The sequence below is a fragment of the Rhodococcus wratislaviensis genome (assembly GCF_041228765.1).
GTDB lineage: Bacteria > Actinomycetota > Actinomycetes > Mycobacteriales > Mycobacteriaceae > Rhodococcus_F > Rhodococcus_F wratislaviensis.
In genome coordinates this window covers 7,592,791-7,650,461 of the sequence record NZ_CP150488.1, presented here as the reverse complement: position 1 = coordinate 7,650,461, position 57,671 = coordinate 7,592,791, and the positions used below count along the sequence as shown (strand labels likewise).

The following is a 57,671-nucleotide window of genomic DNA, read 5'->3' as shown; positions in this document are numbered from 1 at the left end:
TGCGGTACCTCGATCCGGTCGGCTCCGCGGCGCTGAGCCGATTCCGGCCACCGCAGGTGAGTTTCAACTACCTCGGCCGGGTGGCGACGAGCGCGGGCGAGGTGCCCTGGCTGCCCGTCGCGGGCAGTGGGGACCTCGGCGGAACCCAGAACTACGACATGCCCGCCGCCTGGGTGGTGGACGTCAACGCCGCCACCACCGTCCGGGACGGCGCACCGGTGCTCACGGCGACGTGGTCGTACCCCGCCGGTGTGCTGGCCGCCGAGGACGTCGAAGAGCTGTCCGCACTGTGGGTTCGAGGACTCACCGCCCTGGCCGAGCACGCGAGCCGTCCGGGCGCGGGCGGGCTGACACCGTCCGATCTCGATCTGGTACCCGTCGGGCAGGCAGACATCGACCGGCTCGAGGGCACCTACCCGGACCTCGCCGACATCTGGCCGCTGTCACCGCTGCAGGCGGGTCTGCTGTTCCACGCGCAGCTGTCCGAGCATCGCCTCGACGCCTATCAGGTGCAGCTGGTCCTCGACCTGCGCGGCACCGTCGACTCCGCGAGGCTCCGCCGCGCCGCACAGGGCCTGCTCGACCGGCACACGAACCTCCGGGTGGCGTTCGCGGACACCGGCGGCGGACCGGTCCAGGTGGTACTCGATTCGGTGACCGCGCCGTGGACCGACGTCGACCTGACACATCTCGACGACACCCGGCTCGCCGCGGAGGCGTCGGCACTCGTGGCGGCCGACCGCGCCGTCCCGTTCGAGATGTCCGAGGCGCCGCTGCTCCGATTCACGGTGCTGCGCACCGCACCCGACCGGTGCCGGCTGGTCGTCACGCATCACCACATCCTCCTCGACGGATGGTCCACGCCACTGGTGATCAAGGACCTGCTCGTCCTCTACGCCACGGACGGCGACACCACGGCCCTTCCCCGCGTCACGTCGTACCGCGACTACCTGCAGTGGATCGGCAGGCAGGACCACGAACGCTCCACGGCCGCCTGGGTATCCGCCCTCGCCGGCTCGGACGAGCCGACATTCGTGGCACCGGCGGCGCGCGGCGAGCAGAGCTTCGCCGAACCCGAGGACGTGCGCCTCGACGTGGGCGAGGAGAAGACCCGGGCGCTCGAGGCGCTCGGGCGCGAGCACGGGCTGACGATGAACACCCTCGTCCAGGTGGCGTGGGGGCTGGTGCTGACCACGCTCGGCACGCGCGAGGACGTGGTTTTCGGAGCCACGGTGTCCGGCCGCCCACCGGGAGTCGCCGGCATCGAGTCGATGGTGGGGCTGTTCATCAACACGGTGCCCGTCCGGCTGCGCCTGCGCCGCGAGGAGACGCTCGCGGAACTGCTGCAGCGTTTTCAGCGTGAACAGTCCGCCCTCCTCGAACACCACTACGTGGGACTCACGGAGATCCAGCGCGCCGTGGGCGCGGGCGCCGCGTTCGACACGCTGACCGTGTTCGAGTCGTATCCGGTGGACCGCATGGGATTGTCGGAAGACACCGACATCGACGGCATGCACGTCGCGGGGATCGAGGGGATCGACTCCACCCACTATCCGTTCACCCTGATGGCGCACGTCGACACCGGACTGCACCTGCGACTGCGCTACCAGCCGAACGTCTTCCAGGGCGAGTTCGCGGAGTCGGTGGCGGCCCGCGTCGCGCGCGTCGTGCAGATCCTGCTGTCGGACATCGACACGCCCATCGCCCACCTCACACTGCTGTCGGAGGCCGAACTCCAGGAGTACACCGCGGTGTCCGGCGCCCCGGCCGGGCCGCCGAAGACCCTTCCCGAGATCCTCACGGCCTCGGCCTGGAACCGGCCGGAGGCGCCCGCGCTCGTCTTCGACGGACGCGAGACGAGTTACCGCGAACTCGACGAGCGGTCGAGCGCGCTGGCCCGCGTGCTCATCGATCGTGGTGCCGGACCGGAGACGTTCGTGGCGCTCGGGTTGCCCCGGTCACGGGAATCGGTGCTCGCGGTGTGGGCGGTCGCGAAAGCGGGCGCGGCGTTCGTGCCCGTCGACCCGAACTATCCCGCCGACCGCATCGAGCACATGCTGGCCGATTCCGGTGCGGCACTGGGTGTGACGACGTCGGAGCATCGGCACCGATTGCCCGGTTCCGTGCCGTGGCTGGTGCTGGACGATCCGGTCTTCGACCGCACGTGGTCCGCCGCACCCTCCGCCCGCGTGACCGACCTGGACCGCCGGTCGGTGCTCGACGTCGACCACGCCGCGTATGCGATCTACACGTCCGGATCCACCGGCAGGCCGAAGGGTGTCGTCGTCACCCACCGCGGTCTGGCGAACCTGCTCACCGAGCAGACCGAGCACTACACCGTGTCGCCCGACGCCCGGTGCCTGCACATCTGTTCACCCAGCTTCGACGTGGCGATACTCGAACTCGTCCAGTCGTGTGCCGCGGGGGCGACGCTCGTGATCGCTCCCCCCGACGTCTACGGCGGGGCGGAGCTGGCGGCGCTGCTGCGTCGCGAACGCGTCACCCACGCCTGCATCACCCCGGCCGTCCTGGCCACCGTGGAGCGCGACGGTATCGAGCACCTCGCGGCGCTCGTCGTGGCCGGCGACGCCGTCGGCGACGAACTGGTCGCCGCGTGGGGTGCGGATCGGGCGATGTTCAACGGCTACGGCCCCACCGAGGCCACCATCCTCACCACCTTCAGCCGGCCGATGAGACCGGGAGAACCGGTCACCATCGGGAGCCCCGTCCGCGGCATCGCGCTGTCGGTCCTCGACGCGCGGCTGCAGCCCGTTCCGGCCGGGGTGCCGGGTGAGCTGTACATCGCGGGAACGGCTCTGGCCCGCGGATATCACCGGCGGCCCGCTCTCACCGCGGAGCGGTTCGTCGCCGACCCCTACGGCGGCGGCCGGATGTACCGCACGGGCGACGTCGTGCGGTGGCGTCGCGACCACACCCTCGAATACCTCGGGCGCAGCGACTTCCAGGTGAAGATCCGCGGTCAGCGCGTCGAACTGGGGGAGATCGATTCCGTTCTCACCACTCACCCCCACCTCGGCTTCGCCGCGACCATCGGCAGGCCGGGCCCACTGGGGGACACGGCGCTGGTGTCGTACGTGCTGCCGCACGACGGCGAGGAGGTCGCGGCGCCGGACGTGCTCGCGTTCGCGGGCCGGATCCTGCCCAAGTACATGGTGCCCGCCGCAGTGGTGGTCCTCGACGAGATTCCGCTGACCCCCGTCGGCAAACTCGACCGGAAAGCGCTGCCCGCACCGGAATTCACGTCGGCGACCCTCGGGTACCGGGCGCCCACCACTCCGATCGAGGAGGCCGTCGCGCAGGTGTTCACCGACGTGCTCGGTGCCCCGCGCGTCGGCGCCGACGACAGCTTCTTCGAACTCGGCGGCGACTCGCTCAGCGCCACCCGGGCGGTGGCACGCATCAACTCCGCCCTCGACGCCGGGATCGGTGTGGCCGCACTGTTCGACGCGCCTGTCGTCTCCGATCTGGCCGTCCGGATCGACTCGGCCGCGACGGCGACCACCCCGTCGGTGGCACTCACCGCACGACCGCGCCCCGACCGGATCCCGTTGTCGCTGGCGCAGCAACGGATGTGGTTCGTCAACCAGTTCGACACGTCCTCGCCCGCATACAACATCCCGATCGCCCTGCGACTGACCGGCACCCTCGATCACGCCGCCCTGCTCGCAGCGGTCGGCGACGTGGTCGAACGCCAGGAATCGCTGCGCACCGTGTTTCCCGGGTCGGTCGACGGACCGCACCAGGTGATCGTCGATCCGGGGCGGGCCACGCCCGGCCTCGATCCGGTGGCCGTCTCCGATGATCGTGCTCTGCGGGACGCCCTCGCGGCCCTGGCCGGCACCGGTTTCGACGTGAGCGACGAGATCCCGTTCCGTGCCAGGCTGTTCGAGCGGGGGCCGGAGAAACACGTCCTGGCGATCGTCGTGCACCACATCGCCGCCGACGGGTTCTCGATGATGCCGCTGGCCCGCGACGTCATGCTCGCGTACACCGCCCGGACCGTGGGGGAGACACCCGGCTGGACCCCGCTGCCGGTGCAGTACGCCGACTACAGCGTGTGGCAGCGGGACTTCCTCGGTGCGGTGGACGAACCGGACTCGGTGCTGTCGAGGCAACTGGGCTACTGGACGGACACCCTGTCCGGTGCGCCCGAGGTGCTGCAGATCCCCGTCGACCGGCCGCGCCCCGTCCAGCGGTCGTACCGCGGGGGCGTCGTGGAGTTCGACGTGCCTGCCCGGCTGCACCGGGCGTTGAACACGATCGCGACCCAACATAATTCGACACTGTTCATGGCGGTCCACGCGGCGTTCGCCGTCCTGCTGTCCCGGTTGTCGGGCACGGACGACGTCACGATGGGCACGCCCGTCGCCGGTCGCGGGCAGGCGGTGCTCGACGACGTGGTGGGCATGTTCGTCAACACGCTCGTCCTGCGGACCGTGGTGGATCCGCGGGCGTCGTTCGGTGAGGTACTGACGGCGGTCCGGGCCGCCGACCTCGGTGCGTTCGAGCACGCGGACATCCCGTTCGAGCGGCTGGTCGATCATCTCGCCCCCGAACGATCCACGTCGCACACCCCGCTGTTCCAGGTCCTCATCGAGTTCCGGAACGCGGAGGGCACCCACCTCGAACTGCCCGGTCTCACCGTCGACTCGCTCGACGTGGACCTCGGCGTCGCGAAGTTCGACCTGGAACTGAGCCTCGCCGAACAGATCGACGCGGACGGCGCGCCCGCCGGACTCGCTGCCGGACTGCGGTTCGCGACGGACGTGCTCGATCGCGACACCGTCGCCCGGTTCGGGGAACGGTTCCTCCGGGTGCTCGAGTCGGTCGCCGGTGCCACGGAGCTCCCGGTGGGCGACATCGAGATCCTGGACACCGTGGAGCGCGACCTGCTGCTGCCGGCGCTCGCCGGGCCCGCCCCGCCGGACGCGACCCTGGCGGAACTCTTCGAGCGGGCCGCGCAGCGATCCCGCCACGCGACGGCCGTCGTGTGCGAAGGCGTGTCCCTCACCTACGACGAGCTGGATACCCGGGCGAATCGTCTGGCGCGGCTGCTGATCGCGCGGGGCGCCGGCCCCGAGACCCTGGTGGCCGTCGCCGCGGCGCGGTCGGTCGATCTGGTGGTGGCGCTGCTCGCGGTGGTGAAGTCGGGCGCCGGGTATGTGCCCGTGGACGTCACGTATCCGGCGGAGCGGCTCGCGTTCGTGTTCGCCGACTCCCGCCCGGTGTGTGTGCTGACCACCGAGGCCGAATCCGACGCGGTCCGGGCGAGCGGGGTCCCCCTCCTCCTCGTGGACAGCCCGGACGTGGCGGCCGAACTCGACCGTACGTCGCCGCTGCCGGTGACCGACGGCGACCGGACCGGGCCGCTGCGCCCGGACTCGGTGGCGTACATCATCTACACCTCCGGATCCACGGGGCAGCCGAAAGGCGTTCAGGTGGAGCACCGCAACGTCGTCACCCTGTTCGCGGACACGCAGCCGCTGTTCCGGTTCGACGCGTCCGACGTGTGGACCATGTTCCACTCGGCGGCGTTCGACTTCTCCGTCTGGGAGCTGTGGGGTGCGCTGCTCCACGGTGGCCGGCTGGTGGTGGTCGACTACTTCACGACCCGCTCACCCGACATGTTCCTGCGCCTGCTGCGGGACGAGAGCGTCACCGTCCTGAATCAGACTCCCGCCGCCTTCTACCAACTCGCCGAGGCGGACCGGGTCGCCGGCACCACCGCACTCGCCCTCCGCGTCGTGGTGTTCGGCGGCGAAGCCCTCGACCTGGGACAGCTCACCCGCTGGTACGCGCGACACGTCGACACCGCCCCGGTGCTGGTGAACATGTACGGCATCACGGAAACCACCGTGCACGTCAGCCACCTGCCGCTGGACGAGGAACTCGCCGCGTCCGCGTCGGCCTCCGTGATCGGCCGGGCACTGCCCGGACTGCGCGTGTACGTGCTCGACTCCCGCCTGCACCCGGTACCGCCGGGAGTGGTCGGGGAACTCTACGTGTCGGGCGCGCAGGTGTCCCGCGGGTATCTGGGCCGGTTCGCGCTCACGTCGACCCGGTTCGTGGCCGACCCGCACACACCCGGTTCGCGGATGTACCGATCCGGCGACCTCGGCCGGTGGAACGCGGACGGGCAGCTGGAATATTTGGGCCGCAACGACTTCCAGGTTCAGGTCAAGGGGTTCCGCATCGAGCTCGGTGAGGTGGAGTCGGCGCTCCTCGCCTGCGACGGCGTGGCGCAGTCGGTGGTGCTGGCGCGGCGCGAGCGACTGGTGGGCTACGTGGTGCCCGAGGCGGGCCGGGTGCTGGACCCGGCCGGAATCGTCGACACGGTCGCCGGCCGCCTGGCGGCGCACATGGTGCCCGCGACCGTGGTGGTACTCGACGCCCTGCCCCTCACCGTGAACGGCAAACTCGACCGCCGAGCGCTGCCCGAACCGGACTTCGGACGGCAGGTGTCGCTCGGCCGCGCACCGGCGACGGAGACGGAGCGGATCCTCGCCGGCCTGTTCGCCGAGGTGCTCTGCCTCGACTCGGTGGGAGTCGACGACTCGTTCTTCGCGGTGGGCGGCGACTCCATCATGTCGATTCAGCTCGTCACGCGGGCGAAGGCGTCCGGGGTGGTGATCACCCCGCGGGACGTGTTCGAACGCAAAACGGTTGCCGCACTCGCGGAGGTCGCGACCGCGGGCGAGCAGACGGTCACGTTGGAGGAACTGCCCGGCGGCGGCGTCGGCGAATTCCCCCTGACCCCGATCCTGCACTGGATGCTGGGCAGGGACGGCGATTTCCGGCGGTATTCCCAGGCCGCGCTGTTCACCACTCCCGCCGCACTGGACGAAGACACGCTGACGGCGGCGATGCAGGCCGTCCTGGACCGGCACGACATGCTGCGCGCCCGGCTGTACCGCAGCGACCGGGCCGAGCGCGGCGCGGCGATGGCGGTCGCGCCGCCCGGCTGGGTGCGGGCGACCGCGGTGCTGCGCACGGTGCCGCTCGACGACGCCGTGGACTCGTTCACCGAGGCCGCGTCCCGCGAACTGGTCGCCGCCGCGGGCCGGCTCGACCCGGAGTCGGGTGTGATGGTGCAGGCGGTGTGGTTCGCGAGCAACGCGACACCGGCCGCCGCGGGACGGCTGCTGATCGTCGCCCATCACGTGGTGGTCGACGGGGTGTCGTGGCGCATCCTCGTCCCCGACCTCGCCCTCGCCTGCGCTCAGGTGCTGTCGGGTGAGTCGCCCGCCCTGCCCGGCACCGGCACGTCGATGCGCCGGTGGGCGCACGCCCTCACGGACGTGGCGCAGGAACCCTCTCGCACAGCCGAACTCGACCTGTGGCGGCGGATGCTCGACACCCCGGACCCGCCGCTCGGGTCGCGGCCCCTCACCGCCACCGACATCCAGACCGCCGACGTCGAGGTCCGGATCCCCGTCGAGGTGACCGAGGCGCTGCTGACGACGCTGCCACAGGCCTTCCACGGGAGTGTCGGCGACGGACTGCTGACCGCGCTGGCGTTGGCGCTGGTGCGCTGGCGCCGGGCGCGGGCGATGGAGTCGTCCGGTGCGCTGGTGACTCTCGAGGGGCACGGTCGTGAGGAGCAGGTGGTTCCGGGCGCGGATCTCGCCCGCACCGTCGGCTGGTTCACCACGATCTTCCCGGTGGGCCTCGACCTGAGCGGCGTGGACGTCGACGACGCGTTCGCGGCCGGCCCCGCCGCCGGTGCCGCGGTCAAGGCGGTGAAGGAGCGGTTGCAGTCGATCCCCGACCACGGCATCGGGTTCGGGCTGCTCCGGTACCTCGCCCCCGAGACGGCCCCCGTGCTCGCGGCCCTGCCGGGCGCGCAGGTGAGCTTCAACTACCTCGGCAGGCTCGGTTCGGGTTCCGCGCCGGACGGCGACTGGACGCCGGTCGCCGACGCGGGCCTCGCCGCCGCCGCGCACTCCGGGCTGTCCGCGGCGGCCGTCGTCGACGTGAACGCCAGGACCACCGACACCGCCGCAGGTCCCGCCCTCACCGCCACGTGGTCGTTCCCCGTCGGGGTGATCGCGGCCGACGACGTCGGCGAACTCGCGAGCCTGTGGGTCGGCGCGCTCGAGGCCCTCACCGCGCACGCCCGGTCCGGTGGCGGCGGATTCACCCCGTCCGACCTGAACCTCGTCCGGCTCGGCCAGAGCGCGATCGACGACCTCGAGCGCCGCTATCCGGCGATGACCGACGTCTGGCCGCTGTCACCGCTGCAGGCGGGCATGCTGTTCCACGCCGAACTGGCCGACGAATCGGTGGACGCCTACCTCGTCCAGCTGATTCTCGACCTCGGCGGCGACGTCGATGCGGCTCGACTGCGCCGGGCCGCAGCCGCGCTCCTCGACCGTCACCCGAACCTGCGCAGCGCGTTCTGTCACGACTCCGAGGGCGGGGCCGTGCAGGTCGTCTCGGGCCGGGTTGCCGTGCCCTGGAGGGAAATCGACCTGAGCGGACTGGGCCAGGACGCGGCGGCCGCCGAGATCGAGCGACTACTGGCCGCCGACCGGACCACCCCCTTCGACATGGCCACCGCACCACTGATCCGGTTCCTGCTGGTGCGGACGCCCGGCGGACGCCGGCGACTGGTGTCGACGAACCACCACATCCTGCTCGACGGCTGGTCGATGCCGCTGATGATCCGGGAACTGCTCACGCTGTACGCCACGAATGCCGACCTGGCGCCGCTGCCCCGGGTACGGGACTACCGCGACTACCTGGCGTGGATGAAGGGGCGCGACATCGACCTGGCCGCGCGGGCCTGGGCGGACGTCCTCGCGGGGGTCGAGGAACCGACGCTGCTGGTGCCCGCCGACCGGGCTCGGCAGCTGTCGACCGTGTCGCGGGAGTGGGTGTTCGACCTCGACGAGGACCGGACCGACCGGCTGCGCGAATCCGCGCGCGCTCGCGGGCTCACCCTCAACAGCATTCTGCAGACGGCATGGGGCATCGTGCTGGGGATGCTCACCGGACGCGACGACGTCGTGTTCGGCGCCACCGTTTCCGGCCGGCCGCCGGAACTCTCCGGCATCGAGACGATGGTCGGGCTGTTCATCAACACCGTTCCGGTGCGCGTCACGCTGCGCCCGGAGGAGACGCTCGGCGCGTTGCTGGAGCGGGTGCAGGCCGAGCAGGCGGCGATGCTCGATCACCACTACACGGGTCTCGCCGAGATCCAGGACGCCGCGGGTCCCGGCGTCGGGTTCGACACCCTCACCGTGTTCGAGTCGTACCCGGTGGACCGGGCCGGGCTGTCGGAGGACACCGACATCGCCGGGCTCCGCGTGACCGGCGTGGATGCCCGCGACGCCGCCCACTACCCGCTGAGCCTCGTCGCGTCGGCGGCGGCGAGCCTGCACCTGAAGTTCGAGTACGTGCCCGACCTGTTCGCCCCCGGCGCGATCGAGGACATCGCCGAGCGGGTGGTGCGGGTGCTCGACGCCTGCGCCGGACCCGACGTTCCGCTGGCCCGGCTGTCACTGCTCACCGAGCGGGAACGCGCGGAACTGGTACCGGTCCGCGGTGGTCCCGCCGGCTCCGTCCGCACGCTCCCGCAGATCTTCACGGACGCCGCCGCGGTCGACCCCGATGCGGTCGCCCTGTCGTCCGGCGACGTCGAGGTGTCGTACCGGGAGCTGGACGAGCGGTCCAATCGGCTCGCCCGTGCTCTGATCGCCCGCGGACTCGGCCCGGAAACGTCGGTGGCCGTGGGTATCCCACGGTCGATCGAGTCGGTGCTGTGCGTCTGGGCGGTGGCAAGGACCGGGGCCGTGTTCGTGCCCGTCGACCCGAACTATCCGGGCGAGCGCATCGCGCACATGCTCACCGATTCGGAGTGCGCACTCGGGCTGACGACGTCCGAGCATCGCGCCCGCCTGCCCGAGAACATCGGCTGGCTGGTCCTCGACGACCCCGCGTTCGCCGCCGAGTGCGCGGCCGCATCCGCGGCACCGGTCGGCGACGGCGACCGCACGGCACCGGTCACCCTCGACACGGCCGCCTACCTCGTCTACACGTCCGGGTCCACCGGCAGGCCGAAGGGCGTGACCGTGACGCACCGCGGTCTCGACAATTTCGCCCGAGATCAACTCGCCCGCTTCGGGGCGGATCCCGGGTCCCGGACGCTGCACTTCTCGACACCGAGTTTCGACGGATCCGTATTCGAGTATCTGCAGGCGTTCGGCGCGGCGGCGACGATGGTGATCGCGCCGACCACCGTCTTCGGCGGCGACGAACTCGCCCAGCTGATCCGCGACCGGCACGTCACGCACGCGTTCGTCACCACGGCGGCGCTCGCGTCCCTCGACCCGGCGGGGCTGGATCAGTTCACCGACGTCGCGGTCGGCGGCGAGGCCTGCCCACCCGAACTCGTGTCCCGGTGGGCGCCGGGGCGCCGGTTGTACAACGCGTACGGGCCGACCGAGACCACAGTCATGTCCAACATCAGCGATCCCCTGACCCCGGGGGAGCGCATCACCATCGGCGGACCGATCCGCGGTGTCACGGAGTTGGTGCTCGATTCCCGGCTGCAGCCCGTTCCGGCGGGGGTTCCGGGGGAGTTGTACCTCGCCGGTGCGGGACTGGCGCGCGGCTACCACCGGCGCCCCGGGCTGACGGCGGAACGGTTCGTCGCCGACCCCGCCGAGCCCGGGCAACGGATGTACCGCACCGGCGACATCGTGCGCTGGACCCCCGAGCGCACCATCGAGTACCTGGGCCGCAGCGACTTCCAGGTGAAGGTGCGCGGGTTCCGCATCGAACTCGGCGAGATCGACACCGCCCTCGCGGCGGACCCCGACGTCCGGTTCGCGGTCACGGTCGCCTACCGCGGCCCGGCCGGGGACACACTCCTCGCGTCCTATGTCGTGCCCGCACCCGAGCGAGCCCTCGACACCGAGACGATCACCCGCCGCCTCGCGGGCAGACTGCCCGCCCACATGGTTCCGTCGTCGATCACGGTGCTGGACGAGATCCCGCTGAACGCCGTCGGCAAGTTCGACCGCAAAGCCCTGCCCGCACCCGAATTCGACGTCGGCGGGCGCGAATACCGGGCACCCGCCGATCCGGTCGAGGCGACGGTGGCCGAAGTCTTCGCGGAGGTCCTCGGACTCGACCGGGTGAGTGCGGATGCGGGTTTCTTCGACCTCGGCGGCAACTCACTGAGCGCGACCCGCGCGGTGGCCCGCCTGCGTGCCGCACTCGACACCGACGTCGGCGTGCGGGCGCTGTTCGAGGCGCCCACGGCCCAGGCGTTGGCCGCGCGCATCGAGCACGCGGGGGCGGGTCCGTCCGGCCGTCCCGCCCTCACCGCCGGGGACCGCCCGGACCGCATCCCGCTGTCGTACGCCCAGCAACGCATGTGGTTCATCAACCAGTTCGACACGAGTTCGCCCGCCTACAACATCCCGATGGTGGTGCGGCTCACCGGCGACCTCGACGTGGATGCGCTGACCGCCGCGGTCACGGACGTCGTGACCCGGCACGAGTCGTTGCGCACCCGCTTCCCGCTCCGCGACGGCGAACCCGTCCAGGAGATCCTCGCGCCCACCGGCCACCAGGGCTGTGGCCGATCGGAACAAGCGCCGATGGTCGGGCCGATCGCGGTCGCAGACGAAAGTCGCCTCCGGGAGGAGCTCACCCGGCTGGTGTCGGCCGGCTTCGACGTCGCCACCGCCGTCCCGCTGCGCGTCGCCCTGTTCTCCCTGGACCCGACGGACCACGTGCTCGCCGTCGTGGTCCACCACATCTCGGCCGACGGTTTCTCGATGGCACCGCTGGTGCGGGACGTGATGATCGCGTACGAGTCCCGCGTCCACGGTCGCGCTCCCGCATGGACGCCGCTGCCGGTCCAGTACGCCGACTACACACTGTGGCAACGCGGGCTGCTGGGTTCGGAGGACGATCCCGGGTCGCTGCTCTCGCGGCAACTGGCCTACTGGGAGTCGGCGCTGGCCGGGCTGCCCGAACTCCTCGAACTGCCTGCCGACCGTCGGCGTCCCGCACAACAGTCGTTCCACGGCGACCGGGTGCGCTTCGCGATCGCCCCCGGCCTCCACGAGCGGATCCGGACGGCGGCGCGAGAGCACCGGTCCACCGAGTTCATGATCGTGCACGCTGCACTCGCGGTCCTGCTCGGGCGGCTCGGCGGCACGGGGGACGTGGCGATCGGCACCCCGATCGCGGGACGCGGTGAGGCGGCGCTCGACGACCTCGTCGGAATGTTCGTCGGCACGCTGGCCCTGCGCACCCCCGTCGAGGCGGGACAGCCGTTCCGTGACCTGCTCACGCGGGTCCGCGATGCCGATCTCGGCGCCTTCGCGCACGCCGACGTGCCCTTCGAACGGGTGGTGGACGCCGTCGGACCGGTGCGGTCGACCGCCCATTCGCCGCTCTTCCAGGTGTCCCTCGAATTCCAGAACACCGAGACTCCCACGCTGCGGTTGCCGGGGCTGAGCGTCGAGGGGCTCGATCCCGACCTCGACGTCGTGAAGGTGGACCTCGAGGTGATCCTCGACGAGCGGTTCGCCGCGGACGGCGCGCCCGCGGGCATGGTGGGTGCGATCGACTACGCGACCGACCTGTTCGACGCCGACACGGTGCGGGGTTTCGCGGAACGGTTCGTGCGCATCCTCGACACGGTCACCGCGGAACCCGTCATTCCGGTCGGCGACATCGAGATCCTCGGCAGCGACGAAGTCGCGGCGCTCACCCCGGCGCACGGAGCACCCGACGCCCCGAATGTCCTTCTGCCGGAACTGCTGTCGGCCGCGGTCGACCGAGACCGGGGCGCCGACGCGGTGTCCTACCGGGGCCGGACGATCAGCTACCGCGAACTCGACGAGGCGTCGAACCGGCTGGCGCGCCGGCTGATCGAGCACGGTGCGGGTCCGGGAACCACCGTCGCTCTGAGCCTGCCGCGCTCGATCGAATCGGTGCTGTCGGTGTGGGCCGTCGCTCGAACGGGCGCCGCGTTCCTGCCGGTCGACCCCGGGTATCCACTCGACCGCATCGAGCACATGCTCACCGACTCCGGTGCCGTGTCCGGGGTGACCCTCCGGGCACCCCGAGATCGGCTGCCCGACACCGTGAACTGGATCGTGCTCGACGACGCCGAAGACGAGGAGCGGATCCGGGTGCAGTCGCCCGCCCCCGTCACCGACGGGGACCGGACGGCACCGCTGCACGAATCACATCCCGCGTACCTCATCTACACGTCCGGATCCACCGGTATCCCCAAGGGAGTGGCCGTCACGCACCGTGGCCTGGCGAACCTCGCCGCGGAGGAGCGCGACCGTCTCGCCGTTACCCCCGGCTCCCGGGTGCTGCACTTCGCGTCGCCCAGTTTCGACGCGTCCGTGTTCGAGCTCGTGATGGCATTCTGTGCGGGTGCGACGCTGGTGATCGCTCCGCCGACGATCTACGGCGGCACCGAACTGGCCGGACTGCTGAGCGACGAGCGCGTGTCCCACGGATTCGTCACCCCGACCGCGCTGGCGTCGATGGACCCCCTCGGCTTCGAGTCGCTGCGGACGCTGGTCGTGGCCGGTGAGGCCTGTCCACCCGAACTCGTCGCCCGGTGGGCGCCCGGCCGCCGGATGTTCAACGCGTACGGGCCGACCGAGACCACGATCATGTCGAACATCAGCGACGCGCTGGTGCCGGGCGACCCGATCACGCTCGGCGCACCCACCCGCGGCGTCTCGGAGGTCGTGCTGGATCCGCGGCTCCGCCCGGTGCCGGTCGGTGTGGTCGGTGAGCTGTACGTGTCGGGACGCGCCCTGGCAGCCGGGTATCACCGTCGGCCCGGTCTGACGGCCTCCCGCTTCGTGGCCGCGCCCTGGGGTGTCCCGGGCGAACGGATGTACCGCACAGGAGACGTGGTGCGGTGGCGCCGGGACGGCACCCTCGAGTACGTCGGGCGCACCGACTTCCAGGTGAAGATCCGCGGGTTCCGCATCGAACCCGGCGAGATCGACGCGGCACTCACCACCCATCCCGACGTCGGGTTCGCCGTCACGGTCGGCCGTGCCGGGCCTGCGGGGGAACCGCTGCTCGTCTCGTATGTCCGTCCGATCGGCGGCGCGGACGTCGACACCGCGGAACTCACCCGTCTCGTAGGGGAGCGGTTGCCCGCCCACATGGTGCCCGCCGCGATCGTCGTGCTCGAACAGATTCCGCTGACGCCGGTGGGCAAGCTGGATCGCGCCGCACTGCCCGCACCCGAGTTCCTGTCGGGCGCCCGCTTCCGGTTGCCCGCGAACGACCTGGAGGCGGCGGTCGTGGACGTCTTCGCCGACGTCCTCGGGCTCGACCGGGTGGGGGCGGACGACAACTTCTTCGAGCGGAGCGGCAACTCCCTGCTCGCCACGAAGGTGATCGCCGCCCTGCAGGAGAGACTCGACCGGAAGATCCCGCTGCAATGGATGTTCCTCGATCCCACCCCGTCCGGCCTCGCAGGCAGGATCGCACTGCCGTCGGCGGAGGGCGGTGTCATGGAGGCACTCGGGGTGGTGATTCCGCTGCGCACCGAGGGCACGGGACGGCCGCTGTTCTGCGTCCACCCGGGAATCGGGCTCTCCTGGGGGTACGCGGGCCTCATCCGGTATCTGCCCGCCGACCGCCGGGTGTACGGACTCCAATTGCCCACGATCAGCGGGGACGGCGACTACCAGTCGATCGAACAACTTGCGCACCGGTACGTCGAGGAGATGAAGGCCATCCAGCCGGAGGGGCCGTACGACCTGCTCGGCTGGTCGCTGGGCGGGGTCATCGCCCATGCGATGGCCGTCGAACTCCAGAATGCCGGTGAGGAGGTCCCCACCCTCGCGGTCATGGACAGCTATCCCGACAATGGCGAGGATCCGCTGTTCGGGCAGCTCGACATGCGGGATCTGCTCCGCGGACTGGGGCTCGTCGTCGCCACCGACGGCGACCTCACGTACGAACGCGCGGCGCAACTCCTCAACGAATCGTGGGGCAGTGACTCCGGACTGCGCGGAGAACACCTCGAGCGAATCAACGCCGGATACGAGAATTCACGAAAACTGGTCCACCGGTTCGAGCCGCAGGTTTACGATGGCGAGCTGCTGATCTTTCCCGCGACCGGCGACGACGACGGCACCACGCGCGCCCGGTCGGCGGACGAGTGGAGACCGCTGGTGACCGGTCGAATCGTCGAGCACCGGGTGGACTGCGGACACAACGACATGATCGAGCCGCAGTCCCTCGCCGTCATCGGGCCGGTGCTGTCGAGGTATCTCGAAGCCGGTCGAACCCCGCGCCGCGACGACCGAATCCGCTGAACAGAGCCGCGCCCCTGTGCAACGATGGGGTCTGTGCGCCCTGTGGACGGCGAACGGGTTTTCTGGGGGGCGGGGAAAAGCTACCGCCTCCCGCATTCGCGAGCCAGGATTCGGACGCGGACATGCTGTGAGCGGTCGGGGATACCTTATGGGGAGGAACCGCCGTGAAGCCCGTCGACACGCGGAAGCCGGCCACACACGATTCCGAAGGGGAGCCGTTCCCGCTGTCCGCGGCACAGCGTGCCACCTGGTTCGCCCAGCAACTCGATCCCGCGGTGCCGATCTCGGTAGCGCACTACGTGGAACTGCACGGCGACCTCGACATCGACCTGCTGCGACGGGAGACCATCGCGGTGGCCCGCGAGTTCCAGTCGCCGTTCCTCAAGGTCGTCGAGGTCGACGGCCGACCGATGCAGTACGTCGACCACGCCACCGATACGTCCATCGCCTTCATCGACTTTCGCGGTGAGGACGATCCGGTCGCTGCAGCCCACGCGTGGATGGACCGGGACTACCAGGCCCCACTAGATCTCGACACGGATCGACTGTTCGAGACCTCGATCCTGTGCGTGGGAGAGTCGCACTACCTGTGGTACAGCCGCATTCACCACGTCGCGCTCGATGGATACGGCGCCATGACGCTGATCAATCGCATCGCGCACCGGTACTCGGCCGCGGTGGCCGGTCGCGAACCGGATCCGAATCGCGCCGCGACCCTGCGTGAGCTGTACGACGTCGACGCCCGCTACCGGTCGTCCGACCGCTTCGTGGCGGATCGGGAGTACTGGGCGAAACGAGTCGAGGCAGTCGACGGATCGACCCTGGCCGACGCGCCCGCGCCCGCGCTCGCCAGGAGCAAGGTCGAGAGTGCCCTGCTGTCCGAGGCGGCCGTGTCCGGTATCAACAGCGCCGACAGTCAGGCAAATGCCACCGCGGCAGTCACGATCATCGCCGCCTTCGCCTGCTACCTGTCGCGGATCACGGCGAAAACCGAAGTCCTCGTCAATGTTCCGATGTCCGGCCGGACCACGTCGGTGCTACGTAACTCCGGCGGCATGATGGTCAGTGTCGCACCGTTGCCGATCACGGTCGACGAGGACGAGACGGTCGCGGACCTCGTGTCGCGGGTCCGGCGAGAGCTGATGGGCGCGTTGCGGCATCAGCGGTGCAGTATCGAGGACATCCGCCGCGACGCGGGCACGGGCGGCGGCGCCGAACTCCATGGACCCATGGTCAACGTCATGCTGTTCCACCAGAACGTGCAGCTGGGCCCACTGGTCGGCGAATACCACATCGTCACGTCGGGTCCGGTGGAAGACCTCCTGGTCAACGTGTACCCGAGCGGGACGCCGGCCGACATCTTCGTCGATTTCCGGGCCAACCCGAACCGATACGAGGATCCTGCACTGCGCCTGCATCACCGGCACTTCGTCGCACTGCTGGAAGAGTTCATCTCGGCCGACCCGCAGGCCCGGGTCGCGACGATCCACGAGGCCACGGCCCGCGACGGTGAGCGACGGCGCCTCGAGGCGCATCAACTCGCGTACTGGACGGATCGCCTGTCGGGGATGCCCGAAGTGCTGAACCTGCCGTCCGATCGGCCCCGGCCCGTCGCACAATCCGGGCGGGAAGATCGCGTCGACGTTCCGATCGGCGCAGAGACACATGCCGCAGTGGCGGCACTCGCGCGGGAACACGACACCACCACGTTCGCGGTTCTGCACGCAGCCTTCACCGTTCTGCTGAGTCGGCTGTCGGGTGCCTCGGATGTGGCGATCGGAACCACGACCACGGTGGACCACGGCCGGGACCTCGTGGTTCTCCGTACCCGCGTCGAACCGGGCACGTCCTTCGCGCATCTCCTCGGCCACGTCCGCGACGTCGACCGGGAGGCGTTCGAGCACGGCGACGTTCCTTTCGAACAGGTGGCCCGGACGCTCGCCATAGGTGATTCGCCCGCGTACTCGCCGATCGTCCAGGTCCTGCTCGAGTGCCGGGATGCGGCGGAGACGCCCGGGATCGGCCGACTCGACCTACGGGTGACCGCGGCCGAGACCTTCGACGCCGACGGCAACCCGTCCGGCGTCACCACGACTCTCGGGTTCGCGACCGACCTGTTCGACCCCGACACCGTACGTCGCCTCGGCGAACGGCTCCGCCGAATCCTGGAGTCGGTCACCGGCGACCCCGGGCTCGCCGTCGGCGACATCGACATCCTGTCCGATACCGAACGGGCCACCCTCGTTCCGGTCTCCGGCGTGCCGGGGCGACCGGGTCGCACACTGCCCGAACTGTTCTCAGCGGCGGCACGAGCCAATCCCACCGGTGTGGCGCTCTCGTATCGCGGTGTCGAGGTGACGTACCGCGAAGTGGACGAGCGCTCGAACCAGCTGGCACACGTCCTCGCCGAACGGGGCATCGGGCCGGAGAACCTCGTGGCACTGGGCATGACTCGCTCGATCGAGTCGGTGGTGTCGATGCTGGCGGTGGCCAAGTCGGGTGCGGCCTACGTGCCGGTGGACCCGAACTACCCGGCCGAACGGATCGAGCACATGCTCGACGATTCGGGCGCCGCCCTGGGCGTGACAGTGTCCGCCGTCCGTTCCCGGCTACCGGACGCGGTTCCGTGGCTGGTGCTCGACGACGAAGAATTCCGGACCCTCTGCGCGAGGCAGCCCGTGTCCGTCGTGACCGATGCCGAGCGGGCGCGGCCGCTCCGCGTGGAGAACCCGTCCTACGTGATCTACACGTCCGGTTCCACGGGCCGGCCCAAAGGCGTCGTGGTCACGCACGGTGGCCTGGACAATTTCGCGGCCGAGCAGCGCTCACGATTCGGAGCGACGCAGGAATCACGGATTCTGCACTTCTCCACACCGAGTTTCGACGCGTCCGTCTCCGAGTACCTGCACGTGTTCGCCGCGGCGGCCACCATGGTGATCGTGCCGCCCACGATCTACGGCGGAACCGAGTTGTCCCAGCTCCTGAAGTCGGAGCGGGTGACTCACGGATTCGTCACCACTGCCGCGCTCGGAACGGTCGAGCCGGACGGACTCTCCGACTTTCGGGACGTGGTGTTCGGCGGCGAGGCGTGCCCGCCGGAACTGGTGAAGCGGTGGGCGCCCGATCGCAGATTGTTCAACGCGTACGGGCCCAGCGAGGCCACCGTCATGTCCAACATCAGTGCACCGATGTCACCGGCCGGGGCCATCACGGTGGGCGGTCCGCTCCGCGGATTCCACGAGGTCGTCCTCGATGCGCGGTTGATGCCGGTGCCGGCCGGTGTGGCCGGGGAGCTGTACGTCGCGGGCGACGCCCTCGCTCGCGGGTATCACGGAAAATCAGCGCTGACGGCGGAACGGTTCGTGGCCAACCCCTTCGGCGGCCCCGGTGAGCGGATGTATCGAACCGGGGACGTGGTGCGGTGGCGAACCGACCGCACACTGGAGTACCTGGGCCGCAGCGATTTCCAGGTGAAGATACGCGGCTTCCGTATCGAGCTCGGCGAGATCGACTCCGTCCTCCACGCCCACCCGCGCGTGCGGACCGCGGTGACGATGCCGCGAACGGCACCGTCCGGCGACACAGTGCTCGTGTCGTACGTGCTGCCGGCAGCCGGGCACCAGCTCGCGCCTGACGAGTTGATCGACTATGCCGCAGAACAATTGCCGACGTACATGGTTCCTGCGGCGATCGTGGTACTGGACGAGATCCCGATGACACCGGTGGGGAAGCTCGATCGTGCGGCATTGCCGGCGCCGGAATTCCTCTCCACGTCCACCGAGTTCCGTGCTCCCGCCACTCCGGTGGAGCGGGCCGTGGCGCGAGTGTTCGCCGACGTGCTGGGCGTGGAGCTCATCGGGCTCGACGACAGCTTCTTCGACCTCGGCGGAAACTCACTGGTCGCGACGAAAGTGGTCGCGCGGGTCAACGCCGCACTCGGCGTCGACCTCGTGGTGCGGACCTTGTTCGAGGCACCGACGGTGGAGGCGTTGGCGGACCGCATCGAGGGTACTCACGCGAGGCGTCCCGACCGCCCGGACCTGGTGGCGCAGACACGTCCCGACCGGATCCCGCTTTCGCTTGCCCAGCAACGTATGTGGTTCGTCAATCAGTACGACACCTCGTCGCCGGCCTACAACATTCCGATGGCGCTGCGCCTGTCCGGAACTCTCGACGTGGAGGCGCTCCGGGCGACGGTGGCGGACGTCCTCGAACGACACGAATCGCTGCGCACGGTGTATCCGGCGTCGGTGGACGGACCGCATCAAGTGATCCTGCCGCCGGGGGAGGTGCTTCCGGATCTGGTGCCGACGGTCTGCGACGACGAGGACGCGGCGCGCGCGCGAATCGCCGAGTCGACTGCTCGCGGTTTCGACGTGAGCACCGAGGTGCCCGTGCGTGGTGCCCTGTTCCGGACCGGCCACGACGAGCACGTCCTGATGCTGGTGGTGCACCACATTGCGGCGGACGGAGCGTCGCTGGCCCCGCTCGCCCATGACCTGATGGTGGCCTACTCGGCGCGGGTACAGCAGCAGGCGCCGGCCTGGCGGCCACTCCCGGTGCAGTACGCCGACTACAGCCTGTGGCAGCGGGCGGCCCTCGGCAGTGACGACGATCCCGACAGCGTGATGTCGGCGCAGTTGAAATATTGGAAGCAGACGCTGTCCGGGCTCCCCGACGCCACGGATCTTCCCTTGGATCGGCCGAGGCCCGCGGACAGAGCACTCCAGGGTGGGATCGTCCGGTTCTCGGTGTCGGCGGAACGGCATCGGGAGCTTATCCTCCTCGCGCGGCAACACAATTCCACGATGTTCATGGTGATGCACGCGGTGCTGGCCCTGCTGGCGGCGCGGCTGAGTGGTTCCGGAGACATCGCGATCGGAACGCCGATCGCCGGGCGCGGCGAGGAAGCCCTCGACGACGTGGTGGGGATGCTCGTCAACACCCTGGTCTTGCGGACGACCGTCGACCCCGCCGCACCGTTCGCCGAGGTGCTGTCGCGGGCGCGGGAGGCGGATCTGGCGGCGTTCGGCCATGCCGAGGTGCCGTTCGAGAGCGTGGTGGACGCGGTCGCGCCGACCCGCTCGACCGCGTATTCACCGCTGTTCCAGGTTCTGCTGGAGTTCCAGAACACCGCCCCGGCGCACCTCGACCTGCCGGGACTGTCGGTGGAGATCCTCGACGTCGAACCCGGTGTGTCCAAGTTCGATCTGCAGTTGACGCTCGCGGAGCGCTACGACGCGTCCGGGACGGCAGCAGGCATCGACGCGTCGTTCACGTTCGCGTCGGACGTGTTCGATCCGGAGACGGTCACGGGATTCGGGGAACGGTTCCTCCGGATTCTGGCGGGTGTGGTTGCGGATCCGGATGCGCCGGTCGGTGATGTGGAGGTTCTGGGGCCGGGTGAGCGGGTGTTGGTGGTGGGTTCGTGGAATGCGACGGGTCGCCCGGTGCCGTACACCACCCTCGTGGACCTGCTCGGCGCGCAGGTGGGGCGGACTCCGGACGCGGTCGCGGTGGTGTGTGGCGATGTGGTGTTGTCGTACGCGGAGTTCGATGCGCGGGTGAATCGGTTGGCGCGGTTCCTGATCGCGGCCGGGGTGGGTCCGGAGTCGTCGGTGGGTGTGGCGGTGCGTCGTTCGGTGGAGATGTTGGTGGGGTTGTATGCGGTGGTGAGGGCGGGTGGGGCGTATGTGCCGATAGATCCGGATCTTCCTGTCGAGCGGGTGGGGTATGTGGTGGGGATTGCGGATCCGGTGCTGGTGTTGACGATGTCGTCGGATCGGGTGGTGGTGCCTGCGGGTGTGCGGGTGGTGGAGTTGGACACCCTTGATGTGTCGGGGTGGTCGGCGGATCCGGTGCGGGATGGGGAGCGGCGTGCGCCGTTGCGTCCTGCTCATCCGGCGTATGTGATGTTCACGTCGGGGTCGACGGGTCGGCCGAAGGGGGTGGCGGTGCCGCACGAGGGCATCGTGAATCGGTTGGTGTGGATGCAGGATCGGTATGGGTTGTCGTCGGATGATGTGGTGTTGCAGAAGACGCCGGTGACGTTCGATGTGTCGGTGTGGGAGTTGTTCTGGCCGTTGATTGTCGGGGCGCGGTTGGTGGTCGCGGAGCCGGACGGGCACCGTGATCCGGCGTATCTCGAGCGAGTGATCCGCGAGGAGTCGGTCACCACTGTGCATTTCGTGCCGTCGATGCTCGAGGTGTTTCTGGCGGGGGCGAATGTGGAGGGGTGCGGTGCGCTGCGCCGGGTGTTCACCAGCGGTGAGGCGTTGCCGTCGACAACGGCGGCACGTCTGCTTGGGGTGAGCGGGGCGGAGCTGCACAACTTGTACGGTCCGACGGAGGCGTCGGTGGATGTGACGTTCCACGAGGTCACCGAGGCGGATCGGGCGGTGGTGCCGATCGGGGCGCCGGTGTGGAACACGCAGACGTTGGTGCTCGATTCCCGTCTGCGGCCGGTGCCGGTGGGGGTGGCGGGGGAGTTGTATCTCGCTGGGGTGCAGTTGGCGCGGGGGTATCAGGGTCGTGCTGATTTGACGGCGGATCGGTTCGTGGCGAATCCGTTCGGTGCGGGTTCGCGGTTGTATCGGTCGGGGGATCGGGTTCGGTGGTTGCCGGGTGGGGAGTTGGAGTATCTGGGGCGTACGGATTTTCAGGTGAAGTTGCGGGGTCAGCGGGTCGAGTTGGGGGAGATCGAGGCGGTGTTGTTGCGCCGGGAGGAGGTGGCGCAGGCGGTGGTGGTGCTGCGCGGGGACGGGTCGTCGGGTGATTATCTGGCGGGGTATGTGGTGCCGGTGGCGGGTGCGGTGGTGGACGAGCGGGCGGTGCGGGAGTCGGTTGCGGGGGTGTTGCCGGGGTTCATGGTGCCGTCGGTGGTGGTGGTGCTGGCGGAGTTGCCGGTGACGGTGAACGGCAAACTCGACCGCAAGGCCCTGCCCGAACCGGATTTCGGCAGCGCAACTGTGGGTTTCGTCGCACCCCGGACCCCGATCGAGGAGATAGTGGCCGCCGTGTGCGCAGACCTGCTCGGTCTCCCGAGGGCGGGCGTGAACGACAACTTCTTCGCGCTCGGCGGAAACTCCCTGATCGCCACCAGGCTGGTCGCGCGGATCAATGCGGCCGTCGGAGACAGGATCGGCATTCGCGACGTGTTCGACGCCCCCACCGTGGCCGGTCTGGCGGCGCTGGCGGCGTCGCAGGAAGGGCTGGAGGCCCGGCCACCGCTCAAGCCGAGGGAAGGTACCGCGGAAGTCCCCGTGTCGCCGGCCCAGCAGCGGATGTGGTTCATCAACCAGTTCGACACCTCCTCGTCCGCATACAACGTCGCGTTCGCGCTCCGGCTCGAGGGCCGGCTCGACCTGCATGCGCTCCAGGCGGCAGTTGCCGACGTCATCGAACGGCACGAGGCTGTACGCACCCTCTTCCCACTCACCGAGAACGGGCCGCGCCAGGTGATCCTGCCCGCTGCGAGCGCGGTGCCCGACCTCGTACCGGTCGCCCTGTCGGGGGAAGCCGAGTTCCGTGAACAGTCGCGGAAAGTGCTGTCCGCAGGATTCGACGTGACGACGCAGGTGCCGTTGCGTTCGCGATTGTTCAGCCTCGCCGAGGACGTGCACGTGCTCGCGGTGGTGGTGCATCACATCGCGGCCGACGGTTTTTCGATGGCACCGTTGGCCCGCGACGTCATGGACGCATACGGGGCCCGGGTGAACGGGTCGGCCCCGGACTGGGCCCCGCTCGAGGTGCAGTACGCCGACTACGCGTTGTGGCAGCGCGACTGGCTGGGATCGGAATCCGATGAGAATTCGCCTATTTCGCGACAGCTGGCCTACTGGACCACCACGCTGTCGGACCTGCCCGAAGTGCTGGAGTTGCCCACCGATCGCCCTCGCCCCACCGTGCGGTCACTTCGCGGCGGCCACGTCGAGTTCGTGATCGGGCCGGAGGTTCATGCCGGTGTGGTCAGGCTGGCGCGGCAACACACCACGACGGTGTTCATGACGTTGCATGCCGCGTTGGCGATCATGCTGGCACGCGTGAGCGGTGCGGACGACATCGCCGTCGGAACGCCGATCGCCGGTCGCGGCGAGCGCGAACTCGACAACGTGGTGGGCATGTTCGTCAACACCCTCGTCCTGCGCACCCACGTCGACGGAGGCGCCACCTTCTCCGAGTTCCTGGACAGTGTTCGGGAAACCGATCTCGGCGCCTTCACCCACGCGGAGGTCCCGTTCGAACGGGTGGTGGAAGTGCTGAGTCCGTCCCGGGTGACGGCCTACGCGCCGCTCTTCCAAGTGATGCTGGAGTTCCAGGACATCGAGCGCCCGACACTGGAATTGCCGGATCTGCAGGTCCGGAACATCGACCTCGAGATCGACACCACCAACTTCGATCTGCAGTTGACCCTGGCCGAGACCGTCGACGTCGACGGCAACCCGACCGGCATTGCCGCCGGGCTGGGCTATGCGACCGATCTCTTCGACGAGGATACGGTGCTCGGCTTCGCGGAACGGCTCCTGCACATCCTCGAGGCGGTCACGGTCGACCCCGGCGCCCGGGTCGGAGACATCGACATTCTCGGACCGCTGGAACGTGCCGTACTGTCCCCGGTGACGGGCGGCGCGGCGGTAGAAGCACGGACACTGCCGGACCTGATGGCCGAGGCGGCCGCGAACGATCCGGACGCCCCGGCGTTGGTCCTCGACGGGCGTGTCGTGCGCTACGGGGAGCTGGACAGGCGGTCGAACCAGTTGGCCCGCATGTTGATCGAGCACGGTGTCGGCCCGGAATCCGTCGTCGCACTGTGTGTGCCGCGGTCCGTCGAATCCGTCCTGGCCGTCTGGGCGGTGGCAAAGTCGGGGGCCGCGTTCCTTCCGGTGGATCCGGACCATCCGGCCGCACGGATCGAATTCATGCTCACCGACTCCGGTGCCGTGTGGGGTGTGACGGGCTCGGCGCAGCGCAGCGCGCTTCCGGAAGCGGTGCCGTGGCTGGTGCTGGACGACCCGGCCTTCGAGGACCGGCTGTCGCACTACCTGTCGTCGCCGGTCACCGACGTCGAGCGGACAGCGACGATCCGGATCGACAATCCCGCCTACCTCATCTACACCTCGGGGTCGACCGGCAGGCCCAAGGGTGTGGTCACCACCCACCGCGGCCTCGCCTCCTTCGCCACCCAGGAGCGGGAGACGTTCGGCACGACGCCCGAATCCAGAACGCTGCACTTCGCATCGCCGAGCTTCGATGCGTCCGTTCTCGAACTGCTGCTGGCGATCGGTGCGGCAGCCACGATGGTGATCGCACCGCCGTCGGTCTACGGCGGTGCCGAATTGGCGCAGTTGCTGGAATCCGAGCGGGTCACGCACTGCTTCGTCACCCCGGCAGCACTCGCGTCGGTCGATCCCGACGGTCTCACCGCCCTCGAGTGCGTGGTGACGGGCGGCGAGGCGTGTCCGCCCGAACTGGTCGCACGATGGGCGCCGGGCCGTCGCATGTTCGACGCTTACGGGCCGACCGAGTCGACGGTCGTGTCGAGTATCAGCGACGAACTGGTACCGGGGGTTCCGGTCACCATCGGCACACCCACGCTCGGTTTCGCCGAGGTCGTGCTGGACTCGCGACTGCACCCGGTGCCCGCCGGTGTCGTAGGGGAGTTGTATCTCGCAGGCCCGGCCCTCGCACGCGGGTACCGCCTGCGGTTCCCGCTGACCGCCGAACGATTCGTCGCCGATCCCTTCGGCCCGCCGGGAAGCCGGATGTATCGCACCGGCGACCGGGCGCGCTGGCTTCCCGACGGTCAGTTGGAGTACCTCGGGCGCACCGATTCCCAGGTGAAGATCCGGGGCTTCCGGATCGAACTCGGTGAGGTCGAGTCGGCGTTGCTCGCCCACGGCTCCGTGGCCTACGCGGTCGCGAGCGTGTGGAACGGGGACGGCGGCGGCGGCGGCGATCGGTTGATCGGTTACCTGGTGCCCGAACCGGGTGCGACGCTCGATTCGAGGGCAGTCCTCGACTTCGTCGGCGGCCGGCTGGCGTCGTACATGGTGCCGTCGGCGCTCGTGATGCTCGAATCGCTTCCCCTGACGGTGCACGGAAAGCTGGACCGCGCAGCGCTTCCGGCCCCCGACTTTGCGGGTTACGGGAGTCGGCCGCCGCGAACCGAGACCGAGGAGCTTCTCGCCGGACTGTTCGAGGAGGTGCTCGGACTGGACTCGGTGGGTGTGGACGACTCGTTCTTCGCGCTCGGCGGCGACAGCATCATGTCGATACAGTTGGTGGCCCGCGCACGGGCCGCCGGTGTGATCCTCTCTCCCCGAGACGTCTTCGATCACCGGACCGTCGCCGGCCTCGCCGGGTCGGCGCGATTCGACAGCGACGGCGCAGTCGCTCTCGACGAGCTGCCGGGCGGTGGCGTCGGCCCCCTGCCGCTGACACCCGTCGCGCGCTGGATGGTCGAGCGTAGCGGGGGACGGCTCGACCGGTTCTCTCAGGCGCTGTTGCTGGCGGCGCCCGCCGATCTGACCCGCGCGGTGCTCGTTCGCGCCGTCGAGGCGGTACTGGCCCGGCACGACATGCTCCGCGCGCGTGTGTCCGTGGAAGGCATGGACGTGCTGCCTGCGGGCGCGGTGCCGGCGGAAGAACTGGTCCGTCGGGTGCCGGTCGACACGGTGGCGCGAGACAGCTTCACCGCTCTTGCGACCACGGAACTCGATGCTGCGGCCGACCACTTGGACCCCGCCGCGGCCCGCATGGTGCGGGTGGTCTGGTTCGACGTCCCGGGCGACGCCGGGCGACTGCTCGTGGTGGTACACCACCTCGTGGTCGACGGTGTCTCGTGGCGCATCCTCGTCGCGGATCTCGCGTCGGCGTGCAGCCAACTCCGGGCCGGTCTCACACCGGCGCTGCCGGCGGTCGGAACGTCGATGCGGCGATGGTCGCACGGCCTGTCCGACGCGGCGCGGCACCGGACCGGCGAACTCGCCTCGTGGGAGAAGATCCTCGACGGACCGGACCCGCTGATCGGTTCGCGCCCACTGGATCCCGCGATCGACGTCGACGCTACCGTCGGCACCGTCAGGGTCGACGTATCGTCGGCGACGAGCGGTGCCCTGCTCACCACGCTTCCGGACGCGTTCCACGGGAGTGTGGGCGACGGGTTGCTCGTCGCGCTCGCATTGGCACTGATCAGCTGGCGACGGGAACGGGACGCCCCCGTGTCGGACGCACTGATCACCCTCGAAGGCCACGGCCGCGAGGAGCAGGTCGTCGCCGGCGCGGACCTGTCCCGTACCGTCGGCTGGTTCACCACCGTGTATCCGGCACGGTTGGATCTCACCGGAATCGATGTCGACGACGCCATGGCAGGTGGTGTCGCGGCAGGGCAGGCGGTCAAGGCCGTCAAGGAGCAGTTGCTCGCGATCCCGGATCACGGGATCGGCTACGGACTATTGCGCTACCGGGGCGACGAGACGTCGGAGTCCCTCAGCCGATTCCCGGCTCCGCAAGTGAGTTTCAACTACCTCGGTCGAGTGACCACCACGGACGGAGCCGAGGACTGGCTGCCGGTGGAGAGCACGCTCGGCGGCACTCGGAATTCCGACATGCCCGTCGCATCCGTGATCGACGTCAACGCCGTCGTCTCCGACAGTCCCGAGGGACCCCGTCTGATGGCGTCGTTCGTCTTTCCGACCGGGGTCCTCCGCGATGTCGAGGTCGCGGCGTTTGCGGATCTGTGGCGCCGCGCCCTCGACGGACTTGCCGCGCACGCATCACGACCGGATGCGGGCGGGCTGACGCCGTCCGACGTTCCGCTGGTGTCGGCGAACCAGCAGCAGATCGAGCGCTGGGAGGAGCGTTTTCCGGCACTGCGGGACGTGTGGTCGCTGTCTCCACTGCAGTCCGGATTGCTGTTCCATGCTTCCCTGGCCGCGGAGTCGATGGACGTCTACACCGCGCAACTGCGCATCGACCTCGAGGGTGCGGTCGACGCCGAGCGTCTGCGCGCCGCCGCGGCGGGGCTGCTCGCGCGTCACCCCAGCCTGCGGACCGCGTTCGTCTACGACGACGGGGTGCCCGCCCAACTGGTGGTCGACGCGGTGGACGTGCCGTGGCGGGAGGTAGATCTCGACGGGCCGGCCCCCGACACGGAACTCGCGCGCCTCCTCGACGAGGACCGCAGCGCCCGATTCGACCTCACCCGGCCGCCGCTGCTCCGGCTGACCCTGTTCCACACCGCACCGGATCGTTTCGTGCTGGCAGTCACGAATCATCACATCATCCTCGACGGCTGGTCGATACCGCTGCTGGTGCGGGAACTGCTGACTCGCTATGCCGCCGACGGCGACCCCGCCGGAGTGCCGGAGCCGCCCTCGTACCGCACGTATCTGGATTGGGTAGCGACCCGGGACGCGGAGGCGTCGGCGCGGGCCTGGGAACGAGCGCTCGAGGGTGTCGAGGAGCCGACGCTGGTGGCGCCCCACGCCTCCGCGGCGCTCTACGGTGTGCCCCACGAACTCGACGTCGAACTGCCCGCCCCCCTGCTCGATGGACTCGCGGCGGCGGCGGAGCGCGCCGGCGTCACCATGAACACGGTGATCCAGGCGGCGTGGGGGATGCTGCTGTCCCGGTTGCTTTCCCGCGACGACGTGGTCTTCGGTGCCACCGTGTCCGGACGCCCGCCGCAGCTGTCCGGTGTCGAGAACATGCTGGGACTGTTCATCAACACGGTGCCCGTGCGCGTGCGGGTGGACCCGGACGAGAGTGTCGCGCGGCTGCTCGCCCGCCTGCAGGACGAGCAGACGTCCCTGCTCGACCACCATCATCTCGGCCTCGGCGAGATTCAGTCGCGGGTGGGTCGGGGCAATCTGTTCGACACGCTGTCGGTGTTCGAGTCGTTCCCGATCGACACGTCCGGACTGGACGAGAACACCGACATCGGGGGCATGCGGGTGACCGGTCTCGATGCCCGCGACGCCACGCACTATCCGCTCACTCTGCTGTCGATCCTCGAACCACGGCTGCGATTGAGTCTGCGCTACCAACCGGGAGCCGTCGACCGCGGCAGTGCCGGAGCGCTCGCCGACCGCCTCGTCCGGATTCTGGTGACGATCGCCGGTGACGTCGACACCGCGGTCGGTGATGTGGAGGTTCTGGGTCCGGGTGAGCGGGCGTTGGTGGTGGGTTCGTGGAATGCGACGGGTCACCCGGTGCCGTACACCACCCTCGTGGACCTGCTCGGCGCGCAGGTGGGGCGGACTCCGGACGCGGTCGCGGTGGTGTGCGGGGATGTGGTGTTGTCGTATGGGGAGTTCGATGCGCGGGTGAATCGGTTGGCGCGGTTCCTGATCGCGGCCGGGGTGGGTCCGGAGTCGTCGGTGGGTGTGGCGGTGCGTCGTTCGGTGGAGATGTTGGTGGGGTTGTATGCGGTGGTGAGGGCGGGTGGGGCGTATGTGCCGATAGATCCGGATCTGCCTGTCGAGCGGGTGGGGTATGTGGTGGGGATTGCGGATCCGGTGTTGGTGTTGACGATGTCGTCGGGTCGGGTGGTGGTGCCTGCGGGTGTGCGGGTGGTGGAGTTGGACACCCTTGATGTGTCGGGGTGGTCGGCGGATCCGGTGCGGGATGGGGAGCGGCGTGCGCCGTTGCGTCCTGCTCATCCGGCGTATGTGATGTTCACGTCGGGGTCGACGGGTCGGCCGAAGGGGGTGGCGGTGCCGCACGAGGGCATCGTGAACCGGTTGGTGTGGATGCAGGATCGGTATGGGTTGTCGTCGGATGATGTGGTGTTGCAGAAGACGCCGGTGACGTTCGATGTGTCGGTGTGGGAGTTGTTCTGGCCGTTGATTGTCGGGGCGCGGTTGGTGGTCGCGGAGCCGGACGGGCACCGTGATCCGGCGTATCTCGAGCGAGTGATCCGCGAGGAGTCGGTCACCACTGTGCATTTCGTGCCGTCGATGCTCGAGGTGTTTCTGGCGGGGGCGAATGTGGAGGGGTGCGGTGCGCTGCGCCGGGTGTTCACCAGCGGTGAGGCGTTGCCGTCGACAACGGCGGCACGTCTGCTTGGGGTGAGCGGGGCGGAGCTGCACAACTTGTACGGTCCGACGGAGGCGTCGGTGGATGTGACGTTCCACGAGGTCACCGAGGCGGATCGGGCGGTGGTGCCGATCGGGGCGCCGGTGTGGAACACGCAGACGTTGGTGCTCGATTCCCGTCTGCGGCCGGTGCCGGTGGGGGTGGCGGGGGAGTTGTATCTCGGTGGGGTGCAGTTGGCGCGGGGGTATCAGGGTCGTGCTGATTTGACGGCGGATCGGTTCGTGGCGAATCCGTTCGGTGCGGGTTCGCGGTTGTATCGGTCGGGGGATCGGGTTCGGTGGTTGCCGGGTGGGGAGTTGGAGTATCTGGGGCGTACGGATTTTCAGGTGAAGTTGCGGGGTCAGCGGGTCGAGTTGGGGGAGATCGAGGCGGTGTTGTTGCGCCGGGAGGAGGTGGCGCAGGCGGTGGTGGTGCTGCGCGGGGACGGGTCGTCGGGTGATTATCTGGCGGGGTATGTGGTGCCGGTGGCGGGTGCGGTGGTGGACGAGCGGGCGGTGCGGGAGTCGGTTGCGGGGGTGTTGCCGGGGTTCATGGTGCCGTCGGTGGTGGTGGTGCTGGCGGAGTTGCCGGTGACGGTGAACGGCAAACTCGACCGGAAAGCCCTGCCGAAACCGGAATTCGGCACGACCACGGTCGGGTATCGCGCACCCGTCACCCCCGCGGAGGAAGCGATCGCCACGGCCTTCGCCGCCGTCCTCGGTGTCGATCGCGTCGGGGCGGACGACAGCTTCTTCGACCTCGGCGGAGACTCGCTCAGTGCCACCCGAGCGGTGGGACGCATCAACAGCGCGCTCGACACGACTCTGGGCGTCGCGGCGTTGTTCGACGCACCTGTGGTGTCCGATCTGGCCGCCCGGATCGACTCGGACGTGATGACGAGTTCCGCCCCCGCGCTCACCGCGTCGGCGCGGCCCGAGCGGATTCCCCTTTCCCTCGCGCAGCAGCGGATGTGGTTCGTCAACCAGTTCGACACCTCCTCGCCTGCCTACAACATCCCGGTCGCCCTGCACCTGGACGGGGTGGTAGACCTGGCTGCACTGCGCGCGGCACTCGGCGACGTCATGGAACGGCACGAGTCGCTGCGGACCGTGTTCCCCGGCTCCGCCGACGGACCCCGGCAGGTGATCGTCGATTCCGCGCCCGCCACCCCTGATCTCGATCCGGTCCCGGTTGCCGAAGGAGACCTGCGCGTCTCGCTCGCCGCATTCTTCGGCGTGGGATTCGATGTCACCGAGGACCTTCCGATCCGGGTGCGGCTGTGGGAACTCGCTCCCGAGCGGCACGTCCTCGCCCTCGTCGCGCACCACATCGCGGCCGACGGCTTCTCCATGGCACCCCTGGCGCGGGATGTGATGCTCGCCTATACCGCCCGCGTGCAGCAGCAGGCACCCGGCTGGGCGCCGCTGCCCGTGCAGTACGCCGACTACAGCCTGTGGCAGCGGGAGGTCCTGGGCACCGAAGACCAGCCCGATTCGATGATGTCCGGTCAGCTCGGCTACTGGGCGCGGACGTTGTCGGGCATCCCGGACGTGTTGCCACTGCCTCTGGATCGGCCACGACCCCTCCAGCGGTCGTTCCTCGGGGACGTCGTCCCGTTCGACATCCCACCCTCCGTCCACAAAGCTTTGACCGAGCTTGCACGCCAGCATAATTCGACGCTGTTCATGGTGGTACACGCCGCGCTGGCCGTGCTGCTCGAGAGAGTGTCGGGATCGGACGACGTGGTGGTGGGAACCCCGATCGCGGGCCGGGGCCACGCGGCACTCGACGACGTCGTGGGAATGTTCGTCAACACGTTGGTGCTCCGCACAGCGGTGGCACCAGGTTCGTCGTTCGCCCACGTGCTCACCGATGTGCGGTCGGCGGACCTCGGCGCGTTCGAGCACGCAGACCTTCCCTTCGAGCGGCTGGTGGATGAGCTCGCACCCGAGCGGTCCACCGCGCACTCACCCCTGTTCCAGGTGTTGCTCGAATTCCAGAACGCCACCCGCACCCATCTGGAACTGCCCGGGTTGACCGCCCGGTCTCTCGACGTCGATCTGGACGTCGCGAAGTTCGATCTGCAGCTGAGCCTGGTGGAGCGAGTCGACGAGCAGGGGGTTCCGGCCGGGATCGGTGCCGGCCTCCGCTACGCGACCGACGTGTTCGATCGTGCGTCGGTGCAGAGTTTCGCGGAGCGCTTCGTGCGCGTGATCGAGGCCGTGACCACCGACCCGGCCACACCCGTCGGGGACATCGACATCCTGCACGCGCGCGAACGCGAACTCCTGCTCACCGCCGCGCATCGGCCGGGGACCGACGTCCCGCCGCTGTCGCTGGTGGACGCGTTCGATCGCATGGTGGCATCCGCGGGCGACGCCGTCGCGGTGCGCTGCGACGGCGCGTCGACGACGTACCGCGAACTCGACGACCGGGCCAACCGACTTGCGAGGCTGCTCGTGGCCCAGGAAGTAGGTGCGGAAACGCTGGTGGCGGTGGGGATGACGCGGTCGATCGACCTCGTCGTGGCACTGCTGGCGGTGGTGAAGTCGGGTGCCGGTTACCTTCCCGTGGACGTGGCCTCTCCCGCCGAGCGGTTGGCCTTCCTGCTCGGCGACGCCCAGCCGAAGTGTGTGCTCACCACGACCGCGGACGCCGAGACCTTCCGCGGCGCCGGGATTCCGGTGGTTGTCGTGGACGACCCCGAGACCGTGACTGCGCTGCAGCAGTTCTCGTCGCTGCCGGTGACCGACGACGACCGCCGTGCTCCACTGCACCTGGACTCGGTGGCGTACGTGATCTACACGTCGGGCTCCACCGGCCGGCCGAAGGGCGTGCAGGTCTCGCACCGCAACGTGATCACGTTGCTGGCGAACACCCAGACGCTGTTCGGATTCGGACCGGGCGACGTGTGGACCATGTTCCATTCCGCCGCGTTCGACTTCTCGGTGTGGGAAATGTGGGGAGCGCTCGCGCACGGTGGCCGACTGGTGCTGGTGGACTACTTCACGGCGCGCTCACCCGAGAAGTTCCTCGAACTCCTCCGCGACGAAACAGTGACGGTCCTGAATCAAACCCCCACCGCCTTCTACCAATTGGCGGAGGCCGATCGCCTCGCCGGTGGTCCCGGCCTGTCGCTGCGGTACGTCATCTTCGGCGGGGAGGCCCTCGAATTCGGACAGTTGCGGCGCTGGTACGCCCGCCGCGGCGACACCGCGCCGGTTCTGGTCAACATGTACGGCATCACGGAAACGACCGTGCACGTCAGCCACCTGCCGATCGACCGGGACCTCGTCGAGGAGGAGTCCGCATCGGTGATCGGCAGGGGACTGCCCGGACTGCGCGTGTACGTGCTCGACGGACGACTCCATCCGGTGCCACCGGGGGTGCTCGGGGAGATGTACGTCTCCGGGCCGCAGGTCTCGCGCGGGTACCTCGGCCGGTCCGCCCTCACGTCCGGTCGATTCGTCGCCGACCCCTTCACTCCCGGGGCCCGGATGTACCGGTCGGGCGACCTGGGCAGGTGGAACGGGAACGGCCAGTTGGAGTACCTCGGTCGCAACGACCTCCAGGTGCAGGTGAAGGGCTACCGGATCGAACTCGGTGAGGTGGAAGCGGCGCTGCTCGCGTGCAAGGGGGTGGCGCAGTCGGCCGTGGCGGCCCGCGGGGACCGGTTGGTGGGGTACGTGGTGCCGGAGACCGGCGCCGCGATCGACCCGGCGGCGATCATCGATGTGGCCGCGGAGCGATTGGCATCGCACATGGTCCCGGTCGCCGTGGTGGTTCTCGACGAGTTGCCGCGGACGGTGAACGGCAAACTCGATCGGAAAGCGCTGCCCGAGCCGGACTTCGGACAGCGGGTGACCGCGGGCCGCGGCCCGGTCACCGAGACCGAACGGATCCTCGCCGACCTGTTCGCGGAGGTTCTCGGCCTCGACTCGGTGGGGGTCGACGACTCGTTCTTCACACTCGGCGGGGATTCGATCATGTCCATCCAACTGGTCACCCGCGCCAAGGGCGCCGGGATCCTGATCTCACCGCGCGAGGTGTTCGAGCGCAAAACCGTTGCCGGGCTGGCCGCGGCGGCCGGGACGGAAGACGAGACCGCTGTTCTCGACGAACTGCCGGGAGGCGGGATCGGCGAGATTCCGCTGACTCCGATCGTGCGGTGGATGATCGCCCGGGGTGGGGATTTCCGTCGCTACTCGCAGTCCGCACTGTTCACGCTGCCCGCCACGGTGGACGAACGCACCCTGACGGAAGCTCTGCAGGCCGTGCTGGATCGGCACGACCTGTTGCGGGCGCGGTTGTACCGCACGTCCCGCACCGAAGAGGGCTGGTCGATGGAGGTGCAGGCGGAAGGGTCGGTGCGGTCGGCGACCCTTCTCCGCCGGGGACTGATGGACGATGTCGGCGCCGAACTGGACAGTGCCCTCGACCGGCTGGACCCGGAGTCGGGCGTGATGATGCAGGCGGTCTGGCTGGACGGGGCCGACCATCCGGGGCGCGTGCTGATCGTCGTCCATCATCTGGCGATGGACGGTGTGTCCTGGCGGATCCTGATCCCCGACCTCGCGGCGGCGTGCGCGCACCTGCAGTCCGGCGCGGCACCGGCGCTGGAGCCATCGGGGACGTCGATGCGCCGGTGGGCGCACGCACTCGCCGACGCCGCGCGTGAACCCCGGCGCACCGCCGAGGTCGAACTGTGGCAGGGAATGCTGAACGCACCCGACCCGCTGCTGGGGTCGCGCCCGGTGACCGACTCGGATACCGCTGCCACCGTCGCGGATGTCGAGGTTCACGTGCCTGCCGGGTTGACCGAGACGCTCCTGACGACCGTGCCGCGGGCCTTCCACGGCGGCGTGGGCGACGCGCTGCTGACTGCGCTGGCCATGGCGCTGACGAGCTGGCGGCGCCGCCGCGGGATCGAACTGTCCGGCGCGCTGGTGGGTCTCGAGGGACACGGTCGTGAGGAGCAGGTGGTGCCCGGCGCCGATCTCGCGCGCACCATCGGCTGGTTCACGACCCTCTTCCCGGTGCGACTCGATCTGAGCGGGGTCGACCTCGACGACGCGTTCGCCGCGGGCCCGTCCGCGGGGGCCGCGATGAAGACCGTGAAGGAGCAACTCCTCGCCGTTCCCGACCACGGCATCGGTTTCGGACTTCTCCGGTACCTGAACAACGAGACGGCGCAGGTTCTTTCGCCGCTGCCGATGCCTCAGGTCAGTTTCAACTATCTCGGGAGAATGGGCCGGACCGCCACGAAGACCGACCAGGGGTGGGTGCCGGTCGACGAACCCGGACTGCGCGAGAAGTCGGCGGTGCCCGTCGCGGCCGTCGTCGACGTCAACGCGATGACCGTCGACTCGGGCGACGGCCCCCAGCTGAACTCCACGTGGACCTACCCTCCGGGCGTCCTCACCCGCGCAGAGGTCGAGGAACTCGCACAGCTGTGGGTGCAGGCACTCGCCGCTCTCGGCGCTTACGCGGAGTCGGGTGGCACCGGGTTCACGCCGTCAGATTTCGATCTCGTCGAACTCCGGCAGGAAGCCATCGAGGACCTCGAACACGCCTGCCCGGACCTGACGGACGTATGGCCGCTGTCACCCCTGCAGTCCGGCATGCTCTTCCACTCCGAACTCGCCGACGACTCCCTCGACGCCTACCTGGTGCAGGTGAGCATCGAACTCGACGGCGCCGTGGATCCGCGTCGACTGCGCCGCGCGGCCGATGCCCTGCTGGACCGCCACGCCAATCTGCGCGCCGGCTTCGTGCACGACGCCGAGGGCAACGCCGTCCACGTGATCCGGCGACGGGTGGCCGCGCCCTGGCGCGAGATCGATCTTCTGGACGACGACGCCGCGGCGTCCGAGGTCACGCGACTGCTGGCCGAGGACCGGGTCCGCCCGTTCGACATGACACGTGCCCCGCTGATCCGGTTCATGCTGATCGCGACCGCGCCGAACCGCTACCGGCTGGTGTCGACCAACCACCACATCCTCCTCGACGGCTGGTCGATGCCGTTGCTGGTCCGGGAGTTGCTGACGCTCTACGCCACCGACGGGGACCCGTCGCCGCTGCCCCGCGTACGCGGATACCGCGACTACCTGGCGTGGATGGGCCGCCGGGATCAGGGCGCCTCCCGCGAGGTGTGGGCGCGGGCCCTCGCCGGGATGGACGGACCGACGTTGCTGGCCCGCTCGGACATGGGACGGCGACTGTCCACGATGTCCGACGAGTTCGTCTTCGACCTGGACGAGGACCACACCACCCGCCTGCGCGACGTCGCGCGTTCTCGTGGACTGACCGTCAACACGCTCGTTCAGGCCTCGTGGGGAATTGTGCTGGGTACGTTGACCGCCCGGGACGACGTGCTGTTCGGTACCACCGTCTCGGGGCGGCCGCCCGAACTGGTCGGCATCGAGACGATGGTCGGACTGTTCATCAACACCCTGCCCGTCCGGGTGAGGCTGCGGCCCGACGACACGGTGGGTGCTCTGCTGGAACGGGTGCAGGCCGAGCAGGCGGCGTTGCTGGATCACCACTACCTCGGGCTGGCCGAGATTCAGAGTGCCGCCGGCCCGGAGGTCGGATTCGACACGCTGACGGTATTCGAGTCGTATCCCGTCGACCGCGCCGGGCTCTCCACCGAGACCGACATCGCCGGAATGCGCGTCACCGGAGTGGATGCGCGCGATGCGGCCCATTATCCGCTGAGTCTCGTGGCATCCGTCGACTCCCGTCTGCGCCTGAAATTCGAGTACCTGCCGGACGTCTTCGACGCGGACACCATCGACGACATCGCCGGGCGCGTGCTGCGGGTGCTCGACGCCTGCACCCGTCCGGACCAGCCGCTGGCCGCGCTGTCGCTGCTGACCGACCGGGAGCGCGCCGACCTGGTGCCGGTCCGCGGCCGCCCGGGCAGATCGACCCGCACGCTGCCGCAGATCCTCGAAGAGGGGGCCGCGCTGGATCCGGGCGCAATCGCACTCTCCTATGGGGACGACGACGTGCGCTACGGCGATCTGGACGAGCGGTCGAATCGCCTGGCGCGCGCACTCATCGCCCGTGGGGCGGGCCCGGAGACGTTCGTGGCCATCGGCATACCGCGGTCCCTCGACTCGATACTGTCGGTGTGGGCGGTGGCGAAGACCGGTGCGGCGTTCGTGCCGATCGACCCGAACTACCCCGACGAGCGCATCACCCACATGCTCGCCGATTCCGGAGTCACCCTCGGCGTGACCACATCCGCACACCGAGACCGGCTCCCGGGCACCGCACACTGGCTGGCCCTCGACGAACCCGGCTTCGCGACCGAGTGCGCCGAGAGCCCGGGGGCACCCGTGACCGACGCCGACCGGAGCGGTCCGGTCACGCTGGACACCGCCGCGTACGCCGTCTACACGTCCGGGTCCACGGGTGTCCCCAAGGGCGTCGTGGTCACCCATCGCGGACTCGACAACTTCGCACTCGACCAGCTCGAACGATTCGGGGCGACACCGCAGTCCCGGACTCTGCACTTCTCCACACCGAGTTTCGACGGGTCGGTGTTCGAGTACCTGCAGGCTTTCGGTGCCGGCGCGACGATGGTGATCGCGGCGCCCACCGTCTTCGGCGGCGAGGAACTCGCGAGGCTGCTGGCCGACCGGAGCGTCACCCACGCGTTCATCACGACCGCCGCGCTGGCGTCACTCGATCCGGCCGGGCTGGTGCATCTCACGGACCTGGTGTTCGGCGGCGAGGCATGCCCACCCGAACTCGTCGCCCGCTGGGCACCGGGCCGTCGGCTGTACAACGCGTACGGACCGACCGAGACGACGATCATGTCGAACATCAGCGACCCGATGGTTCCCGGGGACCCGATCACCATCGGCGGCCCGATCCGCGGGGTGACGGAACTGGTGCTCGACTCCCGGCTGCAGCCGGTCCCCGTGGGAGTTCCCGGCGAGTTGTATCTCGCCGGGGCCGGCCTGGCCCGCGGCTACCACCGCCGACCGGCACTGACCGCCGAACGGTTCGTCGCCGACCCCGTCCGCCCCGGCGAGAGGATGTACCGCACCGGCGACATCGTGCGGTGGACGGCAGACCACAGCATCGAGTACGTGGGCCGCAGCGACTTCCAGGTGAAGGTGCGCGGCTTCCGCATCGAACTCGGCGAGATCGACTCTGCCCTCATGTCGGAGCCGGACGTCGGATTCGCCGCCACTCTCGCGCACCGCGGTCCCGCGGGGGACACCCTGCTGGTGTCGTACGTCGTTCCGGCGTCGGGGCGCTCCCTCGACCCGGTCGGACTGACCCGGCATCTGGCGGACCGCCTGCCGTCCCACATGGTGCCCACGTCGATCACGGTGCTGGAGAGCATTCCGCTGACGGCGGTCGGCAAGCTGGACCGCACGGCACTGCCCGAGCCCGACCTGCTGTCCGGGCCAGGGCACGACCGGGTACCGGTCGGTCCGATCGAGGATGCGGTGGCCGTCGTCTTCGCGGAGGTGCTCGGACTGGCGCGCGTCGGCGCCGACGCCGGTTTCTTCGACATCGGTGGCAACTCCCTGAGCGCCACCCGGGTGATGGCACGGCTGCGCGCGCTGCTCGGCACCGAGTGTGGGGTGCGGGATCTGTTCGAGGCGCCGACGGTCGCCGCGCTCGCGGCGCGGATCGAGCACGCCGGCGCCGGGCCGTCCGGACGTCCGGTGCTCGCGGCCCGCACCCGGCCCGAGGACATCCCGCTGTCGTACGCGCAGCAGCGGATGTGGTTCGTCAACCAGCTCGACACCACCTCGGCTGCCTACAACATCCCGGTCGTGGTGACACTCGGCGGCGACCTCGATGTGGGCGCGCTGAACTCGGCGCTCACCGATGTCGTCGCCCGGCACGAGTCGCTGCGCACGATGTTCCCGGTCCGCGGGGACTGGCCGGTTCAGCAGATCCTGCCCGCCGAGGGCGCGGTGCCCACTCTGACCCCGGTCCCTGTCGCGGACGAGCACAGCCTGCGGGAGGAGCTGACCCGGCTGGTCTCGGCGGGTTTCGATGTCACCGAGCGGATCCCGCTGCGGGCCGGGCTGTATTCGCTGAGCGCCACCGAGCACGTATTCGCCGTGGTGGTGCATCACATTTCGGCGGACGGGTTCTCGATGGTCCCGCTGGTGCGCGACGTGATGACGGCGTACGGCGCCCGCATCGGCGGCGGCGCGCCCGACTGGGCGCCCCTGCCGGTGCAGTACGCCGATTACGCCCTGTGGCAACGGGAGTCGCTGGGTTCGGACGACGATCCCCGTTCGTTGCTCGCACGGCAACTCGACTACTGGACGACCGCGCTCGCGGGCGCCCCCGATCTCCTGGAACTCCCCACGGATCGGGATCGGCCGTCCCAGCAGTCCTTCCGCGGCGCGCGCGTCCACTTCTCCGTCGGCAGCGACCTGCACCGTCGCATCGGCGAGCTGTCGCGACGTCTCGGCTGCACCGAATTCATGACCGTGCACGCCGCACTGGCGGTGTTGCTCAGCCGTCTCGGTGGAACGCCGGACGTCGCCGTCGGCACCCCGATCGCCGGGCGGGGAGAGCTCGCACTCGACGATCTGGTGGGCATGTTCGTGGGCACGCTCGCCCTGCGCACGCAGGTGGATGCGGCCGAGTCGTTCACCGACCTGGCCGCGCACTGTCGCGATGTCGACCTCGGAGCCTTCGCCCATGCCGACGTTCCGTTCGAGCGGGTGGTGGAGGCGGTCGGCCCGACCCGATCCACGGCGTATGCGCCGCTCGTCCAGGTCTCACTGGAGTTCCAGAACAACGAGCGACCGGTCCTGACACTGCCGGGACTGGAAGTCCGTGGAATCGATCCCGGGCTCGCCGTGGTCAAGGTGGATCTCGAATTCCTCCTGGCGGAGGAGTTCGACGCGAACGGTGCTCCGGCCGGGATGAACGGCGCCGTCGACTTCGCCACCGATCTCTTCGACCCCGACACGGTCCGCGGCTTCGCCGACCGCTTCGTGCGCATCCTCGACGCCGTCACCGAGAATCCGGACCGGCCGATCGGCGACCTGCCCCTCCTCGACGAGGAGGAGTTGCGGGCGATGGTGCCTGCCCGCGGCGAGCCGGAGGTGCGCCCCGCACTGTGGCCCGATCTGCTGACGGTGGCCGCCGCACTCGACCCGGACTCGGTGGCCCTGTCGTTCGAGGACCGGCGGGTCAGCTACCGCGAACTCGACGAGTGGTCGAACCGGGTGGCCCGGGTCCTGCGCCGCCGCGGGGTGGGACCGGAGACGTTCGTGGCAGTCGGAATGCCCCGGTCGATCGAGTCGGTGGTCTCGATCTGGTCGATCACCAAGGCCGGCGCGGCGTTCGTTCCCGTCGACCCCACGTACCCGCGCGATCGTATCGACTACATGCTCACCGATTGCCGGGCCGCGCTCGGCCTCACGGTGCGAAGTCGCCGGAGCACCCTGCCCGACACCGTTCCGTGGCTGATGCTCGACGACGAGGACTTCGCCGCCCAGGCGGCGGACGTGTCGTCCGCACCGATCACCGACGGGGATCGGACGAGTGCGTTGCACCTCGCCCACCCGGCCTACCTCATCTACACGTCGGGGTCGACGGGAAGGCCGAAGGGCGTGACCGTCACACACCGGGGCATGGCCGATTTCACCGCGGAGACGCACGAACGGTTCCAGGTCACGCACGAGTCCCGGGTCTCGCAGCTGGCGTCCCCGAGTTTCGACGCGTCGGTGTTCGAGCTGATGATGGCGTTCAGCGCGTCGGCGCGGGTGGTGATCGTGCCGCCTGCCGTCGTCGGGGGCAGCGAACTGGCGGATCTGTTCCGTCGCGAGCAGGTGACCCATGCGACCATCACGCCGACCGCGCTTTCCGCCCTCGACAACGACGGACTCGATTCGCTCCGGGTCCTGGACCTGGTGGGCGAGGCGTGCCCGCCGGAGGTGGTGGCGCGGTGGGCGCCGGGGCGGAGCCTGCACAGCGGGTACGGGCCCACCGAGACCACGATCCAGGCGAGCGTCAGCGCCGCGATGCGTCCCGGTGAGGGTGTGAACATCGGTTCACCCGCACGGGGATTCGCGTTCCTGGTCCTCGATGAGCGGCTGCAGCCGGTCCCGGTCGGTGTGCCCGGCGAGTTGTACATCGCCGGACCGGGTACGGCACGGGGGTACCACAACCGGTCGGCGCTCACCTCGGAACGATTCGTGGCCTGCAACTTCGGGGAACCGGGCACCCGGATGTACCGGACCGGTGACGTGGTGCGCTGGCAGAAGTCGGCGAGCGCGGCGACGGGGAATGTCGCACGCGACGGCACGCTCGAGTACGTCGGGCGCAGCGACTTCCAGGTGAAGGTCCGTGGTTTCCGCATCGAACTCGGGGAGATCGACGCCGTGCTCGCCGGTCACCCGGCGGTTGCCTTCGCCGCCACCATCGGTCACACCGGCCCGTCCGGCGACACCGTGCTCGCCTCGTATGTGCGGGCTCAGGACGGGCAGGAGGTGGAGCCGGCGGGGCTGCGCACCTACGCGTCCGAGCGCCTGCCCGCCCACATGGTGCCGTCCGCGGTGGTCGTACTCGATCGGATTCCGATGACGCCGGTGGGCAAACTCGACCGGAAGGCGTTGCCCGCCCCGGAGTTCGGGTCGACCGCTGCGGCGTTCCGGGCACCGGCCACGGACAACGAGCGCATCGTCGTGGACGCCTTCGCGGAGGTTCTCGGGGTGGACCGGGTGGGCACCGCGGACAGCTTCTTCGATCTCGGCGGAAATTCCCTCCTCGCCACCAGGATCGTCAGCGCCCTGCAGGCAGAACTGGACCGGAGGGTTCCGCTGCAATGGATGTTCCTCGACCCGACACCGGCGGGGATCGCCCGTCGCCTCGACCTGCCACACCGGAGCGCCGGCATGGAAGAGGCACTCGCCGTGGTGATTCCGCTGCGCGCGCAGGGAAGTGGGCGACCCTTGTTCTGCGTGCATCCGGGGATCGGCCTGTCCTGGGGGTACGCCGGTCTGGTGCAGTATCTCCCTCCCGACCGACCGGCCTACGGACTGCAGCTGCCCACGATCAGCGGTGACGGCGATTACCGGACGATCGAGCAGCTGGCCCACCGCTACATCGAGGAAATGCAGGCCATCCAGCCCACCGGCCCGTACGACCTGCTCGGCTGGTCGCTCGGCGGAGTCATCGCGCACGCCATGGCCGTCGAACTGCAGAGAGCCGGCGAAGAGGTCGCCACCCTCGCCGTCATGGACAGCTACCCCGTCGGCGGCGAGGACCCGCTGGCGAGCAGGCTGGAGATCCGGGACCTCCTGCGCGGGCTGGGACTCCAGACCGAGGGCGACGGCGAGATGACCTACGAACATGCCGCGCGGTTGATCGACGAATCGTTCGGGACCGAGACCGGAGTGCGAGGGCACGACCTCGAACGGATCGCCGCGGGATACGAGAATTCGAGGTGGCTCGCCCACCACTTCGTGCCCCGGGTATACGACGGTGACCTGCTCATCTTCCCCGCCACGTGCGACGGGGACGGGGCGACGCGTGCCCGGTCGACGGACGAGTGGCGGTCGCTCGTGACCGGCCGGATCGACGCGCGGCCCGTGGACTGCGGGCACAACGAGATGATCGAGCCGCAGTCCCTCGCCGTCATCGGGCCGCTGCTGTCGCGCGTGCTCTCCGAACGGCCGTGAATCGGATCAGGCGATGCGGAACTGCGCGAGACCGCGAATCGGCCACTCGCCGTTGACGTCCGATGCGTCGCGACCCTGCCGGACGAGGTAGTCGGCGAAGTCGCGTTGCCGTTCGGCGTGCCAGCCGGCCTGATGCGTCATGATGTCGAGGGCCCGCAGATTCGGGTACTCCTGCGCGAGGGTCCGGGCGAGGTGTGCGGCGGCGATCGCGTCGGCCTCGGCCTCGTGGGCGTCCTCCAGCGCGATGCCGTAGTGCTCGCACACCGCGCCGAGTGTGCGCCTGCCCTTCCGGTACCGGTCCATCTCGCGGTCGATGACGTAGGGGTCGACCACGATGCCGGTGACGAGTTCGGTCAGCCCGAGGCGCAGTCCCTCGGTGTGCATGACGGTCAGGTCGTAGGAGGCGTTGAACGCGACGACGGCATGGTCGCGGGTCCATGCATCGTGCAATGCCTCACGGATCTCGCCGTACCCGGTGGCGTAGTCCTGTCCGTGGGCCCGGGCGTACTCCGTGGAGATTCCGTGCACGTCCGAGGCCCCCTGTGGGATGGGGACCTCCGGGTCGAGCAGCCAGGTTCGCGACTCGAAGTGGTGAGCGTCGACGACGGCGATACACGCGGAGACGATGCGGGCATCGGTGGGGTCGGGTCCCGTCGTCTCCAGGTCGAACGCGCAGATCGGTCTGTCCGACCAGCTGGTCATGGGGCCCTCTCGGTGGTGATTCGGTGCCCGCCCAGTATCTGCTGCGGGACCCGCCGGATCCGGGACCGACACGGCGGGGATGCCAGGTTGTCGTGGCCGGTCGCCGGGGGTATCGTGTCCTCCGGTCTGCAGTTCGCCGAGGTCGTGAACTGCCCTTTCGAGAGAGCAAGGAGGTGTGGCATCCGAATGAGAAGCCAACCTCCGAGTACCAACTGAAACCGTTCCACCGGTAGGTGCGCGGTTTCACGGTCCGTGTTCCTCAGCGCCGTTCCGCGCTGCCCACTTTCCCTCGAAAGCCCCGTGTCATGCCTCAGCTGCGTCCGATCCGTTCCCTCCTCCCCAGCCGTTCCGCCGGTCTGTCCGACGCCGACGCCGGTCACGCGGTGACCCGCCGGCCCGTCGAACCGACGCCTGCAGAGGAAACGGTGGTCAACAGCGCCGTCTACCGCGACGGCCGGAAGACGGCCACCCCGGCCACCCTGTCGGAGGCCCTCGCGAGCCTGCCGGACGCGTCGTCGATGGCGTGGATCGGGATGTACCGGCCGAACGACGCCCAGTTGTATGCGGCAGCAAAGCAATTCGACCTCCACGAGCTGGCCGTCGAGGACGCGATCGTCGCCCACCAGCGGCCCAAGCTGGAGCGCTACGGCAAGACGCTGTTCGTGGTCCTGCGCGCCGCGCGGTACTGCGACGAGACCGAGCGCGTCGAATTCGGTGAGCTGCACGTCTTCTGCGGTCCGACGTTCGTGCTCACGGTCCGGCACAGCGAATCCCCCGACCTGTCGGCGGTCCGCCGTCGGATGGAGAGCAACCCGGACCTGCTCCGGCTCGGACCCGAGGCCGTCCTCTACGCCATCCTCGACGCGGTGGTCGACGGGTACGCACCGGTGGTGGCCGGACTGCAGAACGACATCGACGAGATCGAGACCGAGGTGTTCAGCGGAGCACCGGGCGTGTCACGGCGCATCTACGAACTCACCCGCGAGGTCATCGAATTCCAGAGGGCCACAAGGCCGCTGCTCGGGATGCTGCGCGGGTTGTCGGCGGGATTCGAGAAGTACAACACCGACGAGGAACTGCAGCGTTATCTGCGTGACGTCACCGACCACGCGACGGTCGTCGTGGAGCGGGCCGACAACTTTCGTCAGCTGCTCGGGAACATCCTCACCGTCAACGCCACCCTGGTGTCGCAGGAACAGAACGAGGAGATGCGCAACCTGACCCAGGCCAGCTATGCGCAGAACGAGGAGATCAAGAAGGTGTCGGCGTGGGCGGCGATCCTCTTCGCGCCCACCCTGATCGGGACCGTGTACGGCATGAACTTCGACCACATGCCCGAACTGCACTGGGTCGGTGGGTATCCGTTCGCCCTGTCGCTGATGATGCTCACCTGTGCCGGCCTGTACACGATCTTCAAACGCCGCGGCTGGTTGTGAGCGAGGCCGGCTGCGGGCGGTGCCCGCAGCCGGCCGGCGCCTGCCGTCAGAGTTCGTCGACGCAGACGACGAACTTGCGTTCGGAGTATTCGTAGCCGTTGGACGACGTACTGCACGAGTCCACGGACGTGGCGCCCTGCACGATCTCCGTCACCTTCACACCGTCGACGGCCGTGGTGTCGCCGCAGTCGATGCGCGCGGGATCCTCGCCACCGACGTCCATGCACCCGCCGACGACCCAGTCCACGTCGAGGCAGATCGCGCCCTGCTCGACGCCGCCGAGGGTTTCGTAGTAGTACGAGTCGGCGTCACTGATGCACTGGCTGTTCTTCGCGGCCTTGGCGATCACCTTGTAGTTCGAATCGGCGCTGCCGCACACCGCCTTGTCGATCTCGGCGTCCGTGACGGTGCCGCCGAGCTTCACGCACTCACCGATCGCGACCTCGAAGTCGACGTCGCCGCCGGCGTCCTCGCCTTCCTGTCCATCGATCACGGTGGTCGATTCGCTGGAGGTGGTGGCCGCGGAGGCACCCGACTCCGGCACCGCGGTGGGCGTCGTGTCCGAACCGCACCCGGCCACCAGAACTGCCGTCGCCGACAACGCGACGACTGCGGTACACACCCGCCGAACTAACCCTGTCATGTCTGACCCCTCCGTCAGGTGACCGTCCGCCACCCGTTCCTCCGAGATGACCGCTGCCACCTCGATCGTGTCCACCGCGATTGCCGTGTCGCGCATTATTTGATTACATCGCTGTCCGATTTGCCAATCGTGGTGACAGTATGGACGGGTGGATCTCCCCGTGATGCCTCCGTTACAGCCGATGCTCGCGAAGGCTGCGTCGTCCGTTCCGGCGCAACCGGAGTCCGGGCTCGCCTGGTCCTACGAACCGAAATGGGACGGTTTCCGCACCCTCGTCTTCCGCGACGGCGACGAGGTGGTGCTCGGGTCCCGCGGCGGAAAGGATCTGGCCAGGTACTTTCCCGAACTCGTCCGGGCGGTGAAGGACGAACTGCCGGAGCGGTGCGTGGTGGACGGCGAACTGGTCGTCCCACGCAGCATCGACGGCCGCACCCGGCTCGACTGGGAGTCGTTGTCCGAGCGCATTCATCCGGCCGAGAGCCGGGTGACGATGTTGTCGGAGAAGACCCCGGCCCAGTTCGTCGCGTTCGATCTGCTCGCCCTGGGCGACCGCGACCTCAGCCGGGAGGACTTCTCCGTGCGCCGTGCGCAGCTCGTCGACACCATCGGCGGCGGACCCAGCTGCCACGTCACCGCGGCCACCGAATCCAGTGCGACGGCCACCGAGTGGTTCGAGGCGTTCGAGGGGGCCGGCCTCGACGGGGTGGTGGCGAAGAAGCTGGTCGGCCCGTACCTGCCGAACAAGCGGGAAATGGTGAAGGTGAAGCACGCCCGTACCGCCGACTGCGTCGTCATCGGATACCGGCCGCACAAGAGTCAGCCGGGGATCGGGTCGATGCTGCTCGGACTGTACGACGGCGACCAGATGGCAATGGTCGGCGGTGCATCGGCGTTCACGGCGGCGCGACGGATCGAACTGCTCGCCGAACTCGACGAGCTGCGCGTCGGCGACGACGTCGTCGCGGACGGGGCGCCGACGCGGTGGCAGTCGGGCAACGACCGAACCTGGGTGCCGTTGCGCCCCGAACGCGTCGTCGAGGTGGCGTACGACCAGATGGAGGGTGCCCGGTTCCGGCACGCCGCGCGGTTCCTGCGCTGGCGCCCGGACCGGACGCCCGACGAGTGCACGTTCCAACAATTGGAGGTCCCGGTGCGATACGACCTTGCCGACGTCCTGGCCGGAGGTTCCTAGATGGCGAGTCCTGCCGAAGAACTCGACGTCGACGGCGTCGCCGTGCGGCTGTCGAATCCCGACAAGATCTACTACCCGAAACTCGGCGCCGAGGGTGGCACGAAACGGCACCTGGTGGAGTACTACCGGACCGTGGCACTCAACGGTGCGCTGCTGACCGCCCTGTTCGATCGGCCGACGCATCTGCAACGGTTCCCGGACGGGATCGAAGGCGAGGAGATCTACCAGAAGCGGGTTCCCGCGAAGCGCCCCGACCACGTCGACTCGTGCGAGGTCACGTTCCCGTCCGGCCGCAAGGCCGACGTGCTCCGCGTGCGTAGCGCCGCGAACATCGTGTGGGCGGCGAACCTCGGCAACATCACGTTCCATCCGTGGGCGGTCCGGTGCCCCGACGTCGATCACCCCGACGAACTGCGCATCGACCTGGACCCGCAGCCGGGGACCGGATTCGACGACGCCCGGGCGGTCGCGCTGGACGTGCTCCGGCCGCTGCTGGACGAACTCGGCCTCGTCGGCTACCCCAAGACCTCGGGCGGCCGCGGGCTGCACGTGTATCTCCGCATCGAACCGCGCTGGGACTTCATCGAAGTGCGGCGCGCCGGCATCGCCCTCGCGCGGGAGATCGAACGGCGCAGCGGCGACCGGGCCACCACGTCCTGGTGGAAGGAGGAACGCGGCGAACGCATCTTCCTCGACTTCAACCAGAACGCCAGGGACAAGACGATCGCGTCCGCCTACTCGGCCCGCAAGACGCCGATCGCCACCGTGTCGACGCCGGTCACCTGGGAGGAACTCGTCGACGTCGACCCCGACGAATTCACCATCGCGACCGTGCCCGCGTTGCTCGAGAAACGCGGCGATCCCATGGCGACCATGGGTGACGTGGCGCAATCGCTGGACGTGCTGCTGGAGATGGCGGAACGGGACGCCGCGAACGGTCTCGGCGATCTCCCGTACCCACCCAATTACCCGAAAATGCCGGGGGAACCCAAGCGGGTACAACCGAGTCGGGACCGAGACCGCAAATAGCCGGCGCTCACGTAGGCTCGGGACGGTCGGGTCGGGAACAATGTGAGGTCGCCATGGAACGTACGACAGTCGGTACTGCCGGACTGGTCCTCGGTGTCGTCGCGACGGCACTCGGGACTCTGCTGATCGCGCCGGCCACCGCGTCGGCCGTCTCCCTCTCCTGTGTGTCACCACCGGGCCGGGGTGACACCACGGTCGTCGACCGCACCGCGTGCGGGGCCAACGCCGACACGAGCAGTAATTCGGCGGCGTTCGGCACGGACGGTGTCGGTTTCGCCGATGCAGCGCACGCGGGTGCGGCGCTCGGCGCCGGACTGGGCGGCGGTGTCGGTGCGGCCGAGGCGCGTCGTGGCGCCGTCGCCGCGGTGGCGGTCGGGCCGAAGAGCGTCGCGATCGGAACGGTCGACACCGCCGGTCCCGCGCTGGTGCTGAGCGGTCCGGGAGGGCAGGCGCTCGTCGCGGATCCGGCGAAGGGCGTGGTGTGCGCCGGTGGACCGTCGCTCGCGATCAATTTCCTTGCAGGTCAAGCGTGTCTGAGCGACGGCATAACAGTGTGGCGGCTTCCCTGAACGACACCCCGGTCCGCGTCGTATGGTGACGGTAGTCACAATGGGCTGACGCAACTGCCGTAGGACATACGGCAGCGAGATCGGAGGTGGTCGATGACGACCAGCGTTCGAGTTCCCCGGCCCGCGTCCGCACCACGGACGGAGCTGCACGTCGACCCGCGGTTCCTGCCGCTCGCCGACCGGTTCTTCGCGATGTACCGGCAACCTCAGCACGGCGGCGGGGCGCTCACCGCGTACTTCCGGGGTGAGAAAGTCCTCGACATCTGGGCGGGCTGGGCAGACCGCGACCGCCGGTGGGACCGCGACACCGTCGCCCTGTCGTTCTCGACGGGAAAGGGCGTGGCCAGCACGGTCGTCCACCGGCTCGCCGAGCGTCGGCTGATCGACTACGACGCGCCCGTCGCGCGCTACTGGCCCGAGTTCGGCGCCGCAGGCAAGGACGGCATCACCGTCCGCGAACTGCTCACCCACCGGGCCGGTCTGCACAAGGTCCGGGGTCTGATGCGGAGCCCGCTCGATCTCCTCGACTACGACGCCGTCGTCCGGGCCCTGGCTGCCACCCCGGCGGATGGGCGCAGGCTGCGCGGTCCCGGGTATCACGCCGTCACCTACGGGTGGCTGGTGGCCGAACTGATCGCACGCGTCACCGGAAAGCCGTTCGTCCAGGTCGTGCAGGACGAAATCGCAGGCCCGCTCGGCGTCGACGACTTCTGGTATCAGGTTCCCGGACAGCACCGTCCGCGGATCGCGAAGCTGTTTCCGCACATCAACCCGGCCGGACTCAACTGGGAGCTCACGTCGAACGTGCTCTCGCTCGTCGGTCCCACCCGCGGCCTCGCCGAGGCGGCGATGCCCCAGGGGTTCGACGTGCTGGTCCGGAATCCCGTGGTGCACGACGCGGTGATGCCCGGCTGGAACGGCGTGTTCAGCGCGCGGGCGCTCGCGCGCATGTACGGCGCCATCGCCAACGGGGGCAGGCTGGACGGACACCGGTTCCTGCGCAAGTCCACCATCGCGCAGATGTCGCAGGTGCAGACACACGACCGCGACTACGTCCTCGGTATCCGGCCGCAGTGGTCCCTCGGCTACCACCGGCCGATCCTCGCGTCCCGGGAACAGCCACGGAACGCGATCGGGCACTACGGCGTCGGCGGGTCCGGTGCCTACGCAGACCTCGACAGCGGACTGTCCCTGGGCTTCGTCACCAACCGCCTCGGCAGTTCCCTCACGGCTCTCGGTGATCTTCGTCTGGCCCGGCTCGGTGTCGAGGCGCAGGCGATCGTCCGGAACGGCAAGTAACCACGAAAGGAATCCTGATGAGTGATCACGTGTACCGAGTTGTCGAGGTCGTCGGTTCGTCGAGCGACAGCACCGACGCGGCCATCAAGAACGCCATCGCGCGGACCAACGAGACCGTGCGCAACGTCGAGTGGTTCGAGGTCGTCGAGACCCGGGGTCACGTCGAGAACGGTGCCGTCGCGCACTACCAGGTCACAGTGAAGGTCGGATTCCGTGTGGAGCCGGGCGACGCGGTCTGACATCGCGCACGGTTCTCGCGCAAAATTGGAACACGTTATAGTCTGGTGTCACATCTCGACGTCGGACTGCGCGTACTCAGGTAGGGGAGAACCGTGGCTTATGTGATCACGCAGCCGTGCTGCAACGACGCATCGTGCGTCGATGTCTGTCCGGTCAATTGCATCCATCCCACACCGGACGAGAAGCCGTTCGCCACCACGGAAATGCTGTACATCGACCCGGACACCTGCATCGACTGCGGGGCCTGCGTCGAGGAGTGCCCGGTGGAGGCCATCTACGCGGAGAACGACCTCGACGAGGTCGACGAGCCGTACCTGGACATCAACGCGCAGTACTACACCAAACACCCCATCGGCCCGGACTGGCCCGAGCCGCTGAAGCTGCCACAGATCGACGCAGCCCTCGGCACGCTCCACGTCGCGGTCGTGGGGTCGGGTCCGGCCGCCTGCTACGCCGCGATGGAACTGACCGCGAAGCCGCGCATCGAGGTCGACATCTTCGACCGCCTGCCCACCCCGTACGGGCTGGTGCGCGCCGGGGTCGCGCCGGACCATCCGGGCACCAAGGGCGTCACGGACCAGTTCCGCTCCGTCGTCGGCAAGCGCACGGTGCACTGTCACTTCAACGTCGAAGTGGGCCGGGACGTGAGCCACGAGGAACTGCTCGCACACCATCACGCCGTCATCTACGCGGTCGGCGCGGCGGGCGACCGCGCGCTGGGCATTCCCGGCGAGGATCTGGTCGGCAGCCACGCAGCCACCGAGTTCGTGGCCTGGTACAACGGTCACCCCGATTACGCCGACCGCACGTTCGACCTGTCGGGGGAGCGGGCCGTCATCGTCGGCAACGGCAACGTGGCACTCGACGTGGCCCGTATCCTCGTCACCGATCCGGAGATCCTGGCCAAGACGGACCTCGCGGACCACGCCCTCGAGGCCCTGCGGGCGAGCAACATCCGTGAGGTCGTCATTCTCGGCCGACGGGGCCCCGCCCAGGCCGCCTACACCAATCCCGAACTCCTGGCGCTCGGGCGCATGCCGAACGTGGACATCGTCGTCGACCCGGAGGAAGTGGTGCTCGACCCGGCGAGCCGCGCGTTCGTCGACGGTGACGAGGCAGAGCCGTCGCACCGCCACAAGGTGCGGCAGGTCGAGGAGTTCGCCCGGCGCACCGCCGATCCGGCGAAGAAGCGGATCGTGCTGCGTTTCCTGACGTCACCCGTGGAGATTCTCGGCACCGACGCCGTCGAATCGGTGCGCGTCGCGAAGAACGAGTTGGTCGCGGACGCGTCCGGCAGGCTCAGCGCCAAACCGTCCGACGTCACCTCGACCCTGGACACCGGCCTGGTGCTGCGCTCGATCGGCTACCGCGGTCAGCCCGTGGCCGGTATCCCCTTCGACGACCGTCGCGGCGTCGTCCCCAACGAGAACGGCCGGGTGATCGATCCGGAGACCGGCGCGCCGGTGCCCGGCGTGTACGTGGCGGGCTGGATCAAGCGCGGACCGACGGGCGTGATCGGCACCAACAAGTACTGCTCCGCGGAGACGGTCACGATGCTGATCGACGACTTCTCCGCCGGGCGGCTCGACGCGCCCGCCCAACGTGAGGCCCTCGACCGGCTGATCGCCGAGCGTGCGCCCGACGCCGTCGACTACCAGGGCTGGCAGCGGATCGACAAGACCGAGCGTGCCGGGGGCAGGGCGGCCGGTCGGACGCGCACCAAGCTGATCACCATCGAAAGCATGCTCGCCGCCGCTCGCGCCGAGACCTGATCGTGAGCGCTTCTTGACCACTCGGTGACACCACCACCCCGCAGGCCGCGGAGCGGCAACGATTGCGGGCAAATTGCTCGCGGCCGGATGATGTGTGTTAATGGCAGTGCGCGATTGGTAGGTCCGTCGGGGACGCGCGTTGCACACGTCGTCGAACGAGAGTGGTCATATGGGCAAGTCAGGAATCGGTTTTTCCAGGAACAAGCACTGGTCTTCGCGCGTTGCTGTCGCACTGACCGGGGCCGTCGTCTCCGGAACTGCGCTGGTCGGGGCCGCACAGGCCGCACCGCTCTTTCCCGGTGGACCGGAGATTCCGAGTCTGCCCACCCTGCCCGGACTGCCCGGCGCGCCGCAGCTGCCGCTTCCCGAACCGGCACCCGCGCCCGCGAACTTCTCGGCTCCGTCCCTCAACCCGGGTGCGGGCGAGGTCGTCGGTGTCGCGCAACCGGTGATCATCCGCTTCAACGAGGCGATCGGCGACCGCGCCGCCGCCGAGCGTGCCATCAAGGTCACCACCAGCCAGCCCGTCGAGGGTGGTTTCTACTGGATCAACGACAGTCAGGTCCGCTGGAAGCCCACCGAGTTCTGGCCCGCGAACACCGAGGTCACCGTGGACGCCGGCGACTCGCACTCCACGTTCACCATCGGTGACGCACTGGTGGCGACCGCGGACGACAACACCAAGCAGATCACCGTCACCCGGAACGGCGAAGTGGTCAAGACCATGCCGACGTCGATGGGTAAGACCGATCACGAGACGCCGAACGGCACGTACATCATCGGCGACAAGTTCCGTGACATGTACATGGATTCGTCCACGTACGGGGTCCCGGTCGACTCGGCCGAGGGGTACCGCACGTACGTCGAGTACGCCACCCGCATGTCGTACAGCGGCATCTTCGTCCACGCCGCACCGTGGTCGGTGGACGCCCAGGGCAACACCAACGTGAGCCACGGCTGCCTCAACGTGAGCACCGAAGACGCCAAGTGGTTCTACGAGAACTCGAAGAAGGGCGACGCCGTGGTCGTGCAGAACACCGCGGGCGGCGTGCTGAGCGGCTCCGACGGTCTCGGCGACTGGAACCGCTGACCCCGATCCGACCACGTTCTTCCCGTAGCCCGCACAGTTCAATGTGCGGGCTACGGCAATTTACCGGCTATTCGTAAACGGTCGTCAGACTGCCGCAGTGAGATCGAGTCCGGAACGAACCCTGCCGTCGCCGGGAAAGCAGGGATTGCTCGGGCGTCCGTGGCGGGACTACGCGCTGTTCGCAGCGCTGGTGGGTCCCAATCTGGTTCTGCTCGTTCTGTTCACCTACCGGCCCCTGGTCGACAACATCCGGCTGTCGTTCTTCGACTGGAACATCGCCGACCCTGTCGCCACATTCGTCGGCTGGGGCAACTACCGCGAGTGGTGGAGCCGGCCCGACACCTGGCAGATCGTCGGGAACACCGTCGTGTTCACCGTCGCGACCGTGGCGGGATCGATGGTCGCCGGTCTCGCGCTCGCCATGCTGCTGGACCGTAACCTGCACGGCCGCAACCTCGTCCGCTCGGCTATCTTCGCGCCGTTCGTCATCTCCGGCGCCGCGATCGGCGTGGCGTTCCAGTTCGTGTTCGATCCCCGGTTCGGGTTGATTGAGGATCTGCTGCACCGTGCCGGGGTCGGCTCCGTCCCCGACTTCTATCAGGATCCGCACTGGGCGCTGTTCATGGTGACGGTCACCTACATGTGGAAGAACCTCGGCTACACGTTCGTGATCTACCTTGCGGCACTGCAGGGTACGCGACGTGAGCTGACGGAGGCCGCGGAGATCGACGGGGCGGGCCGGTGGACGACGTTCCGCCGGGTCATCCTCCCGCAGCTGCGTCCGACCACCTACTTCCTCTCGATCACGGTGATGCTGGGCTCCCTTCAGGTGTTCGACATCATCAACGTGATGACCCGGGGCGGTCCACTCGGTACCGGAACCACCACCATGGTGTACCAGGTCTACAACGAGTCGTTCCGCAACTTCCGGGCCGGTTACGGCGCCACCGTGGCCACGATCATGTTCCTGGTCCTGCTCGGGATCACCGTCTACCAGGTGCGGATCATGGATCGCGGTGACGGCCGGTGACCGCGGACACGGTGCGCGATCAGCGCACCGCGGATGTGCCGGTGACGGAAGACCCGGCCCGTGACCACCGCCGGCGGGAAGCGCTCGCGACGGCGCTGGGATACGCCGCGATGGTGGCGGTGCTGGTCATGGTGGCCCTGCCGCTGTACTGGATCGTGATGACGTCCTTCAAGGATCGCCCGGACGTCTACACCATGCCGGTCACCTGGTGGCCCGGAACGTTCCATCCCGAGAACTACTCGGAGGCCACCACGTCGGTGCCGTTCTGGACGTTCCTGCGCAACTCGGTGATCATCACCGGGGTGCTGGCGGTCGTGAAGTTCGGGCTCGGCGTGTTCAGCGCCTACGGGCTGGTGTTCCTGAGGTTCCCGGGCAAGAACCTCGTCTTCCTCGGCATCATCGCCGCATTGATGGTGCCCAACCAGATCACGGTCATCTCCAACTACGCACTCGTCGCCGAATGGGGCTGGCGGAACAGCTTTCACGGCATCATCGTGCCGCTGGCCGGGGTCGCGTTCGGAACGTTCCTGATGCGCAACCACTTCCTGTCGATACCCACCGAGATCATCGAGGCCGCACGGATGGACGGCGCAGGCCACTTCCGGCTGCTGTGGCAGGTGGTCCTGCCGGTGTCGGGCCCCACCATGGTGGCGTTCGCGATCATCACCGTCGTCACCGAATGGAACGAATACCTGTGGCCGTTCCTGATGGCCGACGACGCCTCCGTCGCGCCGCTGCCGATCGGGCTGACCCAACTCCAGAACAACGACGGGCTCACCAACTGGGGTCCGGTCATGGCGGGAACGGTACTCACGATGCTGCCGATTCTCGTGGTTTTCCTTGTGCTGCAACGGCACATGATCAAGGGCCTCACATCGGGTGCGGTCAAGGGATAGCGGAGAACGAGGAGAGACATGAATCGGATGAACCGTCGGGGATTCCTCGGGCTGGCGGGCGCGGTGGCCGCCGGTGCCGCGCTGACGGCGTGCGCCGGGTCGGGGTCGGGCACGTCGGCGCCGTCCGGTGCGGCGGGCGACGCGAACACCATCACGTTCTGGTCCAACCACCCCGGCAAGTCGCAGGACGTCGAACGTGAACTGATCAACCGGTTCCAGGCGAAATACCCCGACCTCACCGTGAACCTCGTCGACGGCGGAAAGAACTACGAGGAGGTGTCGCAGAAGTTCAACGCGGCCCTGTCGGGTGGCGAACTGCCCGACGTCGTGGTCCTGTCGGACGTCTGGTGGTTCAACTACGCCCTGACCGGCGCCATCGAACCGCTCGACGGACTGTTCGGGGAGGTCGGTGTCGACTCCGCCGACTACGTCGACTCGCTGCTCGCCGACTACCTGTTCGAGGGCAAGCACTTTGCCCTCCCGTACGCACGGTCGACGCCGCTGTTCTACTACAACAAGCAGGTGTGGGCGCAGGCCGGTCTGCCCGATCGCGGGCCCGCCACCTGGCAGGAGTTCGACGAGTGGGGTCCCGAACTGCAGCGGGTGATGGGCGGCGGCAAGCTGGCCCACGGCTGGGGTGACGCCAAGAACTACCTCGGCTGGACGTTCGAGGGACCGGTCTGGACGTTCGGCGGGGCGTACTCGGACCAGTGGGACCTGAAGTTCGGCGACGAGAAGACGCTCGCCGCGGGGACGTTCCTGAAGGACATGATCCACACGAAGAAGTACGCGGCCGTGTCGAGCGACATCGCCAACGAGTTCGGCGCCGGCATCCTCGCCTCGACCATCGCGTCGACCGGTGACCTGTCGGGGATCACCGAGTCGGCCGCGTTCGACTTCGGCACCGCGTTCCTCCCCGCGTCGGGCGCGCCCGGCTGCCCGACCGGCGGCGCGGGCCTCGCGATTCCGGCGCGGATCTCCGACGAGCGCAAGAAGAACGCGCTGACGTTCATCGACTTCGTGACCAACGGCGCGAACACCGCGTACTTCTCCCAGAACGTCGGGTACATGCCCGTCCGCAAATCCGCTGTCGAGGACCCGGGCATGAAGGCGTACCTCGACGCGAACCCCAACGCGCGCACCGCCGTCGACCAACTCGCGAAGACCCGGTCGCAGGACTACGCCCGTGTGTTCGTCCCCGGCGGCGACCAGATCATCGGTACCGGACTCGAACAGATCGCGCTGCAGAACGCGGACGTGGCGACGACGTTCGCGGGCGTCGGGACGCAACTCCAGCAGATCATCGACCGCCAGATCACACCCAAGTTGCCTCAGTAGGAGGAGAAGGAACATTCATGGCCCACGTGCAGTTCGCAGGTGTCACCCACCGCTATTCCGGAGCGGATCGACCCGCCGTCGATCGACTGGACCTCGACATCGCGGACGGCGAGTTCCTCGTCCTCGTGGGTCCGTCCGGGTGCGGTAAGTCGACCAGCCTGCGGATGCTGGCCGGCCTCGAGGCCGTCGAGGCGGGCCGCATCGAGATCGGCGGCACCGACGTCACCGCGCTGCCGCCCCGGGCGCGGGACGTGGCCATGGTGTTCCAGAGTTACGCGCTCTACCCGAACATGACCGTCGCCGACAACATGGGTTTCGCGCTCCGCAACGCCGGCGTCGGGAAGGTGGACCGCACCGCGCGGGTGCTGGAAGCGGCGCGGATGCTCGAACTGGAACCGCTGCTGGATCGCAAACCGGCGAAACTGTCCGGCGGGCAACGTCAACGGGTCGCGATGGGCCGGGCCATCGTGCGGCACCCCAAGGTGTTCTGCATGGACGAACCGCTGAGCAACCTCGACGCGAAGCTGCGGGTGAGCACCCGCTCGCAGATCGCGGGCCTGCAGCGCCGGCTCGGCACGACCACCGTGTACGTCACCCACGACCAGGTGGAGGCCATGACGATGGGCGACCGGGTGGCGGTCATGCAGGGCGGCCGCCTCCAGCAGGTCGCCCGGCCCCGCGATCTGTACGACAACCCGGTCAACACGTTCGTCGCCGGGTTCATAGGTTCGCCCGGAATGAACCTCATGGACACCCCGATCCGCGACGGCGTCGCCGAACTGGGCGACTTGCGTATTCCCGTGCCGCGCTCGGCGATCGGAGACGGTTCCGTGATCGTCGGAGTGCGCCCGGAGTCGTGGACGCTGGTGGGGTCGTGGCGCAAGGACTCGTACACGGTCGATGCCGACCTGCTCGAGGAACTCGGGGCGGAGTCCTTCGTGTACGCCTCCGGGACATCCGGGAAGGTGGTGGTGCGGGTGGACCGCACCCGCACCGTCGCCGCGGGGGAGAGGGTGCACCTGCAGCCGAAGCCCGGCGAGGTGTACTTCTTCTCCGCGGCGACGGGGAACCGTCTGCGGTAGTCGCTACCAGATCTTGACGCGCTCCTCCGGATCGAGGTACAGCGCGTCACCGGGCTGGACGTCGAACGCGTCGTGGAACGTGTCGAGGTTGCGGACCACACCGTTGCAGCGGAACTCCGGCGGCGAATGCGGATCGACGGCGAGCCGGCGGAGCGCCTCGGCGTCCCGGGCCTTGGTGCGCCACACCTGCGCCCAGCCGAAGAACACCCGCTGGAGACCGGTGAGACCGTCGAGAACCTCGGGGTCGGACCCTTCCGTCGCGATCCGGTACGCCGCGATGGCGATGGACAGGCCACCGAGGTCGCCGATGTTCTCACCGATGGTGAACTCACCGTTCACTGCGTGGCCGGGCAGCGCCTTCGGCTCGAACTCGTTGTACTGCTCGATCAGCGCCTTCGTGCGCTTGCCGAACTCGGTCCGGTCGTCGTCGGTCCACCAGTCGACCATGTTGCCGTCGCCGTCGTACTTGGCGCCCTGATCGTCGAAGCCGTGGCCGATCTCGTGACCGATGACGGCACCGATTCCGCCGTAGTTGGCGGCGTCGTCGGCTGCGGCGTCGAAGAACGGCGGCTGCAGAATGGCTGCGGGAAAGACGATTTCGTTCATACCCGGGTTGTAGTAGGCGTTGACCGTCTGGGGTGTCATGAACCACTCGTCGCGGTCGACGGGGCCACCGAGCTTCGCGAGGTCGCGGTCGTACTCCGCGGCGTAGCCGCTGCGGTAGTTGCCGACCAGGTCGTCGCGGGAGATGGTGACGGCCGAGTAGTCGCGCCACTTGTCGGGGTAGCCGATCTTGGGCGTGAACTTCTCCAGCTTGCGCAACGCGGCCTGCCGCGTCTCCGGGCTCATCCAGTCCAGGTCGGAGATGTTGCGCCGGTACGCCTCCTGCAGGTTGGCGACGAGTTCCTGCATGCGGGCCTTCGCGTCCGCCGGGAAGTGGCGTTCGACGTAGAGCTTGCCGACCGCCTCGCCCAGCAGATCCTGAACCAGGGACACGCCGCGCTTCCAGCGCTCACGGATCTCCTCGGCGCCGGTCAGCGTCTTCCCGTAGAACGCGAAATTCTCGTCGACCAGGGCCTGCGTGAGGTACGGGGCGCGGGAGCGGATGACGTTCCACGTCGCCCACGCCTTCCAGTCGTCGAGATCCTCGGACGTCCACAGCTCGGTCAGGGTAGTGAGGAAGTCGGGCTGGCGGACCACGATCTCGGCGAACTGCTCGGACGTGCCGCCGAGTGCGCCGATCCACGACGACC

At 69.0% G+C, this 57,671-nt stretch carries 17 protein-coding genes (2 of these 17 only partly in view); 14 read left to right on the top strand and 3 right to left on the bottom strand.

The window, feature by feature from the left end; all coding sequences use genetic code 11:
- On the top strand, window positions 1-15,347 hold the 3' portion of the coding sequence (locus WKC72_RS35020; RefSeq protein ID WP_370181083.1) for a non-ribosomal peptide synthase/polyketide synthase. Its footprint begins 11,413 nt before the window's first position; 15,347 of the gene's 26,760 nt are visible here — the last part of the coding sequence; its start codon lies off the left edge, out of view; it ends in the stop codon at window positions 15,345-15,347.
- 164 nt (window positions 15,348-15,511) lie between these two features.
- Window positions 15,512-42,100: a non-ribosomal peptide synthase/polyketide synthase gene (locus tag WKC72_RS35015; RefSeq protein ID WP_370181082.1), complete on the top strand. Its 26,589-nt coding sequence runs from the start codon at window positions 15,512-15,514 to the stop codon at window positions 42,098-42,100.
- 6 nt (window positions 42,101-42,106) lie between these two features.
- On the opposite strand, the gene WKC72_RS35010 is transcribed toward WKC72_RS35015, so the two are convergent.
- Entirely contained in the window at window positions 42,107-42,802 is a 696-nt protein-coding gene (locus WKC72_RS35010) for a 3'-5' exonuclease (protein WP_370181081.1), read from the bottom strand.
- Between the two features lie 305 nt (window positions 42,803-43,107).
- Between WKC72_RS35010 and WKC72_RS35005 the strand changes: the two genes are divergently transcribed.
- Entirely contained in the window at window positions 43,108-44,238 is a 1,131-nt protein-coding gene (locus tag WKC72_RS35005; protein ID WP_037232778.1) for a magnesium and cobalt transport protein CorA, read from the top strand.
- A gap of 46 nt (window positions 44,239-44,284) precedes the next feature.
- On the opposite strand, the gene WKC72_RS35000 is transcribed toward WKC72_RS35005, so the two are convergent.
- Window positions 44,285-44,977: a hypothetical protein gene (locus tag WKC72_RS35000; protein ID WP_081792391.1), complete on the bottom strand. Its 693-nt coding sequence runs from the start codon at window positions 44,975-44,977 to the stop codon at window positions 44,285-44,287.
- A gap of 52 nt (window positions 44,978-45,029) precedes the next feature.
- On the opposite strand from WKC72_RS35000, the gene WKC72_RS34995 reads away from it, so the two are divergent.
- From WKC72_RS34995 to WKC72_RS34945, 11 genes are all read left to right on the top strand, one after another.
- Window positions 45,030-46,073, top strand: a complete 1,044-nt coding sequence (locus WKC72_RS34995; protein WP_037232780.1) for an ATP-dependent DNA ligase — start codon at window positions 45,030-45,032, stop codon at window positions 46,071-46,073.
- The gene (locus WKC72_RS34990; RefSeq protein ID WP_370181080.1) at window positions 46,074-47,102 is read left to right on the top strand and encodes a DNA polymerase domain-containing protein; all 1,029 of its coding nucleotides are present in this window, start codon (window positions 46,074-46,076) and stop codon (window positions 47,100-47,102) included.
- Window positions 47,103-47,155: 53 nt separating this feature from the next.
- On the top strand, window positions 47,156-47,671 hold the full coding sequence (locus WKC72_RS34985; protein WP_370181079.1) for a DUF6764 family protein: 516 nt from the start codon (window positions 47,156-47,158) through the stop codon (window positions 47,669-47,671).
- Window positions 47,672-47,764: 93 nt separating this feature from the next.
- A complete protein-coding gene (locus WKC72_RS34980; RefSeq protein ID WP_370181078.1) occupies window positions 47,765-48,970 on the top strand; it encodes a serine hydrolase domain-containing protein in 1,206 nt (401 codons plus the stop codon).
- A gap of 17 nt (window positions 48,971-48,987) precedes the next feature.
- Complete coding sequence (locus WKC72_RS34975; RefSeq protein WP_037232790.1) at window positions 48,988-49,209, top strand: dodecin; 222 nt, start codon at window positions 48,988-48,990, stop codon at window positions 49,207-49,209.
- Between the two features lie 93 nt (window positions 49,210-49,302).
- Window positions 49,303-50,982: an FAD-dependent oxidoreductase gene (locus tag WKC72_RS34970; RefSeq protein WP_370181077.1), complete on the top strand. Its 1,680-nt coding sequence runs from the start codon at window positions 49,303-49,305 to the stop codon at window positions 50,980-50,982.
- A 169-nt stretch (window positions 50,983-51,151) separates the two neighbouring features.
- Window positions 51,152-52,072 carry an Ig-like domain-containing protein gene (locus WKC72_RS34965; protein WP_105421182.1) on the top strand — a complete coding sequence of 307 codons (921 nt, stop codon included), beginning with the start codon at window positions 51,152-51,154 and terminating at the stop codon, window positions 52,070-52,072.
- A gap of 58 nt (window positions 52,073-52,130) precedes the next feature.
- The gene (locus WKC72_RS34960) at window positions 52,131-53,102 is read left to right on the top strand and encodes a carbohydrate ABC transporter permease (RefSeq protein WP_370184630.1); all 972 of its coding nucleotides are present in this window, start codon (window positions 52,131-52,133) and stop codon (window positions 53,100-53,102) included.
- Entirely contained in the window at window positions 53,099-53,998 is a 900-nt protein-coding gene (locus WKC72_RS34955; RefSeq protein WP_112301070.1) for a carbohydrate ABC transporter permease, read from the top strand. The genes WKC72_RS34960 and WKC72_RS34955 overlap by 4 nt, the downstream gene beginning before the upstream one ends.
- Window positions 53,999-54,016: 18 nt before the next feature.
- The gene (locus WKC72_RS34950) at window positions 54,017-55,336 is read left to right on the top strand and encodes an ABC transporter substrate-binding protein (RefSeq protein ID WP_112301069.1); all 1,320 of its coding nucleotides are present in this window, start codon (window positions 54,017-54,019) and stop codon (window positions 55,334-55,336) included.
- 17 nt (window positions 55,337-55,353) lie between these two features.
- On the top strand, window positions 55,354-56,418 hold the full coding sequence (locus WKC72_RS34945) for an ABC transporter ATP-binding protein (protein ID WP_037232812.1): 1,065 nt from the start codon (window positions 55,354-55,356) through the stop codon (window positions 56,416-56,418).
- Window positions 56,419-56,421: 3 nt separating this feature from the next.
- On the opposite strand, the gene WKC72_RS34940 is transcribed toward WKC72_RS34945, so the two are convergent.
- Window positions 56,422-57,671 carry the 3' portion of a M13 family metallopeptidase gene (locus tag WKC72_RS34940; protein WP_128639788.1) on the bottom strand. The gene runs 700 nt beyond the window's last position, so only the last 1,250 of its 1,950 coding nucleotides appear in the window; the start codon falls outside the window, past its right edge; its stop codon occupies window positions 56,422-56,424.

What these genes read in the sequence shown, in the direction of transcription:
- WKC72_RS35010 (WP_370181081.1), bottom strand. Translation starts at nt 42,802, where the DNA reads ATGACCAGCTGGTCGGACAGACCGATCTGCGCGTTCGACCTGGAGACG.
- WKC72_RS35005 (WP_037232778.1), top strand. Translation starts at nt 43,108, where the DNA reads ATGCCTCAGCTGCGTCCGATCCGTTCCCTCCTCCCCAGCCGTTCCGCC.
- WKC72_RS35000 (WP_081792391.1), bottom strand. Translation starts at nt 44,977, where the DNA reads ATGCGCGACACGGCAATCGCGGTGGACACGATCGAGGTGGCAGCGGTC.
- WKC72_RS34990 (WP_370181080.1), top strand. Translation starts at nt 46,074, where the DNA reads ATGGCGAGTCCTGCCGAAGAACTCGACGTCGACGGCGTCGCCGTGCGG.
- WKC72_RS34985 (WP_370181079.1), top strand. Translation starts at nt 47,156, where the DNA reads ATGGAACGTACGACAGTCGGTACTGCCGGACTGGTCCTCGGTGTCGTC.
- WKC72_RS34980 (WP_370181078.1), top strand. Translation starts at nt 47,765, where the DNA reads ATGACGACCAGCGTTCGAGTTCCCCGGCCCGCGTCCGCACCACGGACG.
- WKC72_RS34975 (WP_037232790.1), top strand. Translation starts at nt 48,988, where the DNA reads ATGAGTGATCACGTGTACCGAGTTGTCGAGGTCGTCGGTTCGTCGAGC.
- WKC72_RS34965 (WP_105421182.1), top strand. Translation starts at nt 51,152, where the DNA reads ATGGGCAAGTCAGGAATCGGTTTTTCCAGGAACAAGCACTGGTCTTCG.
- WKC72_RS34950 (WP_112301069.1), top strand. Translation starts at nt 54,017, where the DNA reads ATGAATCGGATGAACCGTCGGGGATTCCTCGGGCTGGCGGGCGCGGTG.
- WKC72_RS34945 (WP_037232812.1), top strand. Translation starts at nt 55,354, where the DNA reads ATGGCCCACGTGCAGTTCGCAGGTGTCACCCACCGCTATTCCGGAGCG.